Source organism: Gehongia tenuis (assembly GCF_014384795.1).
Classification (GTDB): Bacteria; Bacillota; Clostridia; order Christensenellales; family NSJ-53; genus Gehongia; species Gehongia tenuis.
In genome coordinates this window covers 340601-394938 of sequence record NZ_JACRSR010000001.1, presented here as the reverse complement: position 1 = coordinate 394938, position 54338 = coordinate 340601, and the positions used below count along the sequence as shown (strand labels likewise).

Annotated in this window: 68 protein-coding genes (2 of these 68 running past the window's edge); 5 read left to right on the top strand and 63 right to left on the bottom strand. The window is 62.5% G+C overall.

Annotation, left to right across the window (positions count from 1 at the left end; all coding sequences use genetic code 11):
* The 12 genes from H8696_RS01955 to H8696_RS01900 all read right to left on the bottom strand — a co-directional run.
* On the bottom strand, positions 1-455 hold the 5' portion of the coding sequence (locus H8696_RS01955; protein WP_249314585.1) for a (deoxy)nucleoside triphosphate pyrophosphohydrolase. It extends 394 nt beyond the left edge of the window; only the first 455 of its 849 coding nucleotides appear in the window; its start codon is at positions 453-455; its stop codon lies off the left edge, out of view.
* A 15-nt stretch (positions 456-470) separates the two neighbouring features.
* On the bottom strand, positions 471-887 hold the full coding sequence (atpC, locus tag H8696_RS01950; RefSeq protein WP_249314584.1) for an ATP synthase F1 subunit epsilon: 417 nt from the start codon (positions 885-887) through the stop codon (positions 471-473).
* Positions 888-891: 4 nt separating this feature from the next.
* Positions 892-2298: a F0F1 ATP synthase subunit beta gene (gene atpD, locus H8696_RS01945; protein ID WP_249314583.1), complete on the bottom strand. Its 1407-nt coding sequence runs from the start codon at positions 2296-2298 to the stop codon at positions 892-894.
* 158 nt (positions 2299-2456) lie between these two features.
* Positions 2457-3338 carry an ATP synthase F1 subunit gamma gene (atpG, locus tag H8696_RS01940; RefSeq protein ID WP_249314582.1) on the bottom strand — a complete coding sequence of 294 codons (882 nt, stop codon included), beginning with the start codon at positions 3336-3338 and terminating at the stop codon, positions 2457-2459.
* On the bottom strand, positions 3331-4863 hold the full coding sequence (atpA, locus tag H8696_RS01935; protein WP_249314581.1) for a F0F1 ATP synthase subunit alpha: 1533 nt from the start codon (positions 4861-4863) through the stop codon (positions 3331-3333). The genes atpG and atpA overlap by 8 nt, the downstream gene beginning before the upstream one ends.
* A gap of 3 nt (positions 4864-4866) precedes the next feature.
* Positions 4867-5415 (bottom strand): F0F1 ATP synthase subunit delta, encoded by a 549-nt coding sequence (locus tag H8696_RS01930; protein ID WP_249314580.1) that lies wholly within the window; start codon positions 5413-5415, stop codon positions 4867-4869.
* Entirely contained in the window at positions 5408-5893 is a 486-nt protein-coding gene (gene atpF / locus H8696_RS01925) for a F0F1 ATP synthase subunit B (protein ID WP_249314579.1), read from the bottom strand. The genes H8696_RS01930 and atpF overlap by 8 nt, the downstream gene beginning before the upstream one ends.
* 10 nt (positions 5894-5903) lie before the next feature.
* Positions 5904-6128 (bottom strand): ATP synthase F0 subunit C, encoded by a 225-nt coding sequence (gene atpE, locus H8696_RS01920; protein WP_249314578.1) that lies wholly within the window; start codon positions 6126-6128, stop codon positions 5904-5906.
* Positions 6129-6157: 29 nt separating this feature from the next.
* Positions 6158-6832: a FoF1 ATP synthase subunit A gene (locus tag H8696_RS01915; protein ID WP_249314577.1), complete on the bottom strand. Its 675-nt coding sequence runs from the start codon at positions 6830-6832 to the stop codon at positions 6158-6160.
* The gene (locus H8696_RS01910) at positions 6829-7086 is read right to left on the bottom strand and encodes a hypothetical protein (protein ID WP_249314576.1); all 258 of its coding nucleotides are present in this window, start codon (positions 7084-7086) and stop codon (positions 6829-6831) included. The genes H8696_RS01915 and H8696_RS01910 overlap by 4 nt, the downstream gene beginning before the upstream one ends.
* 177 nt (positions 7087-7263) lie before the next feature.
* A complete protein-coding gene (locus H8696_RS01905; RefSeq protein WP_249314575.1) occupies positions 7264-8490 on the bottom strand; it encodes a GNAT family N-acetyltransferase in 1227 nt (408 codons plus the stop codon).
* Entirely contained in the window at positions 8487-9404 is a 918-nt protein-coding gene (locus tag H8696_RS01900; RefSeq protein WP_249314574.1) for a DUF2156 domain-containing protein, read from the bottom strand. Before H8696_RS01900 ends, H8696_RS01905 begins: the two co-directional genes overlap by 4 nt.
* Positions 9405-9560: 156 nt before the next feature.
* Between H8696_RS01900 and H8696_RS01895 the strand changes: the two genes are divergently transcribed.
* Complete coding sequence (locus H8696_RS01895; RefSeq protein ID WP_249314573.1) at positions 9561-9905, top strand: PAS domain-containing protein; 345 nt, start codon at positions 9561-9563, stop codon at positions 9903-9905.
* A gap of 55 nt (positions 9906-9960) precedes the next feature.
* Here H8696_RS01895 and H8696_RS01890 read toward each other — a convergent pair whose 3' ends face one another.
* The 12 genes from H8696_RS01890 to H8696_RS01835 form a co-directional block, all read right to left on the bottom strand.
* Positions 9961-10194, bottom strand: a complete 234-nt coding sequence (locus tag H8696_RS01890; protein WP_249314572.1) for a hypothetical protein — start codon at positions 10192-10194, stop codon at positions 9961-9963.
* A 100-nt stretch (positions 10195-10294) separates the two neighbouring features.
* Positions 10295-10624, bottom strand: a complete 330-nt coding sequence (locus tag H8696_RS01885; protein ID WP_249314571.1) for an amidohydrolase family protein — start codon at positions 10622-10624, stop codon at positions 10295-10297.
* A gap of 45 nt (positions 10625-10669) precedes the next feature.
* On the bottom strand, positions 10670-11209 hold the full coding sequence (locus tag H8696_RS01880) for an ECF transporter S component (protein ID WP_249314570.1): 540 nt from the start codon (positions 11207-11209) through the stop codon (positions 10670-10672).
* A 388-nt stretch (positions 11210-11597) separates the two neighbouring features.
* Positions 11598-12530 (bottom strand): sugar phosphate isomerase/epimerase family protein, encoded by a 933-nt coding sequence (locus H8696_RS01875; RefSeq protein ID WP_249314569.1) that lies wholly within the window; start codon positions 12528-12530, stop codon positions 11598-11600.
* Positions 12531-12549: 19 nt separating this feature from the next.
* On the bottom strand, positions 12550-12792 hold the full coding sequence (locus H8696_RS01870; protein WP_249314568.1) for a helix-turn-helix domain-containing protein: 243 nt from the start codon (positions 12790-12792) through the stop codon (positions 12550-12552).
* An 86-nt stretch (positions 12793-12878) separates the two neighbouring features.
* Complete coding sequence (locus tag H8696_RS01865; protein ID WP_249314567.1) at positions 12879-13853, bottom strand: sugar phosphate isomerase/epimerase family protein; 975 nt, start codon at positions 13851-13853, stop codon at positions 12879-12881.
* Positions 13854-14246: 393 nt separating this feature from the next.
* Entirely contained in the window at positions 14247-14675 is a 429-nt protein-coding gene (locus tag H8696_RS01860) for an acetolactate synthase (RefSeq protein WP_249314566.1), read from the bottom strand.
* Positions 14676-14694: 19 nt separating this feature from the next.
* Entirely contained in the window at positions 14695-15993 is a 1299-nt protein-coding gene (locus tag H8696_RS01855; protein WP_249314565.1) for a phenylacetate--CoA ligase family protein, read from the bottom strand.
* Positions 15994-15997: 4 nt separating this feature from the next.
* Positions 15998-16573 (bottom strand): indolepyruvate oxidoreductase subunit beta, encoded by a 576-nt coding sequence (locus H8696_RS01850; protein WP_330605279.1) that lies wholly within the window; start codon positions 16571-16573, stop codon positions 15998-16000.
* The gene (gene iorA, locus H8696_RS01845; protein ID WP_249314564.1) at positions 16570-18315 is read right to left on the bottom strand and encodes an indolepyruvate ferredoxin oxidoreductase subunit alpha; all 1746 of its coding nucleotides are present in this window, start codon (positions 18313-18315) and stop codon (positions 16570-16572) included. Before iorA ends, H8696_RS01850 begins: the two co-directional genes overlap by 4 nt.
* Before the next feature lie 240 nt (positions 18316-18555).
* Entirely contained in the window at positions 18556-19854 is a 1299-nt protein-coding gene (locus H8696_RS01840; protein WP_249314563.1) for a phenylacetate--CoA ligase family protein, read from the bottom strand.
* A 40-nt stretch (positions 19855-19894) separates the two neighbouring features.
* A complete protein-coding gene (locus H8696_RS01835) occupies positions 19895-21397 on the bottom strand; it encodes a sodium:solute symporter family protein (RefSeq protein ID WP_249314562.1) in 1503 nt (500 codons plus the stop codon).
* Positions 21398-21566: 169 nt separating this feature from the next.
* Between H8696_RS01835 and mscL the strand changes: the two genes are divergently transcribed.
* Both mscL and H8696_RS01825 read left to right on the top strand, forming a co-directional pair.
* Positions 21567-21989 (top strand): large-conductance mechanosensitive channel protein MscL, encoded by a 423-nt coding sequence (mscL, locus tag H8696_RS01830; protein WP_407926360.1) that lies wholly within the window; start codon positions 21567-21569, stop codon positions 21987-21989.
* Between the two features lie 247 nt (positions 21990-22236).
* Positions 22237-23691 carry a YDG domain-containing protein gene (locus tag H8696_RS01825; protein ID WP_249314560.1) on the top strand — a complete coding sequence of 485 codons (1455 nt, stop codon included), beginning with the start codon at positions 22237-22239 and terminating at the stop codon, positions 23689-23691.
* 62 nt (positions 23692-23753) lie between these two features.
* Here H8696_RS01825 and spoIIID read toward each other — a convergent pair whose 3' ends face one another.
* Positions 23754-24020 (bottom strand): sporulation transcriptional regulator SpoIIID, encoded by a 267-nt coding sequence (gene spoIIID, locus H8696_RS01820; RefSeq protein ID WP_249314559.1) that lies wholly within the window; start codon positions 24018-24020, stop codon positions 23754-23756.
* A 132-nt stretch (positions 24021-24152) separates the two neighbouring features.
* Between spoIIID and H8696_RS01815 the strand changes: the two genes are divergently transcribed.
* Positions 24153-24980 carry a LolA-like protein gene (locus H8696_RS01815; protein WP_249314558.1) on the top strand — a complete coding sequence of 276 codons (828 nt, stop codon included), beginning with the start codon at positions 24153-24155 and terminating at the stop codon, positions 24978-24980.
* Between the two features lie 366 nt (positions 24981-25346).
* On the opposite strand, the gene H8696_RS01810 is transcribed toward H8696_RS01815, so the two are convergent.
* The 30 genes from H8696_RS01810 to H8696_RS01665 form a co-directional block, all read right to left on the bottom strand.
* Positions 25347-26381 carry a S1C family serine protease gene (locus H8696_RS01810; RefSeq protein WP_249314557.1) on the bottom strand — a complete coding sequence of 345 codons (1035 nt, stop codon included), beginning with the start codon at positions 26379-26381 and terminating at the stop codon, positions 25347-25349.
* A 419-nt stretch (positions 26382-26800) separates the two neighbouring features.
* Entirely contained in the window at positions 26801-27097 is a 297-nt protein-coding gene (locus H8696_RS01805; RefSeq protein ID WP_249314556.1) for a phage holin family protein, read from the bottom strand.
* Between the two features lie 209 nt (positions 27098-27306).
* Positions 27307-27615, bottom strand: coding sequence for a hypothetical protein (locus tag H8696_RS01800; protein ID WP_249314555.1), 309 nt, complete (start codon positions 27613-27615; stop codon positions 27307-27309).
* On the bottom strand, positions 27599-28027 hold the full coding sequence (locus H8696_RS01795; RefSeq protein WP_249314554.1) for a hypothetical protein: 429 nt from the start codon (positions 28025-28027) through the stop codon (positions 27599-27601). The genes H8696_RS01800 and H8696_RS01795 overlap by 17 nt, the downstream gene beginning before the upstream one ends.
* 1 nt (position 28028) lies before the next feature.
* On the bottom strand, positions 28029-28316 hold the full coding sequence (locus tag H8696_RS01790) for a hypothetical protein (protein WP_249314553.1): 288 nt from the start codon (positions 28314-28316) through the stop codon (positions 28029-28031).
* Positions 28313-28891, bottom strand: coding sequence for a putative phage tail protein (locus tag H8696_RS01785; RefSeq protein WP_249314552.1), 579 nt, complete (start codon positions 28889-28891; stop codon positions 28313-28315). Before H8696_RS01785 ends, H8696_RS01790 begins: the two co-directional genes overlap by 4 nt.
* The gene (locus H8696_RS01780; protein ID WP_249314551.1) at positions 28884-29939 is read right to left on the bottom strand and encodes a baseplate J/gp47 family protein; all 1056 of its coding nucleotides are present in this window, start codon (positions 29937-29939) and stop codon (positions 28884-28886) included. The genes H8696_RS01785 and H8696_RS01780 overlap by 8 nt, the downstream gene beginning before the upstream one ends.
* Positions 29932-30279, bottom strand: a complete 348-nt coding sequence (locus tag H8696_RS01775; protein ID WP_249314550.1) for a DUF2634 domain-containing protein — start codon at positions 30277-30279, stop codon at positions 29932-29934. The genes H8696_RS01780 and H8696_RS01775 overlap by 8 nt, the downstream gene beginning before the upstream one ends.
* A gap of 6 nt (positions 30280-30285) precedes the next feature.
* Positions 30286-30540, bottom strand: a complete 255-nt coding sequence (locus tag H8696_RS01770; protein WP_249314549.1) for a DUF2577 family protein — start codon at positions 30538-30540, stop codon at positions 30286-30288.
* Between the two features lie 153 nt (positions 30541-30693).
* Positions 30694-31629: an XkdQ/YqbQ family protein gene (locus tag H8696_RS01765; protein ID WP_249314548.1), complete on the bottom strand. Its 936-nt coding sequence runs from the start codon at positions 31627-31629 to the stop codon at positions 30694-30696.
* A gap of 10 nt (positions 31630-31639) precedes the next feature.
* Positions 31640-32362 (bottom strand): LysM peptidoglycan-binding domain-containing protein, encoded by a 723-nt coding sequence (locus H8696_RS01760; RefSeq protein ID WP_249314547.1) that lies wholly within the window; start codon positions 32360-32362, stop codon positions 31640-31642.
* On the bottom strand, positions 32362-32886 hold the full coding sequence (locus H8696_RS01755) for a hypothetical protein (protein ID WP_249314546.1): 525 nt from the start codon (positions 32884-32886) through the stop codon (positions 32362-32364). Before H8696_RS01755 ends, H8696_RS01760 begins: the two co-directional genes overlap by 1 nt.
* Before the next feature lie 285 nt (positions 32887-33171).
* Positions 33172-33576 (bottom strand): phage tail assembly chaperone, encoded by a 405-nt coding sequence (locus tag H8696_RS01750; protein WP_249314545.1) that lies wholly within the window; start codon positions 33574-33576, stop codon positions 33172-33174.
* Between the two features lie 113 nt (positions 33577-33689).
* Positions 33690-34154: a phage tail tube protein gene (locus H8696_RS01745; RefSeq protein ID WP_249314544.1), complete on the bottom strand. Its 465-nt coding sequence runs from the start codon at positions 34152-34154 to the stop codon at positions 33690-33692.
* Between the two features lie 12 nt (positions 34155-34166).
* Complete coding sequence (locus H8696_RS01740; RefSeq protein WP_249314543.1) at positions 34167-35486, bottom strand: phage tail sheath family protein; 1320 nt, start codon at positions 35484-35486, stop codon at positions 34167-34169.
* A gap of 1 nt (position 35487) precedes the next feature.
* Positions 35488-35826: a hypothetical protein gene (locus H8696_RS01735; protein ID WP_249314542.1), complete on the bottom strand. Its 339-nt coding sequence runs from the start codon at positions 35824-35826 to the stop codon at positions 35488-35490.
* Complete coding sequence (locus H8696_RS01730) at positions 35823-36281, bottom strand: phage tail terminator family protein (RefSeq protein WP_249314541.1); 459 nt, start codon at positions 36279-36281, stop codon at positions 35823-35825. Before H8696_RS01730 ends, H8696_RS01735 begins: the two co-directional genes overlap by 4 nt.
* Before the next feature lie 19 nt (positions 36282-36300).
* Entirely contained in the window at positions 36301-36693 is a 393-nt protein-coding gene (locus tag H8696_RS01725; protein ID WP_249314540.1) for an HK97 gp10 family phage protein, read from the bottom strand.
* A gap of 288 nt (positions 36694-36981) precedes the next feature.
* Positions 36982-37341: a hypothetical protein gene (locus H8696_RS01720; protein ID WP_249314539.1), complete on the bottom strand. Its 360-nt coding sequence runs from the start codon at positions 37339-37341 to the stop codon at positions 36982-36984.
* The gene (locus H8696_RS01715) at positions 37341-37658 is read right to left on the bottom strand and encodes a head-tail connector protein (RefSeq protein WP_249314538.1); all 318 of its coding nucleotides are present in this window, start codon (positions 37656-37658) and stop codon (positions 37341-37343) included. The genes H8696_RS01720 and H8696_RS01715 overlap by 1 nt, the downstream gene beginning before the upstream one ends.
* Positions 37659-37670: 12 nt before the next feature.
* Positions 37671-38516 (bottom strand): N4-gp56 family major capsid protein, encoded by an 846-nt coding sequence (locus H8696_RS01710; protein WP_249314537.1) that lies wholly within the window; start codon positions 38514-38516, stop codon positions 37671-37673.
* 12 nt (positions 38517-38528) lie between these two features.
* The gene (locus H8696_RS01705; RefSeq protein WP_249314536.1) at positions 38529-40265 is read right to left on the bottom strand and encodes a phage portal protein; all 1737 of its coding nucleotides are present in this window, start codon (positions 40263-40265) and stop codon (positions 38529-38531) included.
* Positions 40266-40809: 544 nt separating this feature from the next.
* Positions 40810-40989 carry a hypothetical protein gene (locus H8696_RS01700; RefSeq protein WP_249314535.1) on the bottom strand — a complete coding sequence of 60 codons (180 nt, stop codon included), beginning with the start codon at positions 40987-40989 and terminating at the stop codon, positions 40810-40812.
* Positions 40990-41131: 142 nt separating this feature from the next.
* Positions 41132-41311: a hypothetical protein gene (locus tag H8696_RS01695; protein WP_249314534.1), complete on the bottom strand. Its 180-nt coding sequence runs from the start codon at positions 41309-41311 to the stop codon at positions 41132-41134.
* 153 nt (positions 41312-41464) lie between these two features.
* Complete coding sequence (locus H8696_RS01690; RefSeq protein WP_407926352.1) at positions 41465-42769, bottom strand: PBSX family phage terminase large subunit; 1305 nt, start codon at positions 42767-42769, stop codon at positions 41465-41467.
* A gap of 5 nt (positions 42770-42774) precedes the next feature.
* Complete coding sequence (locus H8696_RS01685) at positions 42775-43062, bottom strand: hypothetical protein (protein WP_249314533.1); 288 nt, start codon at positions 43060-43062, stop codon at positions 42775-42777.
* An 82-nt stretch (positions 43063-43144) separates the two neighbouring features.
* Positions 43145-43606 carry a terminase small subunit gene (locus H8696_RS01680; protein ID WP_249314532.1) on the bottom strand — a complete coding sequence of 154 codons (462 nt, stop codon included), beginning with the start codon at positions 43604-43606 and terminating at the stop codon, positions 43145-43147.
* Positions 43607-43619: 13 nt separating this feature from the next.
* A complete protein-coding gene (locus H8696_RS01675; RefSeq protein ID WP_249314531.1) occupies positions 43620-44105 on the bottom strand; it encodes a DUF1492 domain-containing protein in 486 nt (161 codons plus the stop codon).
* A gap of 136 nt (positions 44106-44241) precedes the next feature.
* A complete protein-coding gene (locus H8696_RS01670; RefSeq protein WP_249314530.1) occupies positions 44242-45447 on the bottom strand; it encodes a DnaD domain-containing protein in 1206 nt (401 codons plus the stop codon).
* A 161-nt stretch (positions 45448-45608) separates the two neighbouring features.
* Complete coding sequence (locus H8696_RS01665; protein ID WP_249314529.1) at positions 45609-45992, bottom strand: hypothetical protein; 384 nt, start codon at positions 45990-45992, stop codon at positions 45609-45611.
* 271 nt (positions 45993-46263) lie between these two features.
* Between H8696_RS01665 and H8696_RS01660 the strand changes: the two genes are divergently transcribed.
* Complete coding sequence (locus tag H8696_RS01660) at positions 46264-46911, top strand: LexA family protein (protein WP_249314528.1); 648 nt, start codon at positions 46264-46266, stop codon at positions 46909-46911.
* A 78-nt stretch (positions 46912-46989) separates the two neighbouring features.
* Here H8696_RS01660 and H8696_RS01655 read toward each other — a convergent pair whose 3' ends face one another.
* The 8 genes from H8696_RS01655 to feoB all read right to left on the bottom strand — a co-directional run.
* Positions 46990-48327, bottom strand: coding sequence for an MATE family efflux transporter (locus H8696_RS01655; RefSeq protein ID WP_249314527.1), 1338 nt, complete (start codon positions 48325-48327; stop codon positions 46990-46992).
* 404 nt (positions 48328-48731) lie between these two features.
* Positions 48732-48854: a hypothetical protein gene (locus H8696_RS11275; RefSeq protein WP_283244841.1), complete on the bottom strand. Its 123-nt coding sequence runs from the start codon at positions 48852-48854 to the stop codon at positions 48732-48734.
* A 228-nt stretch (positions 48855-49082) separates the two neighbouring features.
* Positions 49083-49619 carry a hypothetical protein gene (locus tag H8696_RS01650; protein ID WP_249314526.1) on the bottom strand — a complete coding sequence of 179 codons (537 nt, stop codon included), beginning with the start codon at positions 49617-49619 and terminating at the stop codon, positions 49083-49085.
* 37 nt (positions 49620-49656) lie between these two features.
* Entirely contained in the window at positions 49657-50343 is a 687-nt protein-coding gene (locus H8696_RS01645; protein WP_249314525.1) for a hypothetical protein, read from the bottom strand.
* A gap of 309 nt (positions 50344-50652) precedes the next feature.
* Positions 50653-51399: a hypothetical protein gene (locus tag H8696_RS01640; protein WP_249314524.1), complete on the bottom strand. Its 747-nt coding sequence runs from the start codon at positions 51397-51399 to the stop codon at positions 50653-50655.
* 197 nt (positions 51400-51596) lie between these two features.
* Positions 51597-52256, bottom strand: coding sequence for a hypothetical protein (locus H8696_RS01635; protein WP_249314523.1), 660 nt, complete (start codon positions 52254-52256; stop codon positions 51597-51599).
* A 316-nt stretch (positions 52257-52572) separates the two neighbouring features.
* Positions 52573-53244: a hypothetical protein gene (locus H8696_RS01630; RefSeq protein ID WP_249314522.1), complete on the bottom strand. Its 672-nt coding sequence runs from the start codon at positions 53242-53244 to the stop codon at positions 52573-52575.
* Between the two features lie 76 nt (positions 53245-53320).
* Positions 53321-54338, bottom strand: the 3' end of a protein-coding gene (feoB, locus tag H8696_RS01625) for a ferrous iron transporter B (RefSeq protein WP_249314521.1). Its footprint extends 1628 nt past the window's final position; the window shows 1018 of its 2646 coding nt (coding positions 1629-2646); its start codon lies off the right edge, out of view; the stop codon is at positions 53321-53323.

Below are 54338 nucleotides of genomic sequence, written 5' to 3'. Positions count from 1 at the left end.
GTGAGCCGCTTCGGCGCGGGCGGCGGCTCCAGCCCGGGCAGCATGGCGATGAGCGCGCCGTCCGCCGGCAAAAAGGGATACTCCGAAAGCTTTTCCGGCGGCACAAAGGCGATCTGCTGGCCTTCCCGGGGCCGGGGCTCGCCGAGAAGACGGCAGTGGAGAAAATGGATCATTACCTGACGCTCGCCATAGTCGTGGTAGGCGGTGTGGATCACGGGCCCGGGCAGAACCCTTACGCCCAGCTCCTCCCTGAACTCCCGGACCAGCGCCGCCCCGGCGCTCTCCATCAGCTCCAGCTTGCCGCCGGGGAACTCATAGTACCCCCCGTAGAAGCTGCCCTCCGGCCGTTTTTGGCACAGCACCGCGCCGTCCGCCCGCCGGGCCACGCCGGCGGCCACCCATTCCATCATGACAGTCACCTCACAAAAAAGGGGCTGGTCCTTGATTCGGCCCATACCCCCGTTTTTCCTCTAGTCCAGTTTATCCATGCGGTTGCGGGTCACCCGCAGACGCACCATCGCCCGGGTGAGGGCGATCTTGCTCTGGGTGTATTCCTGCATGCTCTTCTTCTGCCGGAGACGCTCCTCCGCCCGAAGCCGCGCTTCCTCGGCGCGCCGGGCGTCGATCTCGTCCGGCCACTCCACGGCCTGGGCAAGAATGATGGTCCGATCCGGGCGCACCTCAAGAAAGCCCTCCGAACAGAAGCTCTCCTTCCACTGGCCGTCCACCTTGAAGCGGATGGTGCCCACGGAAATGCCGGTGGACATGGGGATGTGGCCCGCGAGGATGCCCAGCTTGCCCTGGGTGCCCTCCACCACCAGCGATTCCACCGGCCCGTCATAGAAGCGGCGCTCCGGCGTGGTGATCTCAAGATGAAAGGTCTTCATCCCCTCATCCCTCCTCCATCTGGCGGGCCTTCTTCTTCACCTCGTCCAGGTTGCCCACCATGAAGAAGGCCTGCTCGGGCAGGTCGTCCGCCTCGCCCTTCACGATGGCCTCGAAGCTCGATATGGTCTCCTCGATGGTCACATAGCGGCCCTCATAGCTGCTGAAAACCTCCGCCACGAACAGCGGCTGGGAGAGGAATTTCTGGATCTTCCGGGCCCGGTACACGGTGAGCCGGTCCTCCTCGGACAGCTCCTCCATGCCCAGAATCGCGATGATGTCCTGCAGCTCCGCGTAGCGCTGCAAAATCTCCTGGACCTCCCGGGCCACCCGGTAGTGGCGCTCGCCCACGATGCGGGGCTCCAGAATCCGGGAGTTGGAGGCGAGGGGGTCCACCGCGGGATAGATGCCCATCTCGGCGATGTGCCGGGCGAGCACCGTGGTCGCATCGAGGTGGGTGAAGGTGGTGGCCGGCGCCGGGTCCGTGAGGTCGTCCGCCGGGACGTACACCGCCTGCACCGAGGTGATGGAGCCCTGACGGGTGGAGGCGATGCGCTCCTGCAGCGCGCCCACCTCGGTGGCCAGCGTGGGCTGGTAGCCCACCGCCGAGGGCACCCGGCCCAGCAAAGCGGAAACCTCGCTGCCCGCCTGGATGAAGCGGAAGATGTTGTCCACGAAGAACAGCACGTCCTGGTGCTCCACGTCCCGGAAGTATTCGGCCTGGGTGAGACCGGTGAGGGCCACCCGCATGCGGGCGCCCGGGGGCTCGTTCATCTGACCGAAAACGAGGGCGGTCTTTTCGATGACGCCGGACTCGGTCATGTCATGGAGAAGGTCGTTGCCCTCACGGCTGCGCTCGCCCACGCCGGTGAAGATGGAGTAGCCGCCGTGCTCGGTGGCGATGTTGTGGATGAGCTCCATGATGAGCACCGTCTTGCCCACGCCCGCGCCGCCGAACAGGCCGATCTTGCCGCCCTTCACGTAGGGCGCCAAAAGGTCGATGACCTTGATGCCCGTCTCAAACACCTCGGTCATGGGCTTTTGCTGGATGAAGTCCGGGGGCTCCCGGTGGATGGACATGCGCCGGGTTCCCGTGAGCGGCGGCTGTCCGTCGATGGGCTCGCCCAAAACGTTGATGGCGCGCCCCAGGACATCCTTGCCCACCGGCACCATCACCGGGCTTTTCGTATCGATGACGGGAAGGCCGCGGGAGAGGCCTTCGGTGGCGGTCAGCGCCACGCACCTGACCACGTCGCCGCCGAGGTGCTGGGTGACCTCCATGGCCACTTCCGGTCCGTCCCAGCGGACCCGGAGCAGATTTTGAATGGCGGGCAGTTCGCCCTTGGGAAACCGCACGTCCAGCACAGGTCCAATGACCTGCACCAGCGTGCCGGTGGATGGGCTTTGTTCCATAAGATTTCCTCCTTAGGTTGGTTGCCGCGGGGTATGGGGCCGACGGGGCCGTCCGGCCGGGTTGCCGTGGCCGGGAGCCGACCGCAGGGACCGACGGGCCGGATTGCCGGGGCCGCCAGACCGCTCGCCGGACGGGCCAGGCCGCAGGGACCCGCCCGCTAGCTCCGGCGGCTCTGCGCCTCGGTGCCGGATACGATCTCGTTGATCTCCTCGGTGATGGCGTTCTGCCGCGCCCGGTTGTACTGCTTTTGCAGCTTTTCGATCATCTCCTCGGCGTTCCTGGTGGCCGCGTCCATGGCCTGCATTCTCGCGCAGTGCTCCGAGGCGTAGGACTGCACCAGGCACGAATAGATCACGCCGATGATGTACTGGGGCACCACGTAGTCGAACATGGTGCGGGCGTCGGGCTCGTAGAGCATCTCGCCCTCGTAGGGCGCGAGGTCCTCCACGTCGTCGAAGTCCGAAAGGTAAACCGGCAGAAGCCGCATCACCCGGGCCTCCTGCTTGATGGGCGAGATCATCTTGGTGTAGCAGATATAAACCTGATTGAGGAGGTTCTGCTTGAACATGTCGATGACCGTATCGGTGATCTGCCGGGCATTGTCCAGCGTCGGGTTCTGGGCCACATGGAGGAATTCCACGTCCACCATGTACCCCTTTTTGGTGAGGAACTCCCTCGCAATCTGACCCACGGTCAGGATGGACAGCTCCTCGTGCCCCTTCATGTGCTCGGCGGCCAGGTTCAGCACGTTGTGGTTGTAGCCGCCGGCCAGGCCCTTGTCGCCGGCGATGACGATGTGGGCCGCGGTGGTGTCCGCCCGCTCCTGCAAAAAGGGATGGGTCTGCCCGCCCAAACGGTGGGCGATCATGTCCTTCATGGTCTGGCGCACCAGACTGAGATAGACGGCGTTGGCGTCGTAGCGCTTCATGGCCTTCTGCATCTTGGCCGTGGAGATGAGGTGCATGGCCTTGGTGATCTGCATGGTCTCCTGCACCGTCTTGATGTGGGTGCGGATGTCGTGCATGTTGCTGCTACTCATCTTCGTCCTCTTTCAGATAGCCCTTGTTGAAACTCTCCACGGCCAGCTTCAGGGAGTCGGCGGTCTCATCGGAGAGGTCGCCCACGGTCTCAATGACCTTCAAAAGATCGTCGTGCTCATCCTCCATGTGGCGAAGCAGCGCCTTCTTGTAGTCCTGAATCTCCCGGAGCTTGAGCTTGCGCATCAGGCCCTTATCCACGGCGTAGAGCAGCACCACCTGCTCCGCGAGGGGCAGGGGTTTGTACTGGTCCTGCTTCAAGACCTCGGTCAGCCGCTCGCCGTGATCCAGAATCTCCTGGGTGGCGGGGTCGAGGTCGGAGCCGAACTGGGCGAACACGGCCAGTTCCCGGTACTGGGCGAGATCGAGGCGGAGATGGCCGGCCACCCTCCGCATGGCTTTCGACTGGGCCGCGCCGCCCACACGGGACACGGACAGGCCCACGTTCACCGCCGGCCGCACGCCGGCATGGAACAGATCGGTCTCGAGAAAGATCTGCCCGTCGGTGATACTGATCACGTTGGTGGGCACGTAAGCGGAGATGTCCCCCGCCATGGTCTCGATGATGGGCAGCGCCGTGATGGAGCCGCCGCCAAGGTCCTCCCGAAGCTTCGCCGCCCGCTCGAGGAGCCGGGAATGGAGGTAGAACACGTCGCCGGGATAGGCTTCCCGGCCCGGCGGCCTGTGGAGCAGCAGGGACATGGCCCGGTAGGCCACGGCGTGCTTCGATAGATCGTCGTAGACGATCAGAACGTCCCGGCCCTGGTGCATCAGCTCCTCGGCCATGGCGCACCCGGCGTAGGGCGCGATGTACTGCAGCGGCGCCGAGTCGCTGGCGGTGGCGGAGACCACGATGGTGTAGGCCATGGCTCCGAAATCCTTGAAGGTGCCAATGACGTTCGCCATGGTGCTGGCCTTCTGGCCGATCCCCACGTAGATGCACACCACGTCCTTGCCCTTCTGGTTCAGGATGGTGTCCACGGCGATGGCGGTCTTGCCCGTCTGCCGGTCGCCGATGATGAGCTCCCGCTGGCCCCGGCCGATGGCGGTCATGCTGTCGATGGCAAGAAGCCCGGTCATGAGCGGCTTATTCACCGGGCTGCGCTCCACGATGCCCGGCGCCGGCGACTCGATGGGCCGGTAGGTGTGGGTCTCGATGGGGCCCATGGCGTCCAGGGGCTGGCCCAGCGGGTTCACCACCCGGCCGATCAGCTTCTCCCCCACGGGCACCTCCACCACCCGGCCGGTGCCCATGACCACCGAGCCCTGGACCACCTTCGTGCCCTCGCCGAAGAGCACCGCGCCCACCGACTGGTCCTCCAGGTTCAGGGCCAGCCCGTAGTTCATGTCCTCGAATTCGAGGAGCTCGCCGTATTTGCAGTCCATCAGCCCGGCGATCTTCACGATGCCGTCGCCGGAGGAGATCACCCGGCCGATATTCTTTTCCGTTTCATTGCCTTGGTAGTCCGCGAGCCGCTCCCGGATCGCGTCGGAGATGGCGCCATGTCCTTTTTGGAGTTCCGCCATCCACTACACCTCCTTTGCCATGATGTGCTCCTTGAGGCTCACCAGGCGGGTTCTCAGGCTGCAATCGAAGCAGACCTTGTCGATGGTGCACACGAAGCCCCCGAGGAGGCTCTTATCCACGCCCGCCTCCAGAAAGACCTTCTTGCCCATCTTCCTTTCAAATTCCGTCTCCAGCTTTGTGATTTCCTCATCGTCCATGGGGAACGCGGAGACGAGCTCCCCCCGCAGGATGGTGGCGAGATCGAGGATGAGGGCGAATTCGCCCTCCAGCGTCTCGTCCAGCGTGCGCTTCATGACGATCTGCTGGCCGATCTCCCCCTCGAGGCGTTCCCGAAGAAGGTCCATGTCGGGATGGAGCTTCTCATCGGCGAACACGAAATAGCCCTTGGAGAAGCGGGACTCGAAGCCGATGCCCGCAACGCCCCACAGGGTCTCGTCCCGGAGGGGCCGGAGGGAAACCTCGCCTTGGAGCACCTCCTCCAGGATCCTCTTGAATTTTTCGATCTGCGGGTCCCGAAGCGGGAAGGCCGTCACCAAATAGCCCTTAATCATGGCGGTTCAGCCTTTCCAGGTAATCGTCGATGACCCGACGGTTATCTTCAAGGGATACCTCCCGCTCCAGCACCTTGGAGGCGATATCCACGGCCAGGGACACGGCTTCCGCTTCCATGTTCTGCTGGGCGATCCTGCGCTCCTCCTCCATCTCCCGCCGGGCCTTCTGACGGATGAGGTCCGCTTCCTGCTCCGCCCGCTCCACGATCTCCCGCTCCTGCCGGAGACCCTTTCTGCGCGCATCCTCGATGATCTCCGCCCGCTTTTCGTCCACATCCCCGATCAGCCGCTTGTATTCCTTCTTCATGGAGGAAACCTCGCTCTGGCCGGAGGTAAGCGCCTCGTCCCGGGCGATAAAGCGCTCCTCCCGGGCGGCAAGGAACTTATGGACCGGCTTGTAGAGCAGCCAGCGGTAGATCAGGTAGATGATGCCGATGTTGAGGGCGTAGATCAGCATCTTGGTTAAACTTAGTTCCATCTTACCATCCTCATCCTATCTTGGTGATGAGCATCAGCGAGATAACGAAGCCGTAGATGGCCGTCGTCTCGGCAAAGGCAAGACCGATCAAGAGCATGGTGTTGATCTTGCCCGAGGCTTCGGGCTGACGGGACACGGCCTCCACAGCCTTGCTGGTGGCGATGCCCATGCCGATACCCGCGCCCACACCGGTGAATGCAGCTAAACCTGCGCCAATTGCGATAAGAGCTTCCATTCAAATCACTCCTCAATCATATTTGCCGCCTATTCGGTGGCTTCTTCTATAAACGTTAGGGATAACGTTATAAACAGGAAGGTCTGGATCCCCACATGGAAGAACGTGAAGTACAGACTCAAAACCGCCGGCGCCAGGACCGGCACGAACTCGGTGATCATCTCCATGATGATGTAGCCCCCCAGCATGCTGCCAAAAAGCCGGCAGGCCAGGGACACCGGCACCGCAAGGTCGGTGATGACCTTGATGGGCAAAAGGATGGGGTTGGGCTTTGCCAGGGACTTGATCCTCCCCCACACGCCCTTTCTCCAGATGCCGAAGATGTTGATGAGAAGAAAGGAGATCACCGCGAGGGCCACCGTCAGGTTCATGTCGGTGAGGGGGTTCCGAAGCCCGATGAGTTCGGACAGCCCGCAGCTAAACAGCAGCACCGCCAGCGTGAAGAAGTAGGGCGCCAGAATCCGGCCGTCCCGGGCGCCCACCTTGTCGTTCGTGAACTTGGTGGCCGTTTCCACCACCAGCTCCAAAACGTTCTGGAAACCCTTCGGCCGCTCCTTGAAGCGGGGCAGCACGAAGATGCGCAGGGCGAGCGCCGCCACCGTCAAAAGCGCCATGACAATCCACATGGCGAGAAGGGTGTTGTCCACGTCGACGCCCCCAAAGATGGGCAGATGCACCGTGGACGGGTTGATTTCGAAATTCATGATCCTCCCTCTTTCCTTTTAAGCTGGATCACGGCCGCTATGCTCATCACGATGAGCCCCGCCACCATGCCGATGGCAAGGCGGATGAGAATGGCCGCCGGCAGGAGCAGCCCCGCGGCGAGAATGAGCCCGAAGCTCGCCGGCAGGATCACCCAGTGCACCCACTTGGCTTTCCCGCCGAAAATGAACCTTTTGAGGGTCCAAAAGTTGAGCACGCCGAGGACCGCGCCCACGATAAGGGCCAAAATCTCCATTGCACTCATCTCCTATCGTTAGATCATACTCCTTGCCCAGCGAAACGTGAATCCATTTTTCAGGGCCTCAGCCCGAAACAAACGGCATGAACGCCCGAATGCTCCTGATTTCTCCATTTTTCTTCGCTTTACGGGGCAGTCTAAGGCCGCGGCGGACAGCCCGCCGCCGCACCGGGATCAGTAGGTTTCCCACATGAAAACACGCTCGCGGGAAAGCTCCGGCAGCCCGCCCCTGAGGCGGCCCGCCGCACGGAGCTCCGCCGGTGTGAAGCCGCCCATCAAATAGGCGGTGAACGCGCCGATATCGAGCTCCCCCTCCGGCTTCTCGTAGGCCGGCCGGGCGCTCATGCGCCCCTTTTCCCCGGAAAAGCGGAACACGCCGTCGTTCCAGGGCGCCCGGCTGTCCCGCACCCGCAGGGTGAAGGGCCGCTCCGGCTCGGGAAGGGCGAGGGCCGCCACCGCCTTTTCCACGTCCACCACCCGGTACATGCCCTCGGGCTGGAGGGTGAAGATCCCCCGCCCGTCGCCGAAGCCCTGATCCATCATGGCCACGCCCGGCTCCCGCCAGACCGCCCGCTTCGCCGTGGAGTAGTGGGAGGCGAGGAAGGCGAGAAGGCTCTGCCGGGCCAGGGGATCGGCATAGACCATCTCCCGCACCCTCACGCCCTCCGGCGTGATGCGGTACAGGAGGTAGCCCGCCCATGGGTCGCCGGAGCCGCCGGACGTGCCGGAGCCGCCGGGAGTCCCGGTCCCAGGGTCGCCGGAGCCGCCGGGCGTGCCGGAGCCCGCCGGGGCTTCCCGGCCGCCGCGGAGCAGGGCCACCGCCGAGCCGCCCTCCAGGGCGTTGTCCCCCATCACGTAGTCCATTTCCTTCTCGTCCCGCAGGATCACGCCGCCATAATTTTTCGCAAAGGCCCGGTAGGCCTGAAGCATGGCGGGCGTTCCCGGATCCCGCACGAACCGCTCCCCCCCGCCCGGCCGGGCGGTGATCCTGGAAAGCTCGCACGCCCCCTGGTAGCCCGAAGCCAGCACCTCAAACCCATATCTTCGGTAGAAGTCCGGGCTGAAGGGCGAAAGGGGCGCGATGGGGACGCCCTCCGCCCGGAGGGCCGCGAGAGCCGCCGCCATGAGCTTCGTGGTCACGCCGCCGCCCCGGCGCTCCGGCCACACCGATACGCCGCACAGAAACTTCGCGGGAAGCGCCCGGCCCCGCACCTGGAGCCGGTACGGCGTGAACAGCACCTGGCCAATGAGCTCGTCCCCCTCGAAGGCCCCGATGCCCCCGCCGTCCTCAAAATACGTGCCGAAATAGAGGTCCAGAAAGGCCTCGTCGTCCTGAAAACAGTAGCTCCAAAGGGACCGGCACTGGGGCAGGTCCCCTTCCGTCAAGGGCCGGATGTTCATGCGTCCTCCTTCAGGGTCACCACGTACTTTTTCACCATCTCCGCCGGCTGGTAGGACAGCTTGGCCTTCCTGAGCCCTTCAAGGCCCATATCCTCCTCCCGGTTGACAAACTCCGCGCCGGCAAGGGCGTGGATCACAAACTGCTGGTTGATGAGGGGATACAGCCCGGGAATCTCGCTGTTGGCCTTCTCGATGTGCACCACCGCCCAGCCCGGCTTCTTCATGAATTCCCCGAGGCTGAAGGCCTCCACCCGGCCGTTCACCTTGATCACGCCGCCCACCATGGAAAGCTCCTCAAAATGGTCCAGCGCCTCCCAGGTGGCCATGCGCTCCGCCTCGATGGCGGGGCCCAGCTCGTCCTCGCTCTTCTCGTCCATCCACTTGAGATAGACTTCCTTGCAGTCCCCCACCAGATCGGCGGTGAGGGGCAGGTACTCGTAGCTGTACTCCTGCAGAAACTTGTTGATATGATTCCTTTTGCCGTGATACTTCTTGCCCTTGAGTTCCGCCAGATCCTCCCAGCGGTACACGTAGTCGAAGTTATCCCGGTCCTCCTCGATAACATATTGATCCGGGCAGTCCCGCACGATCATCTCGTACAGCCATTGCGGCACGCCCCGCATCACAAAAGGAATCCGCTGTTCCCGGCAGTAGTCCACCGCCTTCTGCATGGCCCCGCAAAGGGGCTGGTCGCATCGGGGAATGAGCGCGTAGAAATGCTCCGGGCCCTCCAGCACGCCCCATTTGATCTTGATGAACAAAACGCCGTCCTCTTCCGCCCACTGAACCATGCCGCTGCCCCGCCAGATGTACAGGCTGGGAAAGGACAGCTCCGAATTCTCGATCCTCCACATCCCACAGTACTCGTCGAACATCTTCTTGTCGCTCATTTGGAGGTCTTTAAACGCTAGCATACATACCCTCTTCCCTTTTTTATTTTTCTTGAATCTATCCTATTCCATTCTGTCCCAAACGTCAACGGATGAATCGATTTCCCGGGGGAGGGCCGGGATGTACAAACGGGGCCGCCGGTGGTACACTGGAAGGCATAAGAAAGGAGTCGTGCAGCCATGGAACGAGAGCGGATGCTTTCCCTCATATTGGACGCCTATCCCTACCCCATCGTGTTCGTGGACACGGATCACATCATCCGTTACATGAACCGCATGGCCCGCTATCACTACTACGAGGAGCGGGGCTACCGGGATCTCATCGGCAGATCCCTGTTCGATTGCCACCAGCCGGCCTCCGCCGAAAAGATCCGGGCCGCCGTGGAAAAGCTGAAAAACCACGGCAACGAGATCTACATCGGCGTGAACATCAAAAACCGCCGCTACTACCTCAACCCCGTGCGGGACGAGAACGGCGAGCTGGTGGGCTATTTTGAACGCTTCGAGCTCAATCTGCAAAAGTAGGCCTCTGCCCATGAAAAAACGCCCGGCATCCAGGTACCGGACGTTTTTTTCATGCTCAGGGGCGCGCCTCCAGCAGCCCATCCTGGGCCAGCCGCGCCAGCAGGGCGCCGTCCCTGGTGGTGAAGGTGCCGTCCCGGCGGCTCTTCAGCACCTCCACCCGCCGGGTCTGCACCTCCACGGAAACGGTGTAGCTGTGGCCGGTAAAATAATTGTAGAACTCCCCGTCGATGTCCAGAATGAAGCCGTAGGCCTCCAGCTTCGCAAGATCCTGGCATTTTCTGATCCGCATACCCATCCCTCCCTATTCGTCGCAAAGAACAGTATATTCGGGAGGCCGGCAAATGATCACCCCGCAAATGAGGGAAAGGCCGGGCCAAAGGGGTGCGTCGTTAGGGAACAGGTCCCGCAGGGCGGCTTCGGTGAGACCGCTCACCAGTGCCCACCGGAAACACCGCCGCCTCGTTCGGCAGATAGGCATGGAACAGCGGATGGAGCTTCACCGCTTTGAAGCCGTGGTTCTTGATGGCGTCCCGGGCCTCGCGCACCGCCTTCTCCCCCTCCATGGGGTTCACCCAGGCCGCGCCCAGGAGCCGCTCGGGCCAGCGTTCCACCGCCGCTATGCTCTCTTCCAGCGGATAGGTGGCGATCAGCGTCTTTTCAATCCCGTATTCGTCCATCTGGGCGATCGCTCCGGTGAGATGCGGACGCCCAGCCGCCAAGCTCCCCCACATGGCTGTGGGCGTCGATCTTTTTAAAGGTATCCTTCACGCCCCCGCCTCCTTCCCATGGGTGGTGTAGGCGAAGCTTTCCGCCAGCGCCGTTTTCTGGAGCGCCTCCGCCAGCACAAAGGCCACGGCCATGCCCACCGCCGACTGCATCAGCTCCGCCGGCAGCATGGTGATGGCGGCCGGACCGCCGTAGATGAGAAGGGTGGCCAGGGTGTAAACAGCCGCATGGACGATGGCGCTCGCCGCCGCACCGACGATCCAAAGGGCCCGGCCCCGCAGGCCGAAGGGACGGCGGTTCAGCATCAGGCCCAGCGCCGCCGCCATCGCCGCCTTGGCGATGAGGGTGGGCACCGCCCACACGGCAAACCCACCGATGAGATCGGCCAGCGCCGCGCCCACCGCGCCCGCCGCCGCGCCCCGCTTCCAGCCCAGAACCATGACCGCCAAAAAGATCATGGAATCGCCGATATGGGTGTAGCCGAAGGGCAGGGGTATTTTCACCACATAGGTGCCCACGAAAACCAGCGCCGTGAACAGCGCCGTCAGCGTGAGCGCACGCATTTTGTCTCGCTGCATAGGATGACCTCCTTTTTCATGGTAATCATCATAGCAGTTCTGTGTCCTTTGCGTAAGTGCCAGTTTTGATATTTTTTAAGGGGTCAGAGGAAAGCGGAAGGTTTCCCAAACCCGAAGGGTCAGAGGAAAGGAGCCAAAGCGAGTTTCCTAAACCCGAAGGGCCCGGGGAGGCAGGGCCGGGGACCGGGCGGCGAAAGACCAGCGCAAACGTGCGAGGCGCGGCGCCCGTGGCAAAAGACCGGCGCCTGCGGTCCCGCCGTTCCAGCGGCTGGTCACGGGCGGGGAGCGGGTCCTGCCGGGGCGGAATCAAAAATGCGCCGGTACGGGGCGGGACAATAAAATCCGGCATCAGCGGGCTGCCGATGCCGGATACAGGGGGTTAGGAAAATCAGCGCTTGTAGGGGGGCACCAGGGGCCGAAGATGGTTGTAGGCCAGGATCATGCCGTTCTCCTCGGTGCTGAAGTTGTTGATGAGGTTCTGCTCCTCGCTCAGGTCCAGGCCCTTCAGCATCTGCTTCAGGAACACCTTATCCTCATGCTCCACATCCATATTGCCGTCGTAGCCCACCTCCACCAGCGCGGAGATGAACTTCGGCCAGTCGACGTCGCCCCAGCCCACGGAGCGGCCGCGCCAGTGCTTGGGATGATCGCCGAACTGGGGTCCGAACATGCCGTAGCGGCCCCATTCCTTCTTCATCACTTCCACATCCTTGGCATGCACATGGAAGATCTTATCGCCGAAATCCAGAACCGCCTGCACATAGTCGAGGCCCTGCCAGATCATGTGAGCGGGATCGAACTCGAGGCCCAGATTCTCCGCCGGCAGCACGTCGAACAGCACCGCCCAGATCTCCGGACTATAGGCCAGGTTGTTGCGGAACATGGTCTTGAAATCGCACATGGGACAGTTCTCGAGGGCGATTTTGATGCCGTACTTCGCCGCCTTGTCGCAGTAGCCGTAGAACACTTCCTTCCATTCGGGGATGTTGTCCTCGATGGATCTGAAGTAGTTGTTGCCGCCGTGGGTGCCGATGACCGTCACGCCCATGCGGCGGGCCAGCTCGATGACCTCGTACATGTACGCCTGGGCTTCCTCCGCCTCCGGCTTGTTGGGATGGAGGTGGTTGGGATAAAAGCCGATGCCGGAGATTTCGATATCCCGGTGCTCCAGATCCTTCAGCACCTTGGCGAGGTCGGCATCGCTGATCTTCGGGTTCACCGTGGACCGGCTCCATACGGCCAGCTCCATGCTTTCAAAGCCCACCCGGGTCGCGAACTCCGCGGTCTTTTCCGTGTAGTTGCAGTACATACCTAATCTCATGGGTCATCCTCCTCGTTCTTTATTGAATTTCCTGCTCCAGGTCCCGAAACACCTCGCCGCTGAAAAATTCGACCAGGGTGATCTCCAGCCCGTCGCAGAGCTTTTTGATGGTGGCCACCGTGGCGCTGTAGTTGCGCCCGCTGACGATGTTGTTGATGGTGGACTGGCTTACGCCGCTGATGGTGCAAAGGCGATTGATGGTAAGGCCGCGCTCGCCGCACAGCTGCAGAATCCGTGCCCGCACCGCCATGCCGATGTTCATGTCTCCGCCCCCTTTTTTCCATTGTACTCCATTGCGGCCCTCAAATAAAGGGGCAGGAACGGCGCCCGGCCAGGCCCGGCGGGCCGCTATCTGTGGGGCGGCACCAGGGGCCGGAGATGGTTGTAGGCCAGGATGAGGCCGTTCTCCTCGGTGCTGTAGTTGTTGATGAGGTCCTGCTCCTCGCTGATGTCCAGCTGGGCCAGCATCTGCTTCAAAAAGACCTTATCCTCGTGCTCCACGTCCATGTTGCCCTCGTAGCCCACCTCCACCAGCGCGGAGATGAACTTCGGCCAGTTGACGTCGCCCCAGCCCACGGCCCGGCCCCGCCAGTGATGGTCCCAGCCCGCGCACCAGGTGGCGGATCGTGGGCCCTTCCTGTACTTGTCGTTGCCGATCTGGGGCCCGAACATGCCGTATTTCGCCCACTGCTTGCGGCGGACCTCCACGTCCTTGGCGTGCACGTGGAAGATCTTGTGGCCGAAATCAAGGACCGCCTGCACGTAGTCGATGCCCTGCCAGATCATGTGGGCGGGATCGAATTCAAGGCCCAGGTTCTCCGCCGGCAAAACGCCAAACAAAACCTCCCAGATCTCCGGGCTGTAGGCGAGATTGTTGCGGAACTGGGTCTTCACGTCCACCATCGGGCAGTTCTCGATGGCAATTTTAACGCCGTACTTGGCGGCGTGGTCGCAGTAGCTGTAGAAGCATTCCTTCCATTCGGGAATATTCTCTTCAATGGATTTGAAATAATCGTTGCCGCCGTGGGTGCCGATGACCGTCACCCCCATGCGGTGGGCAAGATCGATCACCTTGTGGAAATAGGCCTGATTGTCCTTCGCGAATTCCTTGTCCGGATGGATGTGGTTCGGGTAGCATCCAATGGCGGAGATCTCGATGTCCCGCTTCTCCAGATCCTTCATCACCCTGGCAAGCTCGCCGTCCGTGATGTTTGGATTGACGGTGGACCGGCTCCATACGGCCAGCTCCATGCTCTCAAAGCCGACGCGGCTGGCAAATTCCGCCGTTTTTTCCGTGTAGTTACAGTACATGCCTAATCTCATACGCATCCTCCTCCATATTCGATTGTACCTGGTCCTGTGGCGCTGACAAAAAATTGGGATGGGCCGCCGGGTCATCAGAAATTGGGATGCCGGGATATCCGGCTCAAAGAAAAGAGGGTAGATGGGAACGCCGAAGGCGTCTATATATTTCCATAGTAAACGATTGCGGAGGAAATGGTTACCTCAAATGAGTTAGGTTGGCGCAAGACCGGCCAAAAAGCGGCCGGCAAACACGGCGGCGAGGGCGCCGGTGCGGGGCGTCGGTGCGAAGACGTCGGCTTTGCGGAGTGCCGGCGATCCCGGCCCGCAAAAAAGCGCCCGAACCGGCCTGCCGGCCCGGGGGTTCCCCCCCCCGCCGGCCTGGCCCATCGGGCGCTCACGGGCATTTTTGACCTACAGCCCCGTCACTTCATCCTCGGAGAGCAGACGCACGCCCTTCCCGTTGAAGAAGGCTTCCGCCTTCCCGGCGTCGCTCACCTTCAGAATCACCCAGGCGCTGTCCGTGCCGTGGGAGACGAAGGCGTACATATACTCGATCCCCACGTTCTCCTGCTCGAGGCCGGAGAGCACGGCGTACAGTCCGCCGGGCACATCGGAGACGCAAATGGCGATCACCGGGGTGCGGCGCACGGTGAAGTGGCCCTCCCGAAGGGCTTTCTCCGCCGCTTCCGGCTTATCCACGATGAGGCGCAGAATGCCAAAATCCGTGGTGTCGGCGATGGAAAGGGCACGGATGTCCACGTTTCCGTTCTTAAGATAGGCGAGAATCTCGGCCAGGCGGCCGGTCCGGTTCTCCACGAACACCGAAAGTTGCTGTACCATGGGATGACCTCCTTTTAAGTTAAAGCTGACGCTTGTCGATGACCCGCTGGGCCTTGCCCTCGCTCCTCGGGAGGGTTTTCGGGCCCACCAGATGGATCTTGGCGGAAAGGCCGAGCACGCTCTCCACCTTCTGCTGGATCTCTCCCTCCAGCTGCTCCAGGCGGCGCACCTCGTCGGAGAAGAGCTCGTCGTCCACCTCGATTTGAATCTCCAGGGTGTCGAGGTCGTGCTTTCTGTCCACCACCAGCATGTAGTAGGGGGCGGTGGCGCCCATCTCCATCAGCACCGATTCCACCTGGGAGGGGAACACGTTGACCCCGCGGATGATGAGCATGTCGTCCGAACGTCCGGCGGGCTTGCCCATCTTGACCAGGGTGCGGCCGCAGGCGCACTTGCCGTAGGTGAGGGAGGTGATGTCCCGCGTGCGGTAGCGCACCAGGGGCAGGGCCTCCTTGGTGAAGGTGGTGATCACAAGCTCGCCCATCTCCCCCTCCGGCACCGGTTCGCCGGTTTCGGGATTGATGATCTCCGGATAGAAGAAGTCCTCGTTCACGTGCAGGCCGTCCTGGCACTCGCACTCGAAGGACACGCCGGGGCCGATGATCTCCGAAAGGCCGTAGATGTCATGGGCGCGAAGGCCGAGCAGGGCCTCGAGGCGCCTGCGCATGGCGGGGGTCCAGGGCTCGGCGCCGAAGCAGCCGCCCACCATATGGATATCTTTCCCCGGAACCATGCCCATTTCCTTCATGGTCTCGCCGATATAGATGGCGTAGCTGGGCGTACAGCACAGGTGGGTGGTCCCGAAATCCGCCATCATGCGGATCTGGCGCTTGGTGTTGCCCGAGGAGGCGGGAATGACCGCCGCGCCCAGGGTCTCCGCACCGATGTGGGCCCCGAGGCCGCCGGTGAAAAGGCCGTAGCCGTAGGCCACCTGCACCGTGGAATCCTCGTTCGCGCCGGCGGCGGAGAGGGTTCTCGCCATCACCGTGCCCCAAAGGGCCAGGTCGTCCCGGGTGTAGCCCACCACCGTCTGCTTGCCGGTGGTCCCCGACGAGGCGTGGATCCGCACGACCTCCTTCTTCGGCACGGCGAACATGCCGAAGGGGTAGGTGTCCCGAAGATCCTGCTTGGTCACAAAGGGCAGCTTTGTGATGTCCCTGATGCCGCGGATATCCGAGGGCGCGACCTTTGCCGCGTCCATCTTGGCCCGGTAGTAGGGCACCTTCTCGTAGACCCGCTTCACCATGGCGCGAAGGCGCTCGCCCTGGAGGGCCTCCCGCTCGCTTCGGCTCATGGTTTCCAGTTCCGGTTGGTACATTCGATTATTCCTCCTTTAGACCGTATCCCAGCTCGAAGGCCTTCTCGTTCGCGGCGAGGAAGGCGGGCTTCACCGTGGCTTTGAGGGCGTCCCGCCAGGCCTCGTGGGAAAACTCCAGAGATTGCGCCAGCACGCCCAAAAGCGCCACGTTCACCGAACGGGTCTCCCCGGCCTCTTTGGCGAGGGCGAGGGCGTCCACCAGGGTGGTGCGCGCCTTCCCCGCCATCTCCTCCTCGATGCCGGCGGGATACTTCGCCGCGCCGGTGACCACCGGCATGGGCATCATGTGCTGGGTGTTCACGATGAGCCGGCCGCCCGCCTTGAGATAGGGCAGATAGCGGTAGGCTTCCAGCGATTCAAAGGCAAGCAGCACGTCCGCGCCGCCAAGATCGATGATGGGCGAGGACACCTTCTTCCCGTAGCGCACGTAGGTCACCACCGAGCCGCCCCGCTGGGACATGCCGTGGACCTCGGAAACTTTTACGTCGTAACCGGCGGAAATGGCCAGCCTCCCCAGGATGCGGGAGGCAAGGAGCGTGCCCTGGCCGCCCACGCCGGTGATCATGATACTCTTTGTCACTTCTTCTCCCCCTTTCTGAGAACGCCGAAGGGACACAGGCCGGCGCAGAACCCGCAGCCGTTGCACAGAACCGGGTCGATTTGGACCTTGCCGTCCTCGCCCATGGACAGGGCCGGACAGCCCGCCTTCATGCACAGCCTGCAGCTTCGGCAGTCCGCCGAGGCGGTCATGGGCGCGCCGTAGTCCACCCCGGGCAGCAGCGCGCAGGGCGCCTCCACCAGGATCACCGAGACCTCCTCCGCCGCCAGTTCCTCCCGCAGCGCATGCTCGAGGGCCGGGATGTCAAAGGGCGAGACGTGCCGCACCCTTTTGACCCCCACGGCCCGGCAGATGGCCTCAAGGTCCGCCGCCGGCGCCGGATCCCCCTTCAGGGTCTTTCCGGTGGCCGGGTTCTGCTGATGGCCGGTCATGGCGGTGATGGAGTTGTCCAGAATGAGCACCGTGCTGGTGGCCCCGTTGTACACCATATCCAGCAGCCCGGTCATGCCCGAATGGAGGAAGGTGGAGTCGCCGATCACCGACACGGTGTGGCGGGCAAACTCCTTTCCTCTCGCCTTTTCGAGGCCGAAGTTCATGCCGATGGACCCGCCCATGCACAGGCAGGTATCGATGGCGCCGTGGGGCGGCATGGCCCCCAGGGTGTAGCAGCCGATATCGCCGGTCACGGTGAGCTTCAGCTTATCGAGCATGTAGTACACGCCCCGGTGGGGGCAGCCGGGACAGAGCACCGGCGGCCGGCCGGGCGCGCTCTGATCGGCGCTGTAGGGCGTGTCCGTCTCCTCGCCCAGCACGATTTTCCGAATCTGGCCCGGGGAGGACTCCCCAAGAAGGGTGCCCGCCGCCTTGCCGATGCAATCGATGCCAAGAGCCCGGACGTGCTCCTCAATGAAGGGGTCCAGCTCCTCGATGACGTAGAGGGTCTCCACGCTCCCCGCAAAGTCGCGGATGAGCCGCTCCGGCAGCGGATAGACCAGGCCGAGCTTGAGATAGCTCGCCCTATCGCCCAGCGCCTCCTTGGCGTACTGGTAGGCCGCGCCGGAGGCGATGACGCCGATCTTCGTGCCGTTCATCTCCAGCCGGTTGAGCGCCGTCTTTTCGGCGTATTCGGCAAGCTTTTGCTGCCGCTCCTCCACCACCACGTGACGCACCTTGGCCATGCCCGGCATCATCACATATTTGCCGATGTTCTTCTCGTAGGGACGGAGCACATAGGGCTCCCGCGCTGCCTCCTCCACCAGCGACTGGCTGTGGGCGATCCTCGTGGTGAGGCGAAGCAGCACCGGCACGTCGTACGTCTCGGACAGCTCAAAGGCCGCCTTCGCCATATCCCGGCATTCCGCCGAGTCGGCGGGCTCCACCATGGGCAGCTTAGCGCCCTTGGCGTAGTGCCGGGAATCCTGCTCGTTCTGGGAGCTGTGCATCCCCGGATCGTCGGCCACGCAGATCAGCATGCCCCCGTTCACCCCGGTGTAGGACGCGGTAAAAAGCGGGTCCGCCGCCACGTTCATGCCCACATGCTTCATGGCCGTCATCACTCGGGCCCCGCCCACCGACGCGCCCATGGCAACCTCCATGGCCACCTTCTCGTTCGGCGCCCATTCCGCGTCGATTTCCTTGTATTTTGCAGCGTATTCGGTGATCTCCGTACTGGGCGTGCCCGGGTAGCTCGCCACCACCGTGGCGCCCGCCTCGTACACGCCCCGGGCCACCGCTTCGTTGCCCAGCATCAGTCTTTTTGCCATCGTTGTTTTACCTCCTTGTGCCGGCAAGGGCCGGCAGCCATCTTTGCCAATCGTACGCAGGGTCGCCGGGTACCTGCTGGCATTCCTGCAAAGCTCCGGCCTGTCGGCTTTCTCTGCCAGCGGGCAGTGCCCGCCGCCGTTTTGCCCATCGTTCGCGGGGCCGCGCCTGTCGGCCGTCTTTGCCAGTCGCTCGCGAAGCTGCCAAGGTACCTGCTGGCATTCCAACCCCGCCCCGGCCGGCTACTTCACCCGGTTGTCCACCACCCGCTTGGCCTTGCCCGCCGTACGGGCGAGGGTCTTCGGCTCCATCAGCCTCACCTGGCAGGTGAGCCCGAGCACCGTGTGCAGCTTATGCTGCACGCTCCGGGAAAGGTTCTCCAGCTTCTGGAAATCGTCCAGCAGCGAGTCGTCGGTCAGCTCCACCTGCACCTCCAGCTGGTCGGTGTAGTTCTTCGTGGTGAGCACCAGCTGGTAGTGGGGCCCGATGGCGGGGATGCCCATCAGCACCTCCTCGATCTGGGAGGGGAAGACGTTCACGCCCTTGATGATGAGCATGTCGTCGCTCCTGCCCTTCACCCGCTCCATGCGCCGGGTCTTTCGGCCGCAGGGGCAGGGATCGTCGTAGAGCCGGGTGAGGTCGCCGGTGCGGTAGCGGATCATGGGGAGGCCCTCCTTCTGCAGCGTGGTCAGCACCAGCTCGCCCGTCTCGCCCACCGGCAGCACCTCGCCGGTCTCGGGATCGATGATCTCCGCATAGAACAGGTCCTCGTTGATATGCAGGCCCTCCTTGACGTAGCAGTTGCCGGAAACCCCCGGCCCGATGATCTCCGACAGGCCGTAGTTCTCCGTGGCCAGGATGCCCAGCTTCTCCTCGATCTTCGCCATCATCCCGTCGGTGGAGCCCTCGCCGCCGAAAAGGCCAACCCGCAGATGGATGTCGTCCTTGGTGACCCCCATCTCCTCCATGACCTCCGCCATGTACAGGGCGTAGGAGGGCGTGGAGATGAGCAGCGTGCTCCAAAGATCCTGCATCAGCATGATCTGCTTTTCCGTGTTGCCGGCGCTGATGGGGATGACCGCCGCGCCCAGCTTCTCCAGGCCGTAGTGCAGCCCGAGCGCCCCGGTGAAAAGCCCGTATCCGAAGGAGATCTGGGCGATATCCCCCTTCGTGCCGCCCGCCGCCGCAATGAGCCGGGCCATGGCCTCGGACCACATCTCAAGGTCGTGCTTCGTGTAGGCCACCACCGTGGGCTTGCCCGTGGTGCCCGAGGAGGCGTGGATCCGGACGATGTCGTCCATGGGCACGGCCAGCATGCCGTAGGGGTAGTTCTCCCGAAGATCCTTCTTCCTGGCGAAGGGAAAATTTTTGAGGTCCGCCAGGGTTTTGAGGTCCTCCGGCTTCACCCCGGCCTCGTCAAAGGCCATCTTGAAGTGGGGCACCTTCTCATAGGCGCGGCGCACCGTCTCCTTCAGGTGGAACAGCTGCAGGGCCTCCATGTCGGAGCGCTCCATGCACTCATAGGTGGGATTGAATATCATGACCGTACCTCCAAATCATCGGTATTGGCGGGGACCGGCGTCACGCCTCGGCCCCGTCCCTTTCCGGAGCGAACACCGCCTTCACGTGTTCTTCCGGGAGTTTCTTCGTAATGAGGCTGACCAGGGGCGTGACGATGAGCCCCGCCGCCATGGCGATCACGCCGAACAGGGGCGAATTTGCCGCGTCAAACCCGGACAGAACGGCCAATAGGAGGCTCACCCCCGCGCCGGAGATCATGCCCGCCCAGGCGCCGGTCCTGGTGATGAACCGGCCGTAGAGACCCCAGGCGAAGGGCCCGAGAAACGCGCCGGACACCGTGCCCCAGGAGAAGGACATGAGGGTCATGATGATGGCCGGACGCATGATCGCAATGGATAGGGAGACGAGCACGAAGGCGAGGCAGAGAATGCGCATCAGCCGAAGGGACGTCTTCTTCGCAATATCCGGCTTGATGTAGCCCTTGACCAGGTCCACGGACACCGCCGAGCTGGAGGTGAGCACCACCGAGCTCAGGGTGGACATGGACGCCGAGAGCACCAGCAGCAGGATGATGTTGAAGATGATCAGCCCGCCGGTGGAACCGGAGAAAGCCATATCGAGAATGCCCGGCATCACCGCGTCGTAGCCGCCCTCCGGGAGCTGGTTGCCATAGAACAGCCGGCCGAAGGCGCCCACAAAGTAGGCGGAGGCGGCGATCACGAGGGCGAACACCGTGGAGATCACCGTGCCCTTTTTGATGGCGTCGTCGTTTTTGATGGCGTAGAACTTATGGACCATCTGGGGAAGGCCCCAGGTGCCAAGGGATGTGAGCAGCACCAGCGAGATCAAGCTGCCGAAGTTCTCGCCGCCGAATACGGCGGTGAGGTTGGGATCGATGGCGGCGAGGCGCTCCGCGCCCGCGCCGATGCCGCCCACCTGGGGGGAGAGCACGATGCACACCACCATGATCACAATGCCGATGAGCATGATGATGCCCTGCACGAAGTCGGCCATGGCCGTGGCCACGTATCCGCCAAGGACCAGGTACAGCCCGGTCACCGCCGCAATGAAGATCATGCAAAGATTGTAGTCCAGCCCGGGAAAGACCACCTGGAACAGGTATCCAAGGCCCATGTACACCGAAGCCGAATAGGGCACCAGAAAAACGAAGATGATGATGGCCGAAACCAGCTTCATATACCGGCTCTTGTAGCGCGCCTCAAAGAATTCGGGCATGGTGCCCGCCCTGAACTTGTGGGTCATCCTGCGGGTGGGCCGGGCCAGCACCATCCAGGCCAGCATGCTCCCCAAAATCGCGTTGCCAACGCCCACCCAGGTCCCGGGCAGGCCCAGCTGCCAGCCGGTCTTGCCGGCGTAGCCGATGAAAATCACCGCCGAAAAGTAGCTCGTTCCATAGGCGAAGGCGCTCATCCAGGGCCCCATCGCCCGCCCGCCGAGAAGAAAGCCCTTGAGCGTGGTGGTTCTTTTGTAGCCCATCAGCGCCACCACCAGCATACCCACCACAAAAACCCCCACAAAGGCAATCGACATCCCCTGCTGCATCGTACTCCCCCATTTTGTTTATAGAATGATACACATTTAATTATTGTACAACAACCTTCCTCAAAAATCTATTAAATGTTGGCCAAACCGGGCAAATCCGAAGGTCGTCAAAAATTCCCTGGCATTTTCGCTGCAAGTGGAGTATTCTGATAAAAAAAAGGGAGGACAAATCATGAAACTTTGGCAGGAATTTAAGGACTTTGCCTTCAAGGGCAATGTGGTGGACATGGCCGTCGGCGTGGTCATCGGCGGCGCTTTCGGCAAGATCGTGAGCTCCATCGTATCGGATCTCATCATGCCGGCCATCGGCTACCTGACCGCGGGCGCGGACTTCGCCGAGCTCAAATGGGTGCTTTCCCCCGCGGTGGTGGAGGGCGGCGAGGTGGTGAAGGCGGAGGCCGCCATCCTTTACGGCAGCTTTCTGCAAAACGTGCTGGATTTCTTCATCATCGCCCTGTCGGTGTTCCTTGTGCTCAGGCTTTTGATGAAGCTGCGCCGAAAGAAGAAGGAGGAGGCGCCGCCCCCGCCCGCCGGTCCCACCGACACCGAGCTTCTCGCCGAAATCCGCGATCTTTTGAGGGAAAAGGTCTGAAGCGGGGACGGGCCCGGCCATACGGACCCGCACATCTTGACATCCCCCCTCTTTGCCCTTAAAATAGAGTTATAAGTGGTAAGAAATGCTTAATAAGGGCGATGTCTATGTACAATAGCACAGATAGATTCGTTTTGTCTTTTTGTGCTACCTCAACCGGCGATAGAGGCGCCCTGCCTTCCGCAGCATAGCGGAGGACGGGCGCCTTTTGTGTTCTTTAATTTTGATGAAGGAGGCTTTTTCGTTCATGAGAATTCAAAAAATGCTGGCCCTGCTGGCGGCGCTCACGCTCCTCATGGCAGCTCTGCCCGCCGCGGTGCTGGCCGATCCCCCGGACACCTTCACCATCACCTACATGACCAACACCGGGGTGGAAATGGGCACCCTCACCTATCCGGTGGGCGATCCCGGCAACGCCTTTCCCGCCAGCGGGTTCGGCACGCTCTTCCCCGATTTCTCCGCCAGGCTGTCCCAGGGCGGCGGCCTGTACCTGTCCAATAATCTCAGCGACCGATGGTATCTCGACGCGGCGTACACCTCCCCCGCCGTCTTCCCCGACGGCCAGGCCGGCGATAACTTCACCGTCTACTGCCGCTGGCGCACGGGCAGCATCTCCGCCGGCTCCCTTTCCAAGACCGAGGTCAACATGGCCTATGACGCCGATTTCTTTCATATCCTCTCCCAGGCTGGACTGACCGGCCAATATGTGACCGGCCGAAACGACGCCTACGATGCCGCCATCGCCACCTTTGAGAAAAAGGTGGACGGCGTCTGGCAGACCGTTCCGGACAGCTGCCGCACGGATAAGGACGGCAACACGTATCCCAACGCGATTTTCTTCCAGAACGTGGCGGACAGCGGCGTCTACCGGGTGAAGAACTTCCGCTACACGGCGACCGACAGCAGCGGCGTTGCCCTCTTCTACGAGGACGCCGAGGACGTTCCCACCGATGAAATCGTCGTGAAGATCACGCCGGCGGAGCTCACCATCACCGGCGTCACGGCCGTGGACCGGACCTGCGATGGCACCGCCGAGGTGGCGCTCGCCGGCGGAACGCTGGAGGGCGTGCTCTATGGGGACGCCGTTTCCTTCAATCTTGGCACCGGCACGGTGCAGGATGGGGTCCATGGCGCGGACATTCCCGTCACCACCGACATCCAGCTCACCGGCGCCAAAGCCGGCAACTACACCCTCGTTCAGTCCAGCGGTCTCACTGCCGCCATCACAGCGGACAAAATAAAGGTGGACGCCAAGGCCGCCACCTGCACCGAGGCGGGCAGCACCGCCCACTGGCACTGCAAGGGGTGCGACCGGCTGTTCAGCGACGAGGCCTGTCTCACCGCCCTGGACAGCAGCGCCGTCCAGCTCCAGCCCCTGGGCCACAGCGCCGTGAAGGTCCCGGCCAAGGCCCCCGCCGCGGCCGAGGCGGGCAACATCGAGTACTGGCACTGCCCGGCCTGCGGCCTCTGCTTCAAGGATGGGGCGCTGACGGAGCCCATCACCCTTGCGGCAACGGTCCTTCCCGCCACCGGCACGCCCGGCGTCTCCCCGGCGCCGGCGCCCGGTTCCAGCCCCGCAGCCACGCCCGGCACCGCCGTGCCGGCCACCGGCCACAACGGCGGCGGTTTGCTGTGGGCCCTCCTGTTCCTTTGCTCCGGCCTCACCCTCGCCGGAATCCAGGCCTTCCGAAGAAGAACCTGACGGCAGCGCAAAAAAGCTTTTCATCCCGCGGGATGGAAAGCTTTTTTTACGACCCTTCGCCCTTATTCGGCCTTCTCTTCCTTCATATGCTTGTATTTCAAATAGGTGGCCTGGCCGCCCCGGATGTGACGCTCCGCCTTGTTCTTATCCAGTACCTTCTTCACCTTGCGGTACAGGCTCTTGTTCAGTTTGGGCAGGCGGTCCACCAGATCCTTGTGAACGGTGGATTTGGAGATTTTATGCACCTTGGCTGCCTCGCGCACCGTGGCACCCGTGTCCAGAATATACGAAGCCAGTGTCAGCACCCGCTCTTCGATATAGTCCTTCAAGACGAACCCCCCTCGGCTATCAAAATTATTACAATATATGTGGGGGATCTCCCGACTATGCGGAAAACTTCTTGACAGAAGCCTCGTCCGCTGGCGATAATGGGAGGGATCAAAATTCAAGGAGGTTATCCGATGAAGAAATTTTGGGCGGCCGTCCTGTGCCTTGTGCTGGCGGCGGCGCTGATGGCGGGCTGCGCGAAGAAGCCCGACGAGCTGATCAAATCCGCCATGGAAAACAGCTCAAACTACGAGAGTTCCCAGGGCTGGATGGACATGACCCTCGGCATGAACGGTTCCGCCAGCGGCATCAACATGGACATCGAGGTCAATATGCACATGAACTATGCCACCATCATGGAGGGCGATAAGCCCGCCAAGATGAAGATGGACGGCAATCTGTCCATGATGGGCATGGATATCCCCTACGAAATGTACGCCCGCAAGGCGGACAGCGGCTACGAGGCGTCCATGAAGATGGGCGAGGAATGGTCCGTATCCGAGGGCTTCGACGTGGAGGCCTTCAACAACACCGTGTCCTTCGATCCGGCTCTTTTCAAGAACCTCACGGCCGCCGGCAAGGAAAAGGTGGGCAACACCGACTGCACCAAGATCACCGGCACCATGGCCCCCGCCGATATGATGAGCTATCTTGAGATGATGGGCGGCGGCGGCTTCAACGTGAACAACGACTCCTTCTCCGAGGAGACGCTGAAGGAGCTGACCGATGTGAACGTCACCGTGTGGGTCAGCGAGAGCGAGAACCGGGTGGTGCAGATCACCATGGACGGCACCGAGATGATGAACGCGGCCATGCTGAAATCCCTGGAGGAGTCGGGCGAGAGCCTGGAGGGCGATGATTCCGTGGCCGTTTCCGCCTTCAACGTCACCTTCCATGTGAGCTCCATCAACGATGTGGAGGATTTCGAGATCCCGGCGGAGGCCTTCGCCGCGGCCGAGTAACTCAAAGCCATTCAAAAAGAGACCCCGATGGGGTCTCTTTTTTATGAACTATCTCGCTTTCCTGCGGACAACCGGCAGCCCCGCCGGGATCAAAAGGGCGGCCGCCGCAATCAGCATTGGACAGCCTGCCGCTGTGGCCGGTGCCTGGGTCACGCCGGACGACGGTGTGCCCGCGCAAGCCCCGCCGGATCCAGCAAAGGCCGGTCCCCACCGCCGCCCGGGCAAGCATCCGCCGGGCGCAAGCGCAAAAAAAGGCCCCCGGGGAAACCCCGGGGGCAAGAACAGATTAGAAAGGGAGGTATTCAAAACTGGCCTCTCGGCCGAGCTGAAAGGCATCGGTCAAAAGGAGGATCCAGCATGAAAGGCTTAAATCGTGGTACCTTCCGCGGTGCCCGCGATGAAGGCTTTGGCGTCGTTGATGGGGATGGCGAACCCGAGACCCTCCACGCCGCTGGCGCTGATCTTGGCCGAGTTCACACCCACCACTTCACCCCTGCTGTTGACCAGGGCGCCGCCGGAGTTGCCGGAATTGATGGCCGCATCGGTCTGAACGAAACTCTGGGTTCCGCCCGTCTCGCCGGCCGCCAGTTCGCGGTTCACTGCGGAGACCACGCCCTGGGACACGGAGCCCTGAAGGCCGAGGGGACTGCCAAAGCACAGCACCGTCTCGCCCACGGACAGGTCATCGGAATCGCCCAGCGTGGCCGCTGGAAGATTCGCGGCCTCGATCTTGATGAGGGCCAGATCCCGCTCCGAATCGCCCTTGACAAAGGTCGCCGGGTACTCGGTGCCGTCGGAGAGGGTCACGGTGAGCTGGGTGTATTCGCCGTATTGGCCCTCGGGATCAGCGTATTCCACCACATGGTAATTGGTGAGGATGGTTCCGTCCTGGGAAACGATGATCCCCGACCCCTCGCCGGAGGTCTGCTGGGTGCCGCCGCCCCCGCCATAGTAATAGGCGTAGGGGTTGCGGCTGGGTACGGACACCGTCATCTTGATGCCCACGATGCTGGGACTGACCTCTGAGACGATCTCCTGGGTGCTCGCCGTGCCGCCGAGGGCGGTGCGGGTGAGTCCGCTTGCGGCGCCGCCCGATTGAACCTGGCTCGCCGCGATCTCCGCCATGCGCTCCTCCATCAGATGAGCGGTGAGGAAGCTCGATCCGGTGGCGGTGACGGCAATGGCCGCCGCGATGGCCGTAAAGCGCAGAACCTTAAAGGGCCGTTTTTTCGGAGGGTGGTTCCTATGGGCTGCGCCCTGTCCCTCGGGAGCGCCGGAGCCTGCCGGGGTGTACCCAGGCTGGCCGCTGGCGCCGTTGCTATGCTCAAAAGCCGGGCCCGCGCCCAAGGCCTCGTCCACCACGTGGCTGACGGCTTCGTCGTAATAATTATGATTCATCATTGCGGATGCCTCCTTGCTTGTCATCTTTCCATGGTCCCGGGAAGCCGCTTCGCTCCTTCCCTTTGACCCTCTGGGTTTGGGGAACTCGCTTCGCTCCTTCCCTTTGACCCTCTGGGTTTGGGGAACTCGCTTCGCTCCTTCCCTTTGACAAGTTTAGGATAGCCCCGCACTATGGCATGAGTGTGACACAAAATCGCGGCTTTTATACATCTTCTGTGAACAATTTATGTCCCCGACGGCCTGTTTTCATGGTGAAAGCCCCGATGGCGGCCGGGCGGGAATTCAGGCCGGACCGCCGGGCCTGTCCGAAAAAGCGCCGGGCCTGTCCCCAAATCCGCTGTGGAAAAGGGGCGGCCCTTCCAGGCGCTTTCGCCCGCCCCTTCTGGTTCTCCCGGTTTCCCAGCCTGATTTGCCCCGGATCAGTTCCGGTTTTTGTTGGCCTTGATGACCACGGTCTGGCTGGAGGCTTCCGCCGCCTGCTTGACGAGCTGGTGCCCGAACACGGCCACGCCCGCCGCGATGATGCCCTGCAGGACGCTCTCAACGCTGAACCCGAGGATGAGTCCCGCGCCCACGATGCCCAGCACCAGGAGCACAAAGGGTATCACCCAGTGGGGCGCCCGGGGAATCCTTTTGATCATGGCCCCGATCACCCACAGGGCGGGCACCAGCACCAGCGCCTGTGAAACCAAATACTCCATTAAATCCATCTCCATCACGCCGACCTCCTTCACGGTTAATCCCTTTAAAGATTATGACGGCGGAGGTCAAAACATGTCACGGGCGGCGCCTTGCGCGGGCCGGTGGAGGCCGGCCGGGCCCCCGGCACGGGCATCGGCCGCCGGGCCAGTCGAGGCCTCCCGGCCGGCATCGGCCGCTGGGGCCAGTCGAGGTCCCCCAGCCGGCGTCGGCCGCCGGGGCCCTGTCAGCCGCCGCGGCCGAAAAAGTATCCGGCGAGGGCGGCGGTGAGGGCGGAGATCATGGAAAGGACGAGCTGTTCCCAGCGTTTTTTGGGCACCGCGTCCATGGCCTCCACCCGCCGGGCGTTTTTTTCGATGTCTTCTATTATATAGTCCATCCGCTCCCTGAGCACGCCCAGATCCGTCCGCAGGCTCATCAGCTCCGAGAGCAGTTCATCCTGCCGGAGCAGCCGCCCCTTGATCTCCTTGATCTCCCGGCCCATGCCGATCACTTCCCGCTCCTGCGCGGCCATCCGTTCACTGAGCTCCGCCAAGTTCCTTCACCGCCTCGATCAAAAGAGCGAGAAGGGCGGTGAGATCCGCCGCGCCGGAGGACGCCGCCCCGGAGGGCAGTTCCCCGGCCTTGAGCCCGATCCTCCCCTCGCCGTAGCTGTAGGCGCTGACCTGGGAAAGCAGCGTGAGGGCGGAGCCGGAAAAGGCGGCGGTGCTCGATTCAGCGCCGGATAGGGTTAACAGAAGATTATCCAGCGTAAGCGCCCCTTCCACCGTCTGATCCCCTGATTTTACAATACAGTCCGGCGTATTGGTCAAGTTTCCATAATCCAATTTCACGCCGTTCGTACCGTTGTGGGTATGGGTGTCCACGGCGAGGGCTTTCGCCGATAGATCATTGAAATCGGCGGCGGTGACCACTTCGCTCGCCGCCCAGTCCGTTTTTACTGCCATGTCAAATCGCCTCCTCGATGCGCATTTCAAAGACCAGTTTCACCAGCGTGCCCTCCACCTGGGGGGCAAACAGGGTGAAGGTGGCCAGGTCCTGCTCCACGCCGTCCTGAATCTGCAGGCTTTCGATGGTGCCGAAGTTGTCCGGCAGGGTGATGGTCTGCCGAAAGGCGGTATTGCTTTCAATCAGCGCGTTGGTGTAGTTCGTCATGAACTGGCCGTTCACCTTGGGCTGGGAGACGGTGCTGTTCATTCGGCGGGAGAGCTCCTCCCGCAGCAGATCGGTAATCAAATGTATTCTACCTCCTTCGTTTCCCGCTTGCCGGTAAAGGCGTATTCCCCGAGGGCCCAGCGGCCGAGGGCCATGGGCAGGGTCTGGGTGAGCGTGATGGTGAAGTGCGGCGTGATGCGGGTGACCGCCGTGGGCATGACCCGGACCAGCACGTTGGCCGGAACCATCTCCCGCACGGTGGCGATGGCCTGGGACATCTCGCCGGGATTCTGCGGGCCGAGCTCCAGCGTGAGGGTGCGGTTGAGCAGCGACATGTTCACCTTGCCCGCCCCCACCAGCCGTTCCAGCACGGCGGTGATGGACGCGAGGTTGTAGGGCGGCGGAGCGCCCCAGCAGGTGGACAGCCGCTTTTTGCGGTAGTCCATGTCGGTGGAGGGCAGAAGCTCCAGCATCTCCTCCCGCCGCCGCACCGCCCACTCCGGAGCCGTCTCGATGAACTGGGCCGCGAGGAAATCATCGATCGCCGCGCCGAGGGCGGAGAACTCCGGGTCCAGCGCATCCGCCAGGGCCTGAAACTCCGTCAGCTCCCGGAACATCTCCGGCCAGTGCTCCATGACCGTCCTCGGCTCAAACAAAGCTCACACCTCCCGTCACCGGCACCGTGTGGTTGTCAAGGGTTATGTTGACCGTTCCGTTGTTCAGCTTCACGTCGGACACGTCCGTCACCCCCGGCACCTGCAGCAGCTTCAGCGTCACCTGGGCCACCCGGACCACCGCCGCCCGCTCGCTCCAGTCCTGGCGCAGCTCCAGAAGATAGTTCTCGTAGGCCGCCTGGGCCGCCGCCTTCACCGCCGTCTCATCGGCGTCCGCCTCCAGCGTGAGGGCTGCCGAGAGGGCGACCTCCAAGCTCCCGGCCGCCGCCACCGTCACCAGATGGCCCACCGGCGCCAGCCCAAGGCCGTTCCGGTTATCGGTGAACACGTCCTGCACCGCCGAGACCACCCCGCTTCCGGCGGGCAGATAGTTTTCGCCGATCAGGAATATGTTAACCGCACCGTTGGCGGTGTTCGGCGTCTCCAGCCGGCAGCCGGTGACGCCCTTTTGGGCCTCGCACATCTCCCGGTAGGCGGTGTAGTTGCCGGCGAAGGGGAAGGCGGTCAGCCGGTCAAAGTAACGTTTCCGCAGGTCCTCGTCGCTTTCCACATCCTTGCCGGCGCTCTCCACGGCGGTGATGGCCGCGCTGGCCACGCCCGGCGCATAGTCCACTGGCGAGAGGGGGCCCGTACCATTGCCCACCGTGCCCGCCGTCTCGCATTCCACGCGGTAGCCGCCGCTCACGGCCTCGATCACCCGGTAGTTCACCTCGCCGCCGTTCCAGCGGCTGCCGATGTCCACCCCGGCCGCCAGACCGGCGCTGTCCAGAAAGCTTGCGATGCACACGGCCTTGGTGGCGGGGGAGCGCGCAATGCCCAGCTCCTTTGCCCGCCGCTCCAGGTATTCGCCGTCGGCGGTATCGGCGAAGGAGAGATTGATGGCCGTGTCCAGGTCCATATAGGCCTGAGCCAGCAGCGCCGCCGCCGGAGCCAGCGCCGTCATGACCACCGATCCCTCCGACGTGTCCAGGCCCTCCACCCGGGCCAGCATCCGCTCCAGCAGGGTTTCATAGTTCATGGCTTCATACATTCACCGATACCTCCATTTCTTGCCGGCCGGAGTCCGCCTTCACCGCGAAGGACACGAGGAACTCGCTGCCGTTCTCCACCAGGGTCAGGTTCTCCACCGCCTGGATGCGGGGATCCGCCAGCAGCGCATCCTCCACCATCCCCGGGATCTGGGCCGCGCCGTAGGCCCGTCCGCCGCCGATGAGGGATTCCAGCTCGCTGCCATAGTCCGGCGAATAGATGGCGTAGCGGTACCGCGGCACCGCCAGAGCGAGGCCCACCGCCTGCTTCAGGGCTTCCTCGCCGTCGATGATGCCCGCCGCCCGGCCCTTTTCAAAGTCCAGCTTGAAGGTTTTCCACAAGATCCCCTACCCCCTCTCGATTCGGTCCAGCACGTAGTAGTCCTGGCCGCCCTGGGCCCGGAGCATCAGCACCCAGTCGCCCGCCTTGAGCGCCAGCGACGCCGCCCGCTCGGTCATCGTCAGGAAAGGGCCGGAGAGCACCAGATGCTGCTCCACCTTCACCGTCAGCGGCGAGGCCAGGGTCACCTCGCCGGTGACGGCCTGGCTCAGCGCCTTGGCCTCCAGCATACCTTCCACGCATCCCTTGATCACTTCCAGCATTTTTATCCCCGCCTTTTTTGACTTTGCCATGCTTCAGCTTTCGTCCCCACAGCCCGATGGCATTCCGGCTCCCATCCCCACTGCCCGGCCTGTCGGCCTTCTCTGCCACGCTTCAGCTCTCGTCCCCACTGCCCGATGGCATTCCGGCCCGGGTCAGGCGAATCTTTCCAGCTCCAGCTTCATGGTGTGCCGGGCGCCGCCGGCAAAGGCATGGCGCACGGAGGCGATCAGATAGGGCCGGGTCTCGCCGGCCGCCATCACCGCCACCACGTCGCCGGCGCGCACATCCTCCCCGGCGCCCTCGCAGGAGAAGCTCCGGTGCTCCCTGGCGTAGCGCCGCTCCGCCTGCCTCAGACGGCTGTCCATCACCGCGGCGCTCTCCTCACTGCCGGCGCTGCCCGTCCAAAGCAGCACGCCGAAGCGGTCCATGGCCGGAGCGTTCACCAGCGTTCTGACCTCCCGTCCCGAGCCCGCGGTGCGGCTGATCTCAAACTTGGTGTAAGCACTTTCATCTATGGTATGAACGTCGGAGTAGTCGGTCAGGTTGTGGGCCGCCGACAGGGCAAAGGGCCGGATCCGGTTCCGGCAGTCGGTGAGGGTGAGCCGCCCCGCCTCATCCCCCAGCACGAACAGCCTGCCGGTGTTCTCCCGGGTCTGTTTCAGCGCGGAGAGCATCATATCCAGAAGGCTCTGCCCATCGGCGGCAAACTTGGCGAACACATAGCCCGTGTCCGCCACGGCGCCCACCGCCAGCCGGAAATCCCGGGCCATGGCCCTCAGCATGGCCGAGGCCGTCACGCCGGTGAAGGTGTAGCTGTACTTCTGCAAGAGATACCGCAGCTGATCATATGCCCGCACCTTCACCCGGTCCGGGCCCGCCGTGAGGGTGAACACCCGTCCCAGGAACCGGTCGGCGCCGGACAGCGCCAGCCGGATGCCGTCCCCGGTCCGCAGGTCCGCCGCCCCCTTCATCATCTCAAACTCCACGTAGCCCGCCTGGCCCGCCGCCGAGGAGAACCACTTCACGTCCCCCGCCACCGGCGTCAGCTCAAATACGCCGCCGCCTTTGGGCTCCCAATACAGTTCCATGGTTCACCTCCTAGGGCAGCCGGATCACCAGCCCGATGGGCAGGCTGTTCAGCTTGGAATTGGGGATGTTGTTCAGGGTCTGGATCGCCTTGTACTTCGTGCCGTCGCCGTAGAAGCGCCGGGCGATGGACCAAAGGCAGTCCCCCTTCACCAGGGTGTAGGTCTCGGGAATGGTGCGGTTGTCCTCCCGCGGCGGCGCGGCCGTGCTCCCCGATCCCGAGCCGCCCTCCCCGGTGACGCTTCCGGTGATGCCGGAGGTGTTGGCGCCAAGCTCCGCCGTCAGCGCATTTTGGATCTCAAGGGAAAGGGACCCGGTGTTCACCTGAGGCGCCGCCAATTTCCTGTATTCCACCAGATCCATCTCGTAGCTGAGCGTGCCGGGCATGCCGCCCTCTTCGGTGTACGTAAAATTTTCTACAGTGACCGTCATATACACATCGATAGCGCCGCCTGTCCAGTTGAGTTTTACAGGTGTAAAGGCTTCCATCCATCCCTGAATTGCATTTACATAATATTCAGGCGAATAACCGTTTTCCACATAGGGATCGCCCTCGCCCGGAAAGACGCCCTTCAGCGTGAGCTGACGGTTCTTGTGCCACTTGAACAGGGTGCCCTGATAGGATTCGGCGGTATCGAAACGCTCGTTTGCGCCGGGCACGGTGATGCTGAGGCTCTCGGGCAGCACCGGCAGTTCAAAGGCGAAGCTGCCCGCGGCCATGTAGATCTTTTCCATTACAGATACAACCCCCTTGCCGAAGCGTTCAGTTCCTGGGAGAGCCGGGCGGTGAGGGCGTCGGCCACCGCCTCCACATCGGCGGTTTCCCGGACGTCGCCGAAAGTGACCTGGATCACCGGCGCGGCGGAGCCGGGCAGAGCGGAGGCCAGCCGGGCCAAAGTCTCGGCCAGCTGGGCCGATTCACTCTGGTAGGACACCTTGGCCATCTCGGCGCTGGCCGATGCAGCGCGGGCGGTACTGGCGCTGCCGGATGCCGTGGATCGGGCGGCGCTTTTATTCGTACCGGACACCATGCCCGCCGCCGCCTGCACCATGCCCGCCAGCGTGCTGCCCGCCTTCTGGGCCGCCGCAGGCGCACCCACCTTGTTTTTGGACGCAGCCGCCAGCGCCGCCGCTTTTTCCATCCTGGCCTTGAGGTCCATCACCGCCCGAACCTGGGTGATGGCGCCGCCAATGGACATGGACAGCGCGGCAAGCGGCGCGCTCAGCCGGTCGCTGTAGGTCAAATCCGTGGAAATCATCTGCCCGCCTCCTTCGGCCCGCGGGTCCGGAAACCCAACCGGTTTCCTTCCCCCACCAGCCCATTTTGCCAAACTTTCGTATCGATGGCGCCCTCGCCCGGCCCCCGGCCGCAAACCGCCCGCCCGGCCCCGCCCTCCGGCCCCCGGCTCAATCGCCCTGAAGCAGCAGGGCGGCGGTCACGAAGGCGATTTCCCTTTGGGAGAGGGCCAGAACCTTCCCCGGTTCCCAGCCCCATCGAATCAGGGCGGCGCAGGCGAGGGTGGACAGCCCGTCACCGCCCCGAATCAGTTTTTTGCTGTTTGAATGTCCTCGTCCAGGGAGGTATCGAAGCCGGACAGCCGCTGAATGGCGGCGGACAGTTTGAGAATCTCCCCGGCGAGAAGGGTTTTGGCCAGATACTGCTCCGGTGTGGAGCAGGACAGTTCCGCCATGGCCTCGGCGTCCCGGAAGGACGGCGCCGCCACGCCCTCAATGACAAGATATTCTGTAAACCTTCTGGCATCCAGCACCGGTCCGTTTGGGCCGGGCCGTTCGCTGGCGCGGCGGACCTTTTCAAAGGCGTCCGCAGTGAGCGCCCGGATCTCAAAGGCGAGGGGATTGCCCGCCTCGTCCCGGAGCCGTTCGCCCACGACCACCTTTTCCCGGATATCGTCCACCGGATGACGCTGTAAGAACTCTCGAAGATCCATTGATCCCGCTCCTCCTGGCGTTTTTTTTAGCTGCTTTCGGCCGCCGTCCGTACCGCCCGCGCTCCGTCAGCGCGGCCCCCGGCCTGCCGCCGTCCCCCGGCTCCCCCCTTACATCAACCCAATTCCGGGGCGGTGAAGCTTTGGAGGATCTCCACGTCGTCGAAGGTGAAGGAAACGTCCTCCTCCAGGGCTTCGGCCTCCACGTCCAGGGCGGCCATGACGACGGAATCAAGATTGACATTTTTCAGGACCACGGTCTGCCGGCCGGCGGCGGAGGTGGGGTCCTCGTTGGTGACCTGAATATCGAAATAGAGATCCCGGCCGCGCTTCATGTAATCGCACATGATCTGACGAAACAGGCTGGTAACGTAATAGATGGTCATCTCGCCCTTGCCCTCGTAGCCGGCGGCCTTATGCTGCAAGGCGCGCCTGCCCAGGGTCGCCATCTTGACCTTGTTTTTCTCCACGGAAGCGGTGAGCCGCTTGATGTAGAACATCTCCTCCACCTGGCCGTCGATGGTGGCATAGGCCCGGCCCTCCTGGCCGAACAGGGTATCACTGGCTTTCAGATAGCCCATTTTCCTCCTCCTTTACGCAACCGATACGGTCATGTAGATCTTCTCCACCGCGTCCACCGCCCGGATGGCCGCTTCCACCACCAGGCTGTCCGGCTCGCTGCCCAGCGCCACCACGATATCGCCGTCCTCCCGTGCCTCGATGGCGCCGAGGGCGGCCAGCGTGTCCAGGTAGGCGGCACAGCGCGCCGAGAACAGAGCCCGTCCATCCACATTGTTCTGCACCTTGCCCACGAACTCCCTTTCGAAGATGTCCTTGAAATCCTGAGCAATGGCGTCCAGCGTGCGGATGAGCCGCGCCTTTCTGAAGTAGCTGGGCTTGTCCGCCGTGTAGGTGGTCAGGGAGTTCACGTCCTGCTCGATCCTGACCCTCTCTCCCAGCGTAAAGATGAACATGCCGTCCGTTAAAAGCTCGCCGATCTCGGTATCGGTGTAGTTTTTCGTCACATCCACGGCTCCGGAATACTCCTGGAAGGTGAGGGACCGCGCCGGGCCCGCAGCCGCATAAGCGCCCGCCACGTAGCAGGTGGCGATGCGGCTGTCCACCACCGCGCCGTCCTCCATGATCACGCCGTTTTTCACCTGTACGATGGCCTCATGGTCCATGGGTTCCTGCCCGTCGTAGGCGGGAACCACCGCGGCGAACTTCTTGCCCACCGTGTCCCGAAGGCGCACCACGTAGGCCTTCACCACCGGCAGCACGCTTTCCGCCAGCGCCTCGGATACCGGCACCGCCATGGCGCCGAAGCGAAGGCCCTCGAGGGCCGCAAGGAAGGCGGACCAGCTTGCCGCCGTCACCGTTTCGCTGACGCCGCCGGTAAGGCTCACACTGCCCTCGGTGATGGCGCCGGTGCCGGAGAAGGCAACCCAGCCGTTGTCCGCCAGATCCCCCGCCGCCGCCACATCCTGCTCGTCCACCACGGCATTGTCGTAGAGGGTGCTCACCCGGTACTTGCCGCCGGGGAGTGCTTCCGCCTGAAGCTTGATGCGGTTGCCGGACGCGCCGCCATAGACCGCCTCGGCCGAGATGACGCCGAGGGTGCCGGACGCCTTCGTGCCGCCGCCGTTGATGCGCATGGCCAGCACCTTGGACGCGCCCCGCATGGCCTCCCGAATGGGCCGCATGGCGTCGCTGGCGAGACTGTCGCCAAAGATGCCGAGGGTGTCGGCGCCGCTTTGCAGCTCCACCACAGTGCCAGGACCAAACCCGCACTCCACCGGCACCGCCGCAACGCCGCTCTCCCCAAGACCGGTGTCCGCCTTTGCGGCGCCCTTGATGTTGATGTAAACGCCGGCACGCTTTTTGTTGTAAGCGGTAAAAATGCCTCCCGCCATATCAATCCACCTCTTTCCAAAAATGACCCAGGATCTCACGGATCTCCGTCAGGCCGTAGGCCTGGCCGTCCCGGAGATGGGCCTCGAGCACATCGCGGCGAACGCCGCGCTGAACCTCCAGCCAGTGTTTTTTGAGGAACCGGCCCGCAGACCCGCCCGAGCCGCCGTCCCGTTCCCCCCGGCTCCGCTCCTCCCGGTCCCGTTCTTCCTGGTCCCGTTCTTCTCCGGTCCCTTCGCCCGCCGGTCCGTCCATCCGTCCGTCCGCGGCGTCCAAGCCGGTCTCCCAGCCCCGCACCCTCCCGGCGCGGGCCGCAGCAGGCGCGTTCCGCCCCCGCCTCATGTCCGCTCTCCGTCCGCGGCCTGGGCGCTTCCCGCTTCGTCCTGCCTTTGCCGCACGGTGACCTCAAAGGAGGCCATGGCCGTATCGGGGGTTCTTTCCTGCAAAGCGCGGAAGGGGTAGCGCAGGATGAGATGCAGCACGCCGTCCACCAGCGCCGAATCCATACGGGCGAGGGCATAGCGCACACCCTCCCAGCTCACCTCGCTAAGCGCCCCATGCAGAGCGGGCAGCTCGGCCATGGCCGAGGCGTTGCCGCCCTCTCCGGGAAAGAACATCACGTCCAGCTCCACCTCCCAGAGACTGCGGCCCTGCAGTTCCCTTTTCACGCCGCTTTGCTCGAGGCGGATGGCGAAGCAGGGCTCCATGAATCCCTGCACCACCTGTTCGCCGTAAACGGGCAGCTTCCAGCCCTCGGACAGAGCCTTCGCCACCGCCTTTATCACTTCGGTAACCAAAAACCGTCCCCCCTCATGCCTACTGTTTCACCTGGGTCAGGATCTTTGCCTCCGCCCGCGCCACTTCCATGGCGAGGGCCGTCTGGGCGGCGATCCGTCCCCGGCTCATCATGTACCTGCCGGGGACGAAACCGCTCTTGCCCGCCCGATGGCCAAATTCCACGTAGGGGGCATAAGCAACTTCATTCAATAAACTCACTTGGTAGCTGCTGCCCGTACGGGAGACCCGTTTTTGCCAACCCATCTGCAGCCTGCCGGTCTCAACAGGGGTGAGCGCCCGGACGGCGGCAAGCCCCTTATCGGCAGCGGCCTCGCCGGCGCTCCTGTAGAGAGCGTCCACACCGTTTCTGGCGCGGTCGACGCGCATCTTCCATTTTTGCAGCCGATAGAGCTGCTGTTCCAAGGCACCCATATATTCACCCGCCTTTCGGCTGTCTCTTCAGCCTTTCAGCCATTCTCGATCCTTCACACTTCGGCCTTCTCTCCGGCCCCGGCCTTCGCCTTCACCGTTCTCCCAGCCTCCGCGCTTCGGCCTTACCTCCGGCCCCGGCCTTCGCCTTCACCGTTCTCCCAGCCTCCGCGCTTCGGCCTTACCTCCGGCCCCGGCCTTCGCCTTCACCGTTCTCCCAGCCCCCGGCCTTACCTCCGCTCTGGCAAATTCCCTCGCCTCGCACGCGGATTGCCCGCCGGGGTTTCCCGGCTACGCCTTGCCGATGAAGCTCAAATGCACCTCCACGTGGGAGTCGTAGGTGAAGGGAAACCCGGCGAGGAACTGGGTCGCGCCGTCCCCGCCGAATCTTCGGACCTTCACACTGTCCCCCTGCCGGATATCGGTGCCGGGGGGCAGAAAGAGCTTCAGCCGGAAGTTGGCGGCATTGTAGACCTCGCCGAGGCCGGACTCCCCCAGATTGACCCTGCCCTTTTGGGAGAGCCTGCAGGGGATGCCTTCCGCCACTTTTTCCAGGGTATCGGCGGTGGTAAAGGGGCCGGCGCTGCCCGCCTTGCGGCGGAAGATGTCCGCCTCATCGGTGAACAGGGCGGTCAAATCCCGGTATCCCATCACCACGCCACCCTTCGGTAGGGATGAAGGCGCGAGGCAAAAGCGGAAAGCACATCGCCCGTATCGGCCTTGCCGTAGGTGATGGACGTATCGCCCACCGACAGCTGGGAGACGCCGGCGGCGGGCCGCTCATCCCGATGGGAGAGGGCCACCGCCGCATCGGCGGCCACCGGGATGAGCGCCGCGGGGAAGTCCGGGATATGGCAGTAATCCAGGATGAGCTGCACGGCCTCCGCCGCCAGGTCATCGATGAGATCAGCCTCCACCCGGCCCGTCAGGAGGGCCGCCGCCGCCACAACCGCTTCATCCTTCGTCATATGCCCCTCCTTTTAAGCGTCGCCGCTGGGCTGCTGGGCCGCCGCGTTCTTGACGATGTAGATGCCCTTCTTCTTGCTGGTGAGCACGAAGGCATCGTAGTACACCCGGCCCTCGATCAGCCATCCGTTGATGCCCGGAGGGTTGTCATGGATCTTGTAGTCGGCCAGCTTGACCGGTGCGGTGGTGCAAAGGGGATGGGCCATGATGAGGGTGGTGCCCTCGGGCATGTAGGAGGTGGGCACCTGAATGAGGCTCACGCCGTCCACCATGCCCACCACGCCGTGGCTGAGCATCTCATGGGCCATATCCGAACCCTTCACGAAGCTCCCGTCCTGCTTGATGGCCTTGTAGAAGGCGGGGTTTACGAAGGCGACGCGGCCCTCCAGGGGAACCTTGTTGTCGGAGAGGGTGCCGCAGGCCTCCAGGAAAAGATCGTAAGCATTGCTGGAGGTGACCGTCTCCGTCTTGGTGGTGCCGGTGCCGGCGGCCATCTTGGAAAGGCGGTAGGTGTCGATCTCCGGGATGACAACCTCTTCCACCTGACGCTGCAGCGCCTCGCCTGCGGCATTGGTCATCGCCGTATCGTTGTAGTTGCCGCGGTCGATGATGAAAGCGAACCCGCGGTCCTTGGCGAGGGTAAGCTCCTGCAGGGTGTTGTCGAGCTCGCTGGGGGTGCCGTAGCGGGCCGTACCGGTGCGGGAGTAGTCGGACATGGCCACCGTGGGAATGGAGTAGACCTGAACGGTTTTTGCGCCGGTCCAGTCAAAGGAATCGTTCACCGCGGGGGTGGTCAGTGCGCTCAGACGAAAGCGTTCGTCCACAGCGCCGGCGTATTTTGTTGCATAGTTCACAGCCATTTGTAATGCCTCCTAAATCAGTCGTTTATGGAAACCGGACAGAAAAGGATCCGTACCGGTAATTCCCGAGTAGGGGACGGTGCCCTTAGGTCTTGGCCTCAGGCGCCGGCCGGGGGCCAGGTATTCCGTGCATACGTCGCCGGGCTTCGCCTCGCCCTTCTTCCCGGCTTCGGTTCCGTCTTTGCTTTCCGCGCCGTCCGTCGCCCCGGCCTTTTTCCGGTTCATCGTATCTCCGGCCCCGGGCTTCGCCCCGGCCTTCTTGCCGGCTCCGGTCCCGGCTTCGCCTGCCGCGCCGCCCGGTCCCTTCGCCCCGGCCTTCTTCCGGTTCATCGTCTCTCCGTCCCCGGGCTTCTCCGCTCCCGGCCCTTCGCGTTCAGCCTCTCCGGCCTTCGCCTCATCCTCCAGCTTCCTGGCCTCCTCCAGCTCCACCTGCACAACCCAGGGATGGTTGGCCAGAATGGTCCGTTCGGAGAGGATGCCCACGGACTTGACACAGTTGTCAATGGCATCGGTCTCATTGATGAGGATGTCGCGGTTCAGGACGAACTCCACAGGCTTGCCGTCAAAATCCTCGCCGAAGCAGGTGCGGATGTGGAAATTCACGAACCAGAGCAGGCGGTGCAGGGCGGCCTGGAACTCGCTCTCCATCTCGGAGGCGTCCATGTCCAGATCGGCGTAGAGGAACTTCAGCGCGACGCCGGAGGGACTTGCGCCGAAGCGTTCGCTCTGGGTATCCACGCCCCGCCCGAACTCGTAGATATCCTTTCTAAGCCGCTTCAGATGATCCTCCAGCGAATCGCCGTCCCCGGGCAGGGACAGCGTATCCACGCCGCCGTCGCCGGAGACCTTCACCGCCCGGTAGCTCATCAGGTTCTTCCGGAACTCCCCGAGATTTTCCCCGTCGAAATTTTTGAGCACGTACACCGAATTGGGCAGATCCTCGAGGCTGTCCGCCCGCTGGGAAACCCGTTTGTCGTATTCATCCACCAGCGCCTTGAGATTTGCGATAAGCGGCCTTCCCAGGGCGTTGTAGCGGAACACCACGAAGGGCACCCTGCCGAAGCAGGCCGGTTTTCCCTCCACCGTGAAGTGGCCCTCCCGGCCCTCCAGGATGAGGCGGCCGCCCTCCTCGCGGTAGCGGTCCACGCCGTCCCTGTGCCAGTACTCCACCTTTCGCTGAAGGATCTTGTGCCGGCCCTCATAGCCTTCAAGATCGTAGAAGCGGATCAGCCCGCCCAGCTCGCCGTCCTCATCCTCGAAAAAGGGAATGACCTGGGATGCGGGGATGAGCATGGTCCGGAGCCGCCCTTCCGGGTCGTAGAACACCTGCAAATAGGCCTCGCCCTCCACCACGGCGCTGGCGCCGACGTTTTTCAAAACCCGCATGAACTCGCGGTCAAAGAAGTCGGTGAGATGGCGCTGCTGATGGGGATCCCGGCAGTCAATGCTGATGGGCCGGGAAAGGAGGTAATCCTTCTTTTGATCCACCAGTTTTTGAATGAAGCCGTGGGCGATGCGGTTGTTGGCGAGATTTTGGATGACGGTTTCATAGCCGTCCTCGCCGATGCCCGTGCGGTGCTTCAAGAGGATGTCGTTTTCCCCCCGGTAGTAGGCCATGCCCTGGAGCATGAAGCGCCGTTTAGCGGAGCCTTCAAACTCGCGGATTTCGGTGAGCAGGATCTGCTCAAGGGACATGGGCGCATGGGCCTCGAGGGCGGCCTGAACCACATCGGTTTGGGATAAGAACAAGAATGATTCCTCCCTTGCATTACTTTCAAGGATAGCCTATCATTTTGGCGTACCGCATTGGCGCTGCACTTGCGGCTGGTAGCCGCTTCCCTTTCGCGTGCCGGCTCCCCCCGTCTCCCATCCCCTCACCCGGTCCATCCGATTCCGTCTTCAAACACCCCCATCTTGCGGCTGGTAGCCGCTTCCCTTTCGCGTGCCGGCTCCTCCCGTGCTCCGGCTCCTCACCCGGTCCATCCCATCCACCCCCCGTCTCCCATCTCCTCACCCGGTCCATCCGATTCCGTCTTCAAACACCCCCATCTTGCGGCCAGTAGCCGCTCCCCTTTCGCGTGCCGGCTCCCCCCTGCTCCGGCTCCTCGCCCGGTCCATCCCATCCACCCCCCGTCTCCCTCGTCCGATCCTTCTCCTCCATCTCCCGCGCTCCACCCGCTCCTCCATCCCGTCCAAACCTCCGTCTCCCATCCCCTCGCCCGCTTCGCCCCCCGATTTTTCCCCACAAAAAAAACAGTGGCTGCTGCCACTGTTTTCTGGTGCGGAGAAGACATCAATCTTCCTCGAGGTTTTGGAGCGCATAGGCAATACACTGATTAACAAGCCTATTAAAGGAGACCCCGCTTTGCTGGCTCAAGGAGGAAAGGCGGTCGAAGCTTTCCGGGCTCAAGCGGATGGTCCGATTGATGGAAGTAATCCTTTCGCTGGACTTAACGATCTTGAATTTTTCCATTTAAAGACCCCCTTCACCTTTTTCTCCATTATAGTTCACATTTGTAATAAAGGTAATGTGCATATCGGTAATTAAAAAATGGTTACAAAAAATGACGACGCACAAAAACGCCGTCAAAAACGAAGCGGGGGAAAGGAAAAAACTATTCAGGATCGTCCCTGTCCAAATGATCCAGCGCATAGCGGCAGCATTGCAAGACCAGGCGATTGAAGGAGACGCCATTTTCCTGGGCAGCGGCGGTAAGTTCTTCAAAGAGTCGATCGGTGAATCGGATGGTACGGGGAACATTCGGGCTCTTAAAGTCGTTTTCGATGCGGAACATGGCAGGCCTCCTTTTCCCCATCATAGACCTAAGCCGGTCACAATACTATAGTCATAAATGGTTATAAAAGTATAACCAATATCGCGAAATTCCATACAATTCAGGGGTTTGCAGGTCCGTCCAGAGGGCAAAAAATTTTTTTCTATTAGAAGCCTAGAAGGTAAAATTGGGACCTCTGCGCACCTCATCGACGGCATAGCGCAGCGCGGCGATGGCGTCGTCGGGAGCGGGTGCGGGCTCGTCCAGCAGCGCGCCGGTGAGCGGGTCCTTCTTCCATACATACCCGGCCAGCTCGCGGATGAGATGCACACACTGGGGATGGATGACGAGCTCCCGTCCGCGTAGATAGTCCAGCTGGGCCAGCACCGAACCGGCGCCCTTTTTCACCGGCCTGGCCCGGAACCCGGCGGCCCGCCAGCTGGCGATGCGGTCCGGCTCGGCGCTGTCGCAGATCATCGCCAGATCCTTCGGCACCCCGGCCGCCGTCGCCCGTTCAATGATGGCCGCCGTGTCCAGCCCCCGGAGCACCAGCTCCCGCATCACATACACCCCGCCGTCCTTCATGCCCACCTCCAGGATGGCGTTGGCGTGATTGAACCCGAAATCCTGGCCCAGCACCACCCGGTCGAAGCGTTCCCGGTCCCGGTCGAACGCCCGCACCTGATAGTGGGGCAGCACCATTTTTTCCGTGCCGCCCCACTCCCCGAGACCATACACCCGGTACCCCTCCGGGTCCCGCTTTTTCCGCATCTCCATCCTGCGGTGGTAGGCCGCGTCCATGAAGGGGTTGTCCCGGTAATTGGAACGGTGAACCAGCGCCGCGGGATCGGGATGATCGAAGAAACGGCTCTTCAGCCAGTGGCTGGCGGAAACGGGGTTAAAGGTTAACGTAATCTGGTAATACAAGCCCCGGGGCAGAACGCCGCGGAGCCTGTCGTCCAGGATGTCGAAATCGGCTTCGGAAAGCTCGGTGGCCTCCTCCACCCAGATGAAGGTGAGCTTGCCCCGTTCAAAGGCGACGGACTTGATTTTCTCCCGCTGCCTGAGATCGTTCATGCCCGCGAAGAGGATCTGGCAGCCGGTGACCCTGCATGTCATGGCGAGGGGCTCCCGGCGAACGGACCAGGCGCGGTGCCACTCACTGCCGTAGAAGGCCTTTGCGGCCTGAATGAGCTGAGGCAGCGTGGAAGCGCGGTTGGCCTCCTCCAGCTTGCGGACAACCAAAAGGTTCGCGCCGGCGAATTTGGGGTTGGACAGCTTGCCGATGAGGTCCTGCGCGACGTTCATGGACTTGCCGGAACCGGCGGAGCCCATGAGAACGCGGTAGCGTTTGGTGGAAGCGTTGACCTCCCGGAACCCCTCCACCCACCGCACGCGGCCAGTGGCCGCCTCCAATTCCCGTGCGAGCTTCTCCCGACCCCCGGCCTTACCGCCCGGTCCATCCCATCCCATTTTCAAACACCTCATCTCCGCACGCGGCCAGTGGCCGCCTCCATTTCCCGTGCCGGCTTCTCCCGACCTCCGGCCTTACCGCCCGGTCCATCCCATCCAGCCGCACCCGGTCCCACTTCCCGTGCGAGCTTCTCCCGACCCCCGGCCTTACCGCTCGGTCCGTCCCATCCAGCCGCACCCGGTCCCATTTCCCGTGCCGGCTTCTCCCGTCCCCCGGCCTTGCCGCTGTCCCCGGCCTCCCAACCGCTCTCAACCCTGTCCGGCCTTGCCGCTGTCCCCGGCCTCCCAACCGCTCTCAACCCTGTCCAGCCTTACCGCTGTCCCCGGCCTCCCGATCGCTCTTAACCCTGTCCAGCCTTCCGACCTTTCCCCGCCTCGACCTCACCCGTCCCGATCCAATCCGGCATTTTCTGATTCCGGCTGCTCCGGTGGGCGCGGCTCTTCCGCGGCGATGCCGCCGTCATAATCCACGGCGGGCAGTCCGGCGTCACCGGCGCCGCCGTCATCCCCCTCCTGGCCCACCATCTGCAAAATGATCTCCCCGGCGCGGATGCGGTCCTTAACGGCGGGCAGCTTGTCCAGCACGCGGTGGATGGTCTGGCCGTCCATCTTGTCCGCGACCACCACCTGTTCGGTGATCTCGCCGGAGACGATCCCGGCATAAAACTTCAGCGCCCGCTGATAGAGCGCGGCGCCGGCGTGTTCTTTCACATACTCTTTGGCCAGAGGATCGGACAGCACCTTGACGGCATAGCTGTCCGAGTACCCCGCCGCCCGGGCCGCCTCAGGGAGGGAGCCCCCCTCCACAAAGGCGTCCAGGAAAATTTTTTGCCGCTCGTTCAAGCGAAGCCCTCCTTCAAACGCGCAGTGTGCCGGTATCCTGATGGAGCTGGCGGGAGCGCTGATGAAGCCGGCTGTCCGGGAAGGCGAGGATGCCCCTTTGCACGGCGAGGAACGCGGCATAGAGCACCACCTCGTTTTTCCAGGCATAGAAGGTCCGGCGCTCGATGAAAAGCTCGCTGCACACATACACCTCGGTTCGGTCCTGGAAGTAGACCATCCGGAGCAGCCGGTCCTTGCCGGTGCCCTCGAAGTGGTCCAGGACCTCCTGAATAACCATCATCCACTCGTGCGCATCCTCACCGGCCAGCTCGGCGGCGCGGCCGAAGGTGGGGTCCGAGATGGCCACCGGGCCGCAGTTTTCGTAAGCCTTTAAGATATTTTGACGGACCTCGCAAAGATCCTTCATCGCTTCCGGGTAGCGGTAGAACCATTTTTCCACACTTTTGATCATGTTACGGGATAAAACGCCCACAAAAAATTCCTCCTTCAACAAATCCATGGCGCCTTTCCTTTGGCCATACCGGCCCCAGGCCGCTGAATATTCTCCAGGCCCGGATCGGTGTTTTCCCAGGCCGCCCTGTTGGAGGATTCCCCGCTCCCATCATGTCATAAAAAGGGAGAAAAGGGGTGCTGCATCAAAATTTGGTGTATAAATTGTCCAGCATGTCATCCTCCAAGCGGGAGGTTTCCCGGTGCCGGAGGATGTTTTCAGCATCCTCCACGGAATGGACGCCCCGGTGCAGCCAGTCCTCCAGCACCCTGCGGAGGTAGGCGAAGGAGCGGGCGCCGCGGTCGAGGGCGGCATCGACGGCAAGGGCAATGACGTCTTCGGGCAAAGCGAGGTGGTCCAGGAAGGCTCTTGCGGAGGGCGAGAGGTTGAAGGCACTCTCCGCTCCGCATCGTCCGGCTCCCCACGGCATGCCGCCGCTGCCGATTTCATCCCCGTACCGTCCAATCCCATGCCCGTCAATACCCCTTTTCCCGGCCTGAGTGGGCCTCTCCCCGCTGTTATCCCCATCGGCCGTTCGCTCCCGAGGTCCATGCGGCTCTCCCCCGTGCACACACGAGTCGTCCTCGTCATGGTTTGTGTTTGATTTTACGTTTGGTTTAGATAGGGGGGCAGGAAAGGCTGGCGAAAAGCCTGGCCGATATACGGCGTCATGGCCATGCACGCCGTCCCACCCCGCATTTTTTGCAGGCATCGTTTTGAAGGCGCCATTGGACCCATCTCCTTTCCCCGAGGTCCTCCTGGATCCTTCCTCCCTCGAACCCATGGTGTTTATCTTGTCAGCGAACGATCCCTCCTTTTTTCCGGCGGGCTTGTCCCCGCCCTCCCATGCAAACTCAACCGGCACGCCTCCATTCCCCGGTCCCCGGGGCCTCTTCCCGCGGTTTCTCAGCGGGTCCTGCCCGTCCCGCACAGCCCGGCGTTTCCCTCCCGGGCCTTGGGTACGGCCCGTGCCCGCATCCGTGCTTCTGGCGCCGTTTTGGCGCGTTTGACAGCCATCCCCGCTCAGGATGGAACCCTGTCCGCACCCGGGGTCCCATTCCCCCCTTCCAGCCTTCCGTCTCCCCGGCCCGCCCTCGTTCCTCTCCCGTCCGGCTTTCCGTTCCCCCGGCTCGCCCTCGGCCCTTTCCCGTTCAGTTTCCCGTTCCCCCGGCTCGCCCTCGATCCTCTCCCGTCCAGCCTTCCATTCCCCCTTTTCCCGCGGCGCACCCCATCCTTCGCTGGGCACCAAAGCATAGCGGGAGGGAAACCCCTTTCTGCCTCTCCGATAGCGGATCATGCCATGAAAAATGAGAAAATCCCGCGTTTTTATGCAGGTTTTTTCCTGTCTCATGCCGCATAACGTCATCAAACGGATATTGTCAAGGGTGACCCAATCGGGCCACCCACAACGGTTAAAAAGAGCTATCAGTTTGTACCACATTAATTGCGCGGCAGGCGGCAAAAAATTGGCTTCGACGTAGCGCTCAAAAGCGTTAATTTCTTTCAAATAGTTCATTGCGCCGCGCCTCCCGGGTCCTCGCCGGGCCGTTGACCCACCGCCCCTTCCGCCCGTACAGACACGCCGTCCCCCGACGCATCGTCTCCCGCCTGCGCAGACACGCCGTTCCCCGGCGCACCCATCTCCGCCGCGGCAACTCCGTCCCCCGTGCGCCTCTCGATGTCCCGGAGCGGCTCACGGAGCGCCTCGGCGAGATCAAAGGCATCATAGCGGGCGCGGCGTTTGAATTCCAGACAGATGAGATCGAAACAGTCTTCACAAAGCCAAGCACCTTCAAGGTCGTAGAGAAAGTCGCAGACTTCCTCACCGCAGCGGAAACAGCGCAGATCCCGCGAGAAATCATCCGATACCGGATCATGGTTACAAAAAAGCATCAAAAATTAGGCCCTCTTTCCAACTATATTGTGATGATGGGGAATCCTCACAACCGGAAAAAAACAGGCCAAAGTTTCTTTGAGGGAATCAAAACCACAAAAAAGAGCGGCATTTGTTTCCTTTGGCGCTACATTTTAGATCATAGCACAGGGAAAAATGCTTGTCAATACCTGCAAAATAGGGATATTCCCCCAATAATTACTAAGGCCCAAGGATTGCGGTTCCTCTGGGGAAACACTATAATGAAAACATGGTCAAAGAGGAGGAACGAGGATGGCTGAGCAGAAATCATGGGTACCCAACCTCTACAAATGCCGTAAGCGCTGTGGATACACGCAGACCTCGCTGGCCCAGGCGGTGGGTGTGGGGAAGAGCACCATCAGCAAGTACGAAGCGGGGGAAACGGCGCCCAGTTTGGATATACTCGTGCGGCTGGCGGACCAGCTGGGATGCAGCATTGACTATATCATGGGGCACGGCACGAAGCTGCCGCGGGTGAGCGAGCCGCCGGCGCCCTATCGCAGGACGGATACGGCGGTAACGGTAAAGGTGTACGGCCGGATCTACAGTGAGAACAACCGGACCTTCTATGAGGATTTGGGGGAGCAGTACCTGGACGTACGGGATCTCAATTCCTGTTCGGAGGAGTATTTTATTTTGCGTGTTCCGGACGAGGCGGTATCGCCGGCGGCGAAGGAAGGGGATTTTGTGCTGGTGCACCGCGGGGAAGCCGGGGACGGGAAGCTGGTGCTGGCGATCCTGGACGGGGAAGCGAAGCTGCGGTATCTGTACCGGGAATCGGATTTTCTTTTGCTGACGTCGCCCTCGCCGGCGGAGCGGCCGCGGCTCTACTATGGTGAGCGGATGGCGGAAGCGGAGATACTGGGCCAGGTGGTGCTGGTGCGCCGCAAACTCAGCTAAGCAAAAAAGAGGGAGCCAATCGGCTCCCTCTTTTCCAATCTCTCGCGCCCCGCCGCCGGCCAAACCCCGGCCCACACTTCAACTTCCCAGCTCAATGCCGGCCCTATGCTCCCTGCGGCGGTTCAGCACGTACCAAGCGCCGTACATAAGGAACATGAACACCCAGGAGAAGGCCTCGGCATAAGCGATGACGCGGCCCTCAAACACGCCCACCAGCCCGTAGGACAAGCCGATGCGCACGCCCAGGGAGAGGATGCCGCAGATACCGGAGAACAGGACGAAGCCCCGGCCCTCGACATAGCCCCTAAGCGCCATGGCGGCGCCATAGATCACGTAGAAAATACCGATGGCCTGGAAGAAGGCCCGGCCGATGGCCACCGCCTCGGGCGTCACGCCGAAGATCTGGACCAGCGGGCCGCCCAGCACCATCACAAAGGCGGTGAGGGCCAGCGATACCACGCCCATCATCACCATGCCCACGGAAAGACAGCGCCGCGCCCGGCCGGGCTCGCCGGCGCCGATGTTCTGGGAGGTCATGGTGGCGATGCCGGTGCTGAGGTTCAAAATAGGCAGCATGATGACGCTGTCCACCCGATAGGCGGTGGTGATGGCCGCCACGGTGGCGGTGCCAAAGCCGTTCATGAAGTTCTGCAGCACCAGGCTGCCCACCGATTTCATCACCGACTGCACCGTGATGGGCCAGGAGATGGCCCAGCCCTGCCGGATCACACCCTTTTCAAAGAGACTGCGCTCGGGCCGGAACCGCAGCGCCTCGTACTTACGCACGGCGTAGACCACCAGAAACACCGTCATCAGGGCCTGGGAGATGACCGTCGCCGCCGCCGCGCCGACGACGCCCCAGTGGAACGCGCCCACGAACAGGAGGTCCAGCGCCACATTGGCCACCGAGGAGACCAAAACGCCGTAGAAGGGCGCCTTGCTGTTGCCAAGGCCGCGCAGGATCGCCGCATAGACGTTGTAGACCGCCAGAAAGGGCACGCCCACCAGAATGACGGCGAGATAACCCGCCGCCATGTCAAAGATGTCCGCGGGAGTGTTGAGCAGCCGGAGCATGCCCTGTGTTCCCACAATACCGGCCACACTGACGGCCAGGAAGAAGACGCCCAGGATGGCGGTGAAGGAGAACAGCAGTTTTTTCTGCACGTCCATGTCCCCCGCGCCGTAGAACCGGGCGGAGAGGATGGAGATACCGGAGGTAAAGCCGGTAATGGCCATGACAAAAAGGCCGGTGATGGCATGGGTAGCGCCGACGGCGGCCAGGGCGCCCTCGCCCACAATGTTGCCCACGATGAAGGCGTCGGCCCAGTTGTAGAGCTGCTGCAAAAGCCCGCTCAGGATGAGGGGCACGGTAAAGGCGATCAGCGCCCTTGCAATTCCATCATTGTGTTTTGTCATCTTGAACCTCCCAAAGTATAATCGATTTCAGCCGTTCCCCGGCGAGCCCTTCCCCCAATCCGGCTCCCGCATGCCATACTTGCCAGCCCGCTTCCGCCGCCCGGCTCTCCCCTTCGGCCTCCCCGGGCGGCCGTCATCGTAAAAAAATACCACCCTTTGGCCCCGGAAACCGCTTTAGCGGGTTCCTCCGGCCGTTGAGCCGAGGCCCGGGAAAGGCGCGCCCTTCCATCAGCCTCCAGCCCATTGGGTGGCAATCTCAAATCTTGCGATTCTGACTTCTCACAAAGCCATTATAGCAGAAAGCAGCGCCGCAAGTCAAAACGTGGGAGAAAAACTGGAAAGAGGCCCCCGAAGGGACCTCTTTCCGGCGAATTCCGATCTATGTAGAATTATAGAAAGGCAAATTATTTGGCAGGCGTAGAAACGGCTGCGCCCGTAGAAGGCGTGGAAGCGTTGTCGCCGCCGCAGGCGGTCAGGCCCACAGCGAAAGCGCATACCACCAGCACCAAAGCAATGATCCTCTTCATGACTGTAGCCCTCCTTTCCCAAGACTCCATGGGGCAGTATAGTACGGAAGGACCAGCCTGTCAAATGAAAGTTTGACCGGTGTATGAACGGTTCGTGAACAATTTATGAACGGCTCCGGGAAAAAATAGCTGTAACCATTGTTTCCCAAGGGATACAGCCAAATGTTAACAATTTATAAACTCTGACAGAACCACCGGGCGGCCGAGGGACGACCGTTTCCGCAGGGATTACTCAAACGTAAATGAATCGGGGATGCCGCCCAGCACCTCATCGAAGCGGACGGTGCCCGCGGAATCGTTGGCGCCGAGCAGGAGAACCTCCATGGCGTCCCTGCCCTCGAAAAGATACATATCCATGCGGCACACGGCGAGCTCATCCTGATAGCGGTAGTAATAGGCGTCGCGGCCGCCGAGGGAAACGGTTCCCGTCTCATAGGGCTCCATCTCCACACGGATCTGGGCCTCCATGTTGTCCACCAGAATGTCCACGACCTCCTGGCGTCCGGCCTCATCGAGATCGGCCAATTTTTTGCCCTCCTCGTGGGGCATGACGGTGCAAAGATACATCTCCCCGCCCACCATGTAACGCATCTGGATCTTGTCCGGCGCGTCGTCCGAAGCCTTCTCCACCATGAATTCCTTGGGATACTGGAAGGAGAAGCCGCCGCCCTCCAGGGTGCGGGTCTCGCCGGAAAGTTCGATCTGGCAGGCGGCGAGCAGAAAGACCAAAGCTGTCAGCAGCAGGGCCAAGCCCTTTTTCTTCATCAAATGAAACTCCTCTCAAAGGTTGGATGCAACTATTTTACTCCGTAAAGGCGAGGCTGTCCAGCACACCCTGCATATCGGCGGAGAAGGAGGTTCCGGAGTTGCCGGTGAGCAGGAGGGTGATGCTGCCGTCCACATCGAAGATGAAGCAGCGGAAGATCATGTCCGTGCCGTCCTCGTTGCCGGCCATATCCACCTGAAGCACGCTCCTGCCGTCCACATCGATCATCTGGTGGGATTCGGTGAGCCCCTCCACCTCGGAGACCATGGCGGCGGTAAGGGCCTCAATCTGCTCGTCGGTGAGCTCATTCACATGGAGCTTCACACCGCCGGAGGGCACATTGTCATAGATCATCACCAGTTCCACCGAGCCTGTGGAAAGATCAAAGCGCATGTAGGTGGTCATGCCTTCGCTTTCGCTCTTTGACATATCCTCGGGAATCCTCAGCGTAAAGCCGCTGGAGACAAAGGAACCGGCCGCCGCGGAGTCCTCCGGCGTGGCCGCGGGGGTCGCGGCGGGGGTGGGCTCAGGCGTGGGCGTGGGTTCGGGGGTAGGCGCGGGCGTTGCTTCCGCGGCGGGGGTGGGCGTCACCTGGGCGCTGGCGCCCCGGTCGCCGCCGGTGAACTGCAGAATAATCAGGGCCACCAGCGCAACCACCAGGATGGCAATAATGGTGACCAGAATCCAGGTCTTGCTGTTGTTCTTTTTTTCGTAGTCAGACACGAAATTTCCCTCCCATTTCGATCTTTTCTCCATTTTACCTAAATATTAGGCATAAGTAAACAAAAAACTTTAAAAATACCCTTGACAAGGCCCGGTTTTTCCTGTAGAATGGACACGTTGATTGAGAGATCACACACATGTGCCACACGCATGTGACGCTTACGTCGCTCTTACCCAGTAGACGGGGCGTATATTCTCCTTTCATTTTGCATCTGTGTATTCATTACACAGATGTCTTTTTTTGTCCATTTATAGGTAAAGCGGAGCCTGCCCGGCCCCGCCCATCACTTGCCGTCCCCGGCCCTTCCGTCACAGGCCCTGATCCCGGCCCTCCAGCTCAATATTCTCCAGCACCTTCTGAATCGCGCCGGGCAGCGCGGGCCCCTGATCCCCCTTCTCCACAGTCTCATCATCGCCGAGGGCGCAGGTGGCCCAGATCTCCAGGATATCGCCGTCCATTTCCAGCGTATACCAGGTCCAAAGCTCCCTTCCCGCCTCCGATTCCTCCAGGGTGGTGATCCTCACGCCGACGAGGCCGGCGACCCGCACCCGTTCGGCCCAGACCTGGCTGCCGTCCTCCTCGGCCCAGCTTTCGGCCAGCTCCCGCAGCTCCTCCTCGGAGTAATCGGCCAGCCCGTTCTCCCCGCCCAGATCCTCGTAATAGTTGAGCGAGATGTATTCATCGTAGTCCCAGTCGAAATACAGCGAATCCTCAATGGCATACCAGCTCACCCCAGCCGGAAAGGTGAGCTTCATGCCGTGGTACCGGAAGAAATCCCCCTCCGCCGTGGGCCCCAGGGTTTCCCCCTCCATGGGCACGGCCATCTCGCCGGGTTCCAGAGGCCGGGCCGCCTCATCATCCAAAGGCTCATCCGTCCCCTGCCCATCCTTCGGGGTATCCTCACCGGTCCAAAGCTCCCCATCCTGCACGGCATCGGAACCGCCGGCACTGGGCGGCGGCACGTTTCGGCTGACAAAATGCCAGGTGATCAGGCCCACCAGCGCGGCCACCAGCAGCATCACCACAATGCGAAGACCCCATCGCGTCTTTTCCATCGAAAATACCCCCCCATTTTATTCCCATCCTATTGTACCGCGCCCCCGGCGCCCTGCCAAGTCCCATCCGCGCCCCGCTCCCCCCCGCGCCCTGCCAAGTCCCATCCGCGCCCCTCGCCTTCCTCCCGTCTCCTCCCGCTTCCCACAAAAGCAAAAAGGACAGAAATGCAGCATTTCTGTCCTTTTGTGGAAGGGAATCAGCTCTCGGGGGAGGGCGTGGCCGTCTCGTAGAAGAGGCTGTCCATGGCCTCGGCGAGATCGGCGGAGAGCGTGTCGCCGCCGCTGGTGATGCCGGCGACGGCGGCGATGGCGGAGCTTCCGTCAAACAGATAGGCCGTCAGCGTCACCGGCGTCTCGCCGGAGCTGTCCGTGGCGGTGATCTTTTTGGCGGGCTTGCCGTCCAGCGTGATGTCCTCGACGACGGCGTTCACCGTGCCGTTGTCCAGAAGGTTCCCCGCCCATTCCTCCATCTCCTCATCGGTGAGGGCGGCAAGGCTGGCCGCGGTGAACCCGCCGTCCGCCTCCACCATCAGCCTATCCTTCACCTCTCCGTCCTCCCGGGTGAGGGAAGCGGAGGTTTTCGTGTCCTTCTCGATGGTGTAGCCGGTGGGCAGCATGATGGAGAATCCGCCGCCGCTTTGGTACAGATCCCCGGGCTTGGTGACGGTGGCCGCAGTGGGCGTGACCTCAGCCGAGGCCTGGGAATCGGATGCTTCCGGTGTGGCGGACGCCGCCGGCGTCGCCTTCGGGGTGGTCTTTGCGGAAGCCGACGGGGTGGCAGAGTTGCCGCCGCCGCAGGCAGTCAGTCCCAGGGCGACCGCGACGACGCCCGCAATCATGAGCATGGTTCGTTTCAAAGTACATACCCTCTTTCCTCAAGGTTCACCTGAACGCCCGGGGCCCCCAGCCCGGCCCAGCAGTGCGGGGCCCTTTCAGCGGGCCATGGCCCGGGCGCCCCACAGGCCCAAACAGCCCATCGCTGCGCGGAGCAAGCTTTTCAGGATCAATTCGCGCACGATCCGTTCCTTTCCGAGTGAACGCGCTGGGCGTGCCCCGGCTTCAGGCTCAGGTCCATCCTACCGGACCCATGGGTCCTCACCGTGTCGGAAATGTGACAAAAAAAAGAAACCCGGCCCGCCAGAAACGGCTTCGGCCAGGTTTCTTTTCTTTCAATTATTCGATGACGACGCTGTCCAGCACGCCCTGCATGTCGGCGGACAGGCCCGCCTCGGTGCCGGAGGAAACCACCAGCACGGTAGCCAGGCTGTCGTTGCTGTCGAACATGTAGGCTTCACCGGTGATCACCACGGAGTCCTGGGTCTGGGTGATCTCCAGCTTCACGGCGTCCTTGCCGGAAATCTGGCTGCGGGACACGTTGGACTCAGCGTTCTCGTCGCTGGCGCCCATCATCTGCTCGCCCAGCTGGGCAAGCTGCTCATCGGTGAGATCGGACACGGAACCGCCGGCAGCGTCGGTGTTCATGATCATGATCATCTCCACCTTGCCCTCGTTCATGTCCATCTTGGTGTACATGGCGCCCTCTTCATCCGCGGTGCCGGAGAAGCCCTCGGGCAGGGTCACGGTGAAACCGGCGCCCTCGTATTTGTCGCCGGCCTTGGTCACGGTCTCCTCCGTGGTCACCGACTCGGGGGTGCTCACGCCGCCAACCTCGGCTTCAGCGGGGGTGGTTTCCGGCGCAGGCGTAGCCTCCGGGGTGGGAGCGGGGGTAGCGGCCGCGCTGGGCGTAGCCTCCGGCGAGGGGGTGGCGGCGTCGGTGCCGCCGCAGGCGGTGAGGGCCATGGCGAACATGCCCACGACCATGATGAGCGCAACAATCTTCTTCAAATGAAACCCTTCCTTCCTATACTGTACCTCGGGAGTTTTCTCCCGTGTGATACTATAATGGAAGAATGGCCTGTTGTCAACCGAATACCAGCGGCCAAAGCCCGGCCAGGCCGTGGATCAGCACGCACAGGATCACTCCGGTGAGGGTGGGCAGCAGAAAGGCGAGGGCGGTCCATTTGAGGCTGCCCGTTTCCTTTTTTATGGTCCAAAGGGTGGTGGCGCAGGGGAAGTGCATGATGGTGAGAATCATCACGTTGACCGCGGTCACCATCGTCCAGCCCTGGCCCTTCAGGATGGCGGCGAGCTCCGCCATGGAACCGGCCTCGGTGAGGGTGCCGGTGGCGAGATAGGCCATCAGCATGATGGGGATCACCGTTTCGTTGGCGGGGATGCCCAGGATGAAGGCGGCGAGGATGACGCCGTCCAGGCCCATCAGCCTTCCGGCGGGATCGAGGAAGGCGGTGAAGGCGGAAAGAAGGCTGCCCTCCCCCACCTCAATGTTGGCGAGCAGGAAGATGAGGATACCGGCCGGCGCGGCCACGGCGGCGGCGCGGCCCAGCACGAACAGCGTGCGGTCCAGCACGGACCTCACCAGCACTTTGGCGATCTGCGGTTTGCGGTAAGGCGGCAGCTCCAGGGTGAAGGCGGAGGGCATACCCTTTAGGAGGGTGCCGGAGAGGATGCGGGAGACGGCAAGGGTGGCGAAAACGCCGAGGAGCACGGCCGCGAGCACGGCCGCAGCGCCGGCGGCGGACCCCAGCGCGCCGCCGAAGAACACCGCCGAAATCGCAATCAAGATGGGAAACCGCCCGTTGCAGGGCATAAAGTTGTTGGTAAGAATGGCGATCATGCGCTCCCGTTCGGAGTCGATGATCCGGCATCCCACCACCCCCACCGCATTGCATCCAAGGCCCATGCACATGGTCAGGGCCTGTTTGCCGCAGGCTTTGGCCCGCTGGAAGTAGCCGTCCAGGTTGAAGGCGATGCGGGGAAGCACGCCCAGGTCCTCCAGCAGGGTGAACAGGGGGAAGAAGATGGCCATGGGCGGCAGCATCACGGAGACCACCCAGCCCAGGGTGCCCACCATGCCGTCC

Bases quoted from the DNA above. Each gene is read 5' to 3' on its own strand.
- H8696_RS01760 (WP_249314547.1), bottom strand. From the start codon at position 32,362: ATGGAAAAGATCTACATGGCCGCGGGCAGCTTCGCCTTTGAACTGCCG.
- H8696_RS01815 (WP_249314558.1), top strand. From the start codon at position 24,153: ATGAAGAAATTTTGGGCGGCCGTCCTGTGCCTTGTGCTGGCGGCGGCG.
- H8696_RS01765 (WP_249314548.1), bottom strand. From the start codon at position 31,629: ATGGAACTGTATTGGGAGCCCAAAGGCGGCGGCGTATTTGAGCTGACG.
- H8696_RS01660 (WP_249314528.1), top strand. From the start codon at position 46,264: ATGGCTGAGCAGAAATCATGGGTACCCAACCTCTACAAATGCCGTAAG.
- H8696_RS01695 (WP_249314534.1), bottom strand. From the start codon at position 41,311: ATGTTCCGCATCGAAAACGACTTTAAGAGCCCGAATGTTCCCCGTACC.
- H8696_RS01825 (WP_249314560.1), top strand. From the start codon at position 22,237: ATGAGAATTCAAAAAATGCTGGCCCTGCTGGCGGCGCTCACGCTCCTC.
- atpC (WP_249314584.1), bottom strand. From the start codon at position 887: ATGAAGACCTTTCATCTTGAGATCACCACGCCGGAGCGCCGCTTCTAT.
- H8696_RS01890 (WP_249314572.1), bottom strand. From the start codon at position 10,194: ATGCGGATCAGAAAATGCCAGGATCTTGCGAAGCTGGAGGCCTACGGC.
- H8696_RS01735 (WP_249314542.1), bottom strand. From the start codon at position 35,826: ATGAGGCGGGGGCGGAACGCGCCTGCTGCGGCCCGCGCCGGGAGGGTG.
- H8696_RS01900 (WP_249314574.1), bottom strand. From the start codon at position 9,404: ATGCTAGCGTTTAAAGACCTCCAAATGAGCGACAAGAAGATGTTCGAC.
- H8696_RS01865 (WP_249314567.1), bottom strand. From the start codon at position 13,853: ATGAGATTAGGCATGTACTGTAACTACACGGAAAAAACGGCGGAATTT.
- atpE (WP_249314578.1), bottom strand. From the start codon at position 6,128: ATGGAAGCTCTTATCGCAATTGGCGCAGGTTTAGCTGCATTCACCGGT.
- H8696_RS01740 (WP_249314543.1), bottom strand. From the start codon at position 35,486: ATGGCGGGAGGCATTTTTACCGCTTACAACAAAAAGCGTGCCGGCGTT.
- atpD (WP_249314583.1), bottom strand. From the start codon at position 2,298: ATGGAACAAAGCCCATCCACCGGCACGCTGGTGCAGGTCATTGGACCT.
- H8696_RS01715 (WP_249314538.1), bottom strand. From the start codon at position 37,658: ATGACGAAGGATGAAGCGGTTGTGGCGGCGGCGGCCCTCCTGACGGGC.
- H8696_RS01745 (WP_249314544.1), bottom strand. From the start codon at position 34,154: ATGGGCTATCTGAAAGCCAGTGATACCCTGTTCGGCCAGGAGGGCCGG.
- H8696_RS01875 (WP_249314569.1), bottom strand. From the start codon at position 12,530: ATGAGATTAGGTATGTACTGCAACTACACGGAAAAGACCGCGGAGTTC.
- H8696_RS01720 (WP_249314539.1), bottom strand. From the start codon at position 37,341: ATGGGATACCGGGATTTGACCGCCCTGTTCACCGATGAGGCGGACATC.
- H8696_RS01860 (WP_249314566.1), bottom strand. From the start codon at position 14,675: ATGGTACAGCAACTTTCGGTGTTCGTGGAGAACCGGACCGGCCGCCTG.
- H8696_RS01810 (WP_249314557.1), bottom strand. From the start codon at position 26,381: ATGATGAATCATAATTATTACGACGAAGCCGTCAGCCACGTGGTGGAC.
- H8696_RS01910 (WP_249314576.1), bottom strand. From the start codon at position 7,086: ATGGAGATTTTGGCCCTTATCGTGGGCGCGGTCCTCGGCGTGCTCAAC.
- H8696_RS01750 (WP_249314545.1), bottom strand. From the start codon at position 33,576: ATGGATCTTCGAGAGTTCTTACAGCGTCATCCGGTGGACGATATCCGG.
- H8696_RS01675 (WP_249314531.1), bottom strand. From the start codon at position 44,105: ATGGATTTGTTGAAGGAGGAATTTTTTGTGGGCGTTTTATCCCGTAAC.
- H8696_RS01725 (WP_249314540.1), bottom strand. From the start codon at position 36,693: ATGGGTGCCTTGGAACAGCAGCTCTATCGGCTGCAAAAATGGAAGATG.
- H8696_RS01930 (WP_249314580.1), bottom strand. From the start codon at position 5,415: ATGATTAAGGGCTATTTGGTGACGGCCTTCCCGCTTCGGGACCCGCAG.
- H8696_RS01805 (WP_249314556.1), bottom strand. From the start codon at position 27,097: ATGGAGATGGATTTAATGGAGTATTTGGTTTCACAGGCGCTGGTGCTG.
- H8696_RS01755 (WP_249314546.1), bottom strand. From the start codon at position 32,886: ATGATTTCCACGGATTTGACCTACAGCGACCGGCTGAGCGCGCCGCTT.
- H8696_RS01795 (WP_249314554.1), bottom strand. From the start codon at position 28,027: ATGGCAGTAAAAACGGACTGGGCGGCGAGCGAAGTGGTCACCGCCGCC.
- H8696_RS01915 (WP_249314577.1), bottom strand. From the start codon at position 6,832: ATGAATTTCGAAATCAACCCGTCCACGGTGCATCTGCCCATCTTTGGG.
- H8696_RS01640 (WP_249314524.1), bottom strand. From the start codon at position 51,399: ATGGAAAAGACGCGATGGGGTCTTCGCATTGTGGTGATGCTGCTGGTG.
- H8696_RS01840 (WP_249314563.1), bottom strand. From the start codon at position 19,854: ATGATATTCAATCCCACCTATGAGTGCATGGAGCGCTCCGACATGGAG.
- iorA (WP_249314564.1), bottom strand. From the start codon at position 18,315: ATGGCAAAAAGACTGATGCTGGGCAACGAAGCGGTGGCCCGGGGCGTG.
- H8696_RS01880 (WP_249314570.1), bottom strand. From the start codon at position 11,209: ATGCAGCGAGACAAAATGCGTGCGCTCACGCTGACGGCGCTGTTCACG.
- atpF (WP_249314579.1), bottom strand. From the start codon at position 5,893: ATGGAACTAAGTTTAACCAAGATGCTGATCTACGCCCTCAACATCGGC.
- H8696_RS01895 (WP_249314573.1), top strand. From the start codon at position 9,561: ATGGAACGAGAGCGGATGCTTTCCCTCATATTGGACGCCTATCCCTAC.
- atpG (WP_249314582.1), bottom strand. From the start codon at position 3,338: ATGAGTAGCAGCAACATGCACGACATCCGCACCCACATCAAGACGGTG.
- H8696_RS01905 (WP_249314575.1), bottom strand. From the start codon at position 8,490: ATGAACATCCGGCCCTTGACGGAAGGGGACCTGCCCCAGTGCCGGTCC.
- H8696_RS11275 (WP_283244841.1), bottom strand. From the start codon at position 48,854: ATGAAGAGGATCATTGCTTTGGTGCTGGTGGTATGCGCTTTCGCTGTG.
- H8696_RS01670 (WP_249314530.1), bottom strand. From the start codon at position 45,447: ATGAGACAGGAAAAAACCTGCATAAAAACGCGGGATTTTCTCATTTTT.
- H8696_RS01650 (WP_249314526.1), bottom strand. From the start codon at position 49,619: ATGAAGAAAAAGGGCTTGGCCCTGCTGCTGACAGCTTTGGTCTTTCTG.
- H8696_RS01780 (WP_249314551.1), bottom strand. From the start codon at position 29,939: ATGTATGAAGCCATGAACTATGAAACCCTGCTGGAGCGGATGCTGGCC.
- H8696_RS01835 (WP_249314562.1), bottom strand. From the start codon at position 21,397: ATGCAGCAGGGGATGTCGATTGCCTTTGTGGGGGTTTTTGTGGTGGGT.
- H8696_RS01655 (WP_249314527.1), bottom strand. From the start codon at position 48,327: ATGACAAAACACAATGATGGAATTGCAAGGGCGCTGATCGCCTTTACC.
- H8696_RS01710 (WP_249314537.1), bottom strand. From the start codon at position 38,516: ATGGCTGTGAACTATGCAACAAAATACGCCGGCGCTGTGGACGAACGC.
- atpA (WP_249314581.1), bottom strand. From the start codon at position 4,863: ATGGCGGAACTCCAAAAAGGACATGGCGCCATCTCCGACGCGATCCGG.
- H8696_RS01700 (WP_249314535.1), bottom strand. From the start codon at position 40,989: ATGGAAAAATTCAAGATCGTTAAGTCCAGCGAAAGGATTACTTCCATC.
- H8696_RS01770 (WP_249314549.1), bottom strand. From the start codon at position 30,540: ATGCTGGAAGTGATCAAGGGATGCGTGGAAGGTATGCTGGAGGCCAAG.
- H8696_RS01870 (WP_249314568.1), bottom strand. From the start codon at position 12,792: ATGAACATCGGCATGGCGGTGCGGGCACGGATTCTGCAGCTGTGCGGC.
- H8696_RS01855 (WP_249314565.1), bottom strand. From the start codon at position 15,993: ATGTACCAACCGGAACTGGAAACCATGAGCCGAAGCGAGCGGGAGGCC.